61 protein-coding genes, 1 tRNA gene and 2 pseudogenes (1 of these 64 running past the window's edge) are annotated in these 56,123 nt (G+C 42.2%); 49 read left to right on the top strand and 15 right to left on the bottom strand.

Going from position 1 to position 56,123, the window contains the following annotated elements:
• From grdA to ACQRCC_RS01410, 8 genes are all read left to right on the top strand, one after another.
• Positions 1–210: the final stretch of a glycine/sarcosine/betaine reductase complex selenoprotein A gene (gene grdA, locus ACQRCC_RS01445; RefSeq protein ID WP_427849024.1), read on the top strand. Its footprint begins 261 nt before the window's first position; only the last 210 of its 471 coding nucleotides appear in the window; its start codon lies off the left edge, out of view; its stop codon occupies positions 208–210.
• Positions 211–313: 103 nt separating this feature from the next.
• Positions 314–1,852 carry a glycine/sarcosine/betaine reductase complex component C subunit beta gene (gene grdC, locus ACQRCC_RS01440; RefSeq protein ID WP_427849023.1) on the top strand — a complete coding sequence of 513 codons (1,539 nt, stop codon included), beginning with the start codon at positions 314–316 and terminating at the stop codon, positions 1,850–1,852.
• A 12-nt stretch (positions 1,853–1,864) separates the two neighbouring features.
• Positions 1,865–3,019 carry a glycine/sarcosine/betaine reductase complex component C subunit alpha gene (gene grdD / locus ACQRCC_RS01435; RefSeq protein ID WP_427849022.1) on the top strand — a complete coding sequence of 385 codons (1,155 nt, stop codon included), beginning with the start codon at positions 1,865–1,867 and terminating at the stop codon, positions 3,017–3,019.
• Positions 3,020–3,130: 111 nt separating this feature from the next.
• Positions 3,131–4,291 carry a bacterial Ig-like domain-containing protein gene (locus ACQRCC_RS01430; protein WP_427849021.1) on the top strand — a complete coding sequence of 387 codons (1,161 nt, stop codon included), beginning with the start codon at positions 3,131–3,133 and terminating at the stop codon, positions 4,289–4,291.
• A 97-nt stretch (positions 4,292–4,388) separates the two neighbouring features.
• On the top strand, positions 4,389–5,618 hold the full coding sequence (locus ACQRCC_RS01425) for a GNAT family N-acetyltransferase (RefSeq protein ID WP_427849020.1): 1,230 nt from the start codon (positions 4,389–4,391) through the stop codon (positions 5,616–5,618).
• Positions 5,615–6,076, top strand: a complete 462-nt coding sequence (locus tag ACQRCC_RS01420; protein WP_427849019.1) for a threonine/serine exporter family protein — start codon at positions 5,615–5,617, stop codon at positions 6,074–6,076. The genes ACQRCC_RS01425 and ACQRCC_RS01420 overlap by 4 nt, the downstream gene beginning before the upstream one ends.
• Before the next feature lie 80 nt (positions 6,077–6,156).
• The gene (gene gltX, locus ACQRCC_RS01415) at positions 6,157–7,620 is read left to right on the top strand and encodes a glutamate--tRNA ligase (RefSeq protein ID WP_427849018.1); all 1,464 of its coding nucleotides are present in this window, start codon (positions 6,157–6,159) and stop codon (positions 7,618–7,620) included.
• A gap of 3 nt (positions 7,621–7,623) precedes the next feature.
• Positions 7,624–9,465: an ATP-dependent helicase gene (locus ACQRCC_RS01410; RefSeq protein WP_427849017.1), complete on the top strand. Its 1,842-nt coding sequence runs from the start codon at positions 7,624–7,626 to the stop codon at positions 9,463–9,465.
• Here the strand turns inward: ACQRCC_RS01410 and ACQRCC_RS01405 are convergent.
• Positions 9,448–9,768: a DUF1292 domain-containing protein gene (locus ACQRCC_RS01405; protein WP_427849016.1), complete on the bottom strand. Its 321-nt coding sequence runs from the start codon at positions 9,766–9,768 to the stop codon at positions 9,448–9,450. The two genes, ACQRCC_RS01410 and ACQRCC_RS01405, sit on opposite strands and share 18 nt — an antisense overlap.
• A gap of 155 nt (positions 9,769–9,923) precedes the next feature.
• Here ACQRCC_RS01405 and ACQRCC_RS01400 point away from each other — a divergent pair, with 155 nt between their 5' ends.
• Genes ACQRCC_RS01400 through ACQRCC_RS01390 form a run of 3 tightly spaced genes read left to right on the top strand, consistent with a single transcriptional unit; the run spans position 9,924 to position 13,226 of the window.
• A complete protein-coding gene (locus ACQRCC_RS01400; RefSeq protein WP_427849015.1) occupies positions 9,924–10,928 on the top strand; it encodes a sugar ABC transporter substrate-binding protein in 1,005 nt (334 codons plus the stop codon).
• A gap of 23 nt (positions 10,929–10,951) precedes the next feature.
• Entirely contained in the window at positions 10,952–12,694 is a 1,743-nt protein-coding gene (locus tag ACQRCC_RS01395) for an alpha-amylase family glycosyl hydrolase (protein ID WP_427849014.1), read from the top strand.
• Positions 12,663–13,226, top strand: a complete 564-nt coding sequence (locus ACQRCC_RS01390; protein ID WP_427849013.1) for a DUF5662 family protein — start codon at positions 12,663–12,665, stop codon at positions 13,224–13,226. Before ACQRCC_RS01395 ends, ACQRCC_RS01390 begins: the two co-directional genes overlap by 32 nt.
• A 72-nt stretch (positions 13,227–13,298) precedes the next feature.
• Here ACQRCC_RS01390 and ACQRCC_RS01385 read toward each other — a convergent pair whose 3' ends face one another.
• Entirely contained in the window at positions 13,299–13,778 is a 480-nt protein-coding gene (locus ACQRCC_RS01385; protein ID WP_427849012.1) for an S-ribosylhomocysteine lyase, read from the bottom strand.
• Positions 13,779–13,943: 165 nt separating this feature from the next.
• Here ACQRCC_RS01385 and ACQRCC_RS01380 point away from each other — a divergent pair, with 165 nt between their 5' ends.
• Both ACQRCC_RS01380 and trpS read left to right on the top strand, forming a co-directional pair.
• Positions 13,944–14,579, top strand: coding sequence for a histidine phosphatase family protein (locus ACQRCC_RS01380; protein ID WP_427849011.1), 636 nt, complete (start codon positions 13,944–13,946; stop codon positions 14,577–14,579).
• A gap of 37 nt (positions 14,580–14,616) precedes the next feature.
• Positions 14,617–15,621: a tryptophan--tRNA ligase gene (gene trpS, locus ACQRCC_RS01375; protein WP_427849010.1), complete on the top strand. Its 1,005-nt coding sequence runs from the start codon at positions 14,617–14,619 to the stop codon at positions 15,619–15,621.
• A gap of 83 nt (positions 15,622–15,704) precedes the next feature.
• On the opposite strand, the gene ACQRCC_RS01370 is transcribed toward trpS, so the two are convergent.
• Both ACQRCC_RS01370 and ACQRCC_RS01365 read right to left on the bottom strand, forming a co-directional pair.
• Positions 15,705–16,109 (bottom strand): secondary thiamine-phosphate synthase enzyme YjbQ, encoded by a 405-nt coding sequence (locus tag ACQRCC_RS01370; protein ID WP_427849009.1) that lies wholly within the window; start codon positions 16,107–16,109, stop codon positions 15,705–15,707.
• A gap of 16 nt (positions 16,110–16,125) precedes the next feature.
• Positions 16,126–16,983 (bottom strand): patatin-like phospholipase family protein, encoded by an 858-nt coding sequence (locus ACQRCC_RS01365; protein ID WP_427849008.1) that lies wholly within the window; start codon positions 16,981–16,983, stop codon positions 16,126–16,128.
• Positions 16,984–17,113: 130 nt separating this feature from the next.
• On the opposite strand from ACQRCC_RS01365, the gene ACQRCC_RS01360 reads away from it, so the two are divergent.
• Complete coding sequence (locus ACQRCC_RS01360) at positions 17,114–18,748, top strand: ABC-F family ATP-binding cassette domain-containing protein (protein WP_427849007.1); 1,635 nt, start codon at positions 17,114–17,116, stop codon at positions 18,746–18,748.
• A gap of 74 nt (positions 18,749–18,822) precedes the next feature.
• Here ACQRCC_RS01360 and truA read toward each other — a convergent pair whose 3' ends face one another.
• Positions 18,823–19,560: a tRNA pseudouridine(38-40) synthase TruA gene (truA, locus tag ACQRCC_RS01355; RefSeq protein ID WP_427849006.1), complete on the bottom strand. Its 738-nt coding sequence runs from the start codon at positions 19,558–19,560 to the stop codon at positions 18,823–18,825.
• 96 nt (positions 19,561–19,656) lie between these two features.
• On the opposite strand from truA, the gene ACQRCC_RS01350 reads away from it, so the two are divergent.
• The gene (locus ACQRCC_RS01350; protein WP_427849005.1) at positions 19,657–20,133 is read left to right on the top strand and encodes an acyl-CoA thioesterase; all 477 of its coding nucleotides are present in this window, start codon (positions 19,657–19,659) and stop codon (positions 20,131–20,133) included.
• 8 nt (positions 20,134–20,141) lie between these two features.
• Here the strand turns inward: ACQRCC_RS01350 and ACQRCC_RS01345 are convergent, their stop codons facing one another.
• The 3 genes from ACQRCC_RS01345 to ACQRCC_RS01335 form a co-directional block, all read right to left on the bottom strand.
• A complete protein-coding gene (locus tag ACQRCC_RS01345; protein ID WP_427849004.1) occupies positions 20,142–20,438 on the bottom strand; it encodes a hypothetical protein in 297 nt (98 codons plus the stop codon).
• A complete protein-coding gene (locus ACQRCC_RS01340; protein ID WP_427849003.1) occupies positions 20,389–20,901 on the bottom strand; it encodes a hypothetical protein in 513 nt (170 codons plus the stop codon). Before ACQRCC_RS01340 ends, ACQRCC_RS01345 begins: the two co-directional genes overlap by 50 nt.
• A gap of 161 nt (positions 20,902–21,062) precedes the next feature.
• A complete protein-coding gene (locus tag ACQRCC_RS01335; protein WP_427849002.1) occupies positions 21,063–21,353 on the bottom strand; it encodes a chorion class high-cysteine HCB protein 13 in 291 nt (96 codons plus the stop codon).
• A 139-nt stretch (positions 21,354–21,492) separates the two neighbouring features.
• On the opposite strand from ACQRCC_RS01335, the gene ylxM reads away from it, so the two are divergent.
• The 21 genes and pseudogenes from ylxM to ACQRCC_RS01230 all read left to right on the top strand — a co-directional run bounded on the left by ylxM (position 21,493) and on the right by ACQRCC_RS01230 (position 38,211).
• Positions 21,493–21,843: a YlxM family DNA-binding protein gene (gene ylxM, locus ACQRCC_RS01330; protein WP_427849094.1), complete on the top strand. Its 351-nt coding sequence runs from the start codon at positions 21,493–21,495 to the stop codon at positions 21,841–21,843.
• A gap of 1 nt (position 21,844) precedes the next feature.
• Entirely contained in the window at positions 21,845–23,194 is a 1,350-nt protein-coding gene (gene ffh / locus ACQRCC_RS01325; protein ID WP_427849001.1) for a signal recognition particle protein, read from the top strand.
• 42 nt (positions 23,195–23,236) lie between these two features.
• Positions 23,237–23,482 carry a 30S ribosomal protein S16 gene (gene rpsP / locus ACQRCC_RS01320; protein WP_427849000.1) on the top strand — a complete coding sequence of 82 codons (246 nt, stop codon included), beginning with the start codon at positions 23,237–23,239 and terminating at the stop codon, positions 23,480–23,482.
• 23 nt (positions 23,483–23,505) lie between these two features.
• The gene (locus ACQRCC_RS01315) at positions 23,506–23,736 is read left to right on the top strand and encodes a KH domain-containing protein (RefSeq protein ID WP_427849093.1); all 231 of its coding nucleotides are present in this window, start codon (positions 23,506–23,508) and stop codon (positions 23,734–23,736) included.
• A gap of 112 nt (positions 23,737–23,848) precedes the next feature.
• Complete coding sequence (rimM, locus tag ACQRCC_RS01310) at positions 23,849–24,355, top strand: ribosome maturation factor RimM (protein ID WP_427848999.1); 507 nt, start codon at positions 23,849–23,851, stop codon at positions 24,353–24,355.
• A 51-nt stretch (positions 24,356–24,406) separates the two neighbouring features.
• Positions 24,407–25,225, top strand: a complete 819-nt coding sequence (gene trmD, locus ACQRCC_RS01305) for a tRNA (guanosine(37)-N1)-methyltransferase TrmD (RefSeq protein ID WP_427848998.1) — start codon at positions 24,407–24,409, stop codon at positions 25,223–25,225.
• A gap of 120 nt (positions 25,226–25,345) precedes the next feature.
• Entirely contained in the window at positions 25,346–25,693 is a 348-nt protein-coding gene (gene rplS, locus ACQRCC_RS01300) for a 50S ribosomal protein L19 (RefSeq protein ID WP_427848997.1), read from the top strand.
• A 157-nt stretch (positions 25,694–25,850) separates the two neighbouring features.
• A complete protein-coding gene (gene lepB, locus ACQRCC_RS01295) occupies positions 25,851–26,378 on the top strand; it encodes a signal peptidase I (RefSeq protein WP_427849092.1) in 528 nt (175 codons plus the stop codon).
• A 19-nt stretch (positions 26,379–26,397) separates the two neighbouring features.
• The gene (gene ylqF, locus ACQRCC_RS01290; RefSeq protein ID WP_427848996.1) at positions 26,398–27,243 is read left to right on the top strand and encodes a ribosome biogenesis GTPase YlqF; all 846 of its coding nucleotides are present in this window, start codon (positions 26,398–26,400) and stop codon (positions 27,241–27,243) included.
• Between the two features lie 15 nt (positions 27,244–27,258).
• Positions 27,259–27,822: a signal peptidase I gene (lepB, locus tag ACQRCC_RS01285; RefSeq protein ID WP_427848995.1), complete on the top strand. Its 564-nt coding sequence runs from the start codon at positions 27,259–27,261 to the stop codon at positions 27,820–27,822.
• Positions 27,815–29,167: an MATE family efflux transporter gene (locus ACQRCC_RS01280; protein ID WP_427848994.1), complete on the top strand. Its 1,353-nt coding sequence runs from the start codon at positions 27,815–27,817 to the stop codon at positions 29,165–29,167. Before lepB (ACQRCC_RS01285) ends, ACQRCC_RS01280 begins: the two co-directional genes overlap by 8 nt.
• Before the next feature lie 39 nt (positions 29,168–29,206).
• Positions 29,207–31,216: a hypothetical protein gene (locus ACQRCC_RS01275; protein WP_427848993.1), complete on the top strand. Its 2,010-nt coding sequence runs from the start codon at positions 29,207–29,209 to the stop codon at positions 31,214–31,216.
• 71 nt (positions 31,217–31,287) lie between these two features.
• A pseudogene (locus tag ACQRCC_RS01270) lies at positions 31,288–31,950 on the top strand (ribonuclease HII); the annotation flags it as partial.
• Between the two features lie 71 nt (positions 31,951–32,021).
• Complete coding sequence (locus tag ACQRCC_RS01265) at positions 32,022–32,387, top strand: YraN family protein (protein ID WP_427848992.1); 366 nt, start codon at positions 32,022–32,024, stop codon at positions 32,385–32,387.
• 20 nt (positions 32,388–32,407) lie between these two features.
• Complete coding sequence (gene pgeF, locus ACQRCC_RS01260; protein ID WP_427848991.1) at positions 32,408–33,250, top strand: peptidoglycan editing factor PgeF; 843 nt, start codon at positions 32,408–32,410, stop codon at positions 33,248–33,250.
• 15 nt (positions 33,251–33,265) lie between these two features.
• Entirely contained in the window at positions 33,266–34,141 is an 876-nt protein-coding gene (locus ACQRCC_RS01255; protein ID WP_427848990.1) for a mechanosensitive ion channel family protein, read from the top strand.
• 104 nt (positions 34,142–34,245) lie between these two features.
• Complete coding sequence (locus ACQRCC_RS01250) at positions 34,246–35,088, top strand: transporter substrate-binding domain-containing protein (protein WP_427848989.1); 843 nt, start codon at positions 34,246–34,248, stop codon at positions 35,086–35,088.
• A 56-nt stretch (positions 35,089–35,144) separates the two neighbouring features.
• Entirely contained in the window at positions 35,145–35,810 is a 666-nt protein-coding gene (locus ACQRCC_RS01245; protein ID WP_427848988.1) for an amino acid ABC transporter permease, read from the top strand.
• A gap of 22 nt (positions 35,811–35,832) precedes the next feature.
• Complete coding sequence (locus tag ACQRCC_RS01240; RefSeq protein ID WP_427848987.1) at positions 35,833–36,642, top strand: DUF169 domain-containing protein; 810 nt, start codon at positions 35,833–35,835, stop codon at positions 36,640–36,642.
• Positions 36,639–37,394: an amino acid ABC transporter ATP-binding protein gene (locus tag ACQRCC_RS01235; RefSeq protein WP_427848986.1), complete on the top strand. Its 756-nt coding sequence runs from the start codon at positions 36,639–36,641 to the stop codon at positions 37,392–37,394. The genes ACQRCC_RS01240 and ACQRCC_RS01235 overlap by 4 nt, the downstream gene beginning before the upstream one ends.
• A 4-nt stretch (positions 37,395–37,398) precedes the next feature.
• Entirely contained in the window at positions 37,399–38,211 is an 813-nt protein-coding gene (locus ACQRCC_RS01230; RefSeq protein WP_427848985.1) for a DUF169 domain-containing protein, read from the top strand.
• 70 nt (positions 38,212–38,281) lie between these two features.
• On the opposite strand, the gene ACQRCC_RS01225 is transcribed toward ACQRCC_RS01230, so the two are convergent.
• Positions 38,282–38,354, bottom strand: a tRNA-Thr gene (locus ACQRCC_RS01225).
• Between the two features lie 140 nt (positions 38,355–38,494).
• Here ACQRCC_RS01225 and ACQRCC_RS01220 point away from each other — a divergent pair.
• Both ACQRCC_RS01220 and ACQRCC_RS01215 read left to right on the top strand, forming a co-directional pair.
• Entirely contained in the window at positions 38,495–39,295 is an 801-nt protein-coding gene (locus ACQRCC_RS01220) for an MBL fold metallo-hydrolase (RefSeq protein WP_427848984.1), read from the top strand.
• Between the two features lie 40 nt (positions 39,296–39,335).
• Positions 39,336–39,581 (top strand): hypothetical protein, encoded by a 246-nt coding sequence (locus ACQRCC_RS01215; protein ID WP_427848983.1) that lies wholly within the window; start codon positions 39,336–39,338, stop codon positions 39,579–39,581.
• A 2-nt stretch (positions 39,582–39,583) separates the two neighbouring features.
• Here the strand turns inward: ACQRCC_RS01215 and ACQRCC_RS01210 are convergent, their stop codons facing one another.
• From ACQRCC_RS01210 to ACQRCC_RS01195, 4 genes are all read right to left on the bottom strand, one after another.
• On the bottom strand, positions 39,584–40,108 hold the full coding sequence (locus ACQRCC_RS01210) for a type III toxin-antitoxin system ToxN/AbiQ family toxin (RefSeq protein ID WP_427848982.1): 525 nt from the start codon (positions 40,106–40,108) through the stop codon (positions 39,584–39,586).
• A gap of 280 nt (positions 40,109–40,388) precedes the next feature.
• On the bottom strand, positions 40,389–40,913 hold the full coding sequence (locus ACQRCC_RS01205; RefSeq protein WP_427848981.1) for a hypothetical protein: 525 nt from the start codon (positions 40,911–40,913) through the stop codon (positions 40,389–40,391).
• A 91-nt stretch (positions 40,914–41,004) separates the two neighbouring features.
• A complete protein-coding gene (locus tag ACQRCC_RS01200) occupies positions 41,005–41,802 on the bottom strand; it encodes an ABC transporter permease (RefSeq protein WP_427848980.1) in 798 nt (265 codons plus the stop codon).
• Positions 41,795–42,562 carry an ABC transporter ATP-binding protein gene (locus tag ACQRCC_RS01195; protein ID WP_427848979.1) on the bottom strand — a complete coding sequence of 256 codons (768 nt, stop codon included), beginning with the start codon at positions 42,560–42,562 and terminating at the stop codon, positions 41,795–41,797. The genes ACQRCC_RS01200 and ACQRCC_RS01195 overlap by 8 nt, the downstream gene beginning before the upstream one ends.
• A gap of 162 nt (positions 42,563–42,724) precedes the next feature.
• Between ACQRCC_RS01195 and ACQRCC_RS01190 the strand changes: the two genes are divergently transcribed.
• From ACQRCC_RS01190 to ACQRCC_RS01165, 6 genes are all read left to right on the top strand, one after another.
• On the top strand, positions 42,725–43,381 hold the full coding sequence (locus ACQRCC_RS01190; protein ID WP_427848978.1) for an epoxyqueuosine reductase QueH: 657 nt from the start codon (positions 42,725–42,727) through the stop codon (positions 43,379–43,381).
• Between the two features lie 94 nt (positions 43,382–43,475).
• On the top strand, positions 43,476–44,855 hold the full coding sequence (gene argH, locus ACQRCC_RS01185; RefSeq protein ID WP_427848977.1) for an argininosuccinate lyase: 1,380 nt from the start codon (positions 43,476–43,478) through the stop codon (positions 44,853–44,855).
• Between the two features lie 52 nt (positions 44,856–44,907).
• Positions 44,908–45,993, top strand: coding sequence for an aspartate-semialdehyde dehydrogenase (asd, locus tag ACQRCC_RS01180; protein ID WP_427848976.1), 1,086 nt, complete (start codon positions 44,908–44,910; stop codon positions 45,991–45,993).
• Positions 45,994–46,032: 39 nt separating this feature from the next.
• The gene (gene alaS / locus ACQRCC_RS01175; protein ID WP_427849091.1) at positions 46,033–48,672 is read left to right on the top strand and encodes an alanine--tRNA ligase; all 2,640 of its coding nucleotides are present in this window, start codon (positions 46,033–46,035) and stop codon (positions 48,670–48,672) included.
• A gap of 174 nt (positions 48,673–48,846) precedes the next feature.
• A complete protein-coding gene (rpsU, locus tag ACQRCC_RS01170; protein WP_004054229.1) occupies positions 48,847–49,023 on the top strand; it encodes a 30S ribosomal protein S21 in 177 nt (58 codons plus the stop codon).
• Positions 49,024–49,134: 111 nt separating this feature from the next.
• The gene (locus tag ACQRCC_RS01165) at positions 49,135–50,364 is read left to right on the top strand and encodes an aspartate aminotransferase family protein (protein ID WP_427848975.1); all 1,230 of its coding nucleotides are present in this window, start codon (positions 49,135–49,137) and stop codon (positions 50,362–50,364) included.
• 26 nt (positions 50,365–50,390) lie between these two features.
• On the opposite strand, the gene ACQRCC_RS01160 is transcribed toward ACQRCC_RS01165, so the two are convergent.
• Positions 50,391–51,008, bottom strand: a complete 618-nt coding sequence (locus tag ACQRCC_RS01160) for a Maf family protein (RefSeq protein WP_427849090.1) — start codon at positions 51,006–51,008, stop codon at positions 50,391–50,393.
• 77 nt (positions 51,009–51,085) lie between these two features.
• Between ACQRCC_RS01160 and ACQRCC_RS01155 the strand changes: the two genes are divergently transcribed.
• Positions 51,086–51,628, top strand: a complete 543-nt coding sequence (locus tag ACQRCC_RS01155) for a prolyl-tRNA synthetase associated domain-containing protein (protein WP_427848974.1) — start codon at positions 51,086–51,088, stop codon at positions 51,626–51,628.
• Between the two features lie 89 nt (positions 51,629–51,717).
• Positions 51,718–52,419 carry a pentapeptide repeat-containing protein gene (locus ACQRCC_RS01150; RefSeq protein WP_427848973.1) on the top strand — a complete coding sequence of 234 codons (702 nt, stop codon included), beginning with the start codon at positions 51,718–51,720 and terminating at the stop codon, positions 52,417–52,419.
• 46 nt (positions 52,420–52,465) lie between these two features.
• On the opposite strand, the gene ACQRCC_RS01145 is transcribed toward ACQRCC_RS01150, so the two are convergent.
• A complete protein-coding gene (locus tag ACQRCC_RS01145) occupies positions 52,466–53,590 on the bottom strand; it encodes a DUF4317 domain-containing protein (protein WP_427848972.1) in 1,125 nt (374 codons plus the stop codon).
• 176 nt (positions 53,591–53,766) lie between these two features.
• Between ACQRCC_RS01145 and ACQRCC_RS01140 the strand changes: the two are divergent.
• From ACQRCC_RS01140 to ACQRCC_RS01130, 3 genes and pseudogenes are all read left to right on the top strand, one after another.
• A pseudogene (locus ACQRCC_RS01140) lies at positions 53,767–54,225 on the top strand (D-alanyl-D-alanine carboxypeptidase family protein); the annotation flags it as partial.
• 45 nt (positions 54,226–54,270) lie between these two features.
• Positions 54,271–54,429 (top strand): hypothetical protein, encoded by a 159-nt coding sequence (locus ACQRCC_RS01135; RefSeq protein ID WP_427848971.1) that lies wholly within the window; start codon positions 54,271–54,273, stop codon positions 54,427–54,429.
• Complete coding sequence (locus tag ACQRCC_RS01130) at positions 54,413–56,005, top strand: recombinase family protein (protein WP_427848970.1); 1,593 nt, start codon at positions 54,413–54,415, stop codon at positions 56,003–56,005. Before ACQRCC_RS01135 ends, ACQRCC_RS01130 begins: the two co-directional genes overlap by 17 nt.
• Positions 56,006–56,123: the final 118 nt, after the last annotated feature.

The raw sequence follows: 56,123 nt of genomic DNA, 5'->3' as shown, positions 1-56,123 counted from the left end.
ACTGTAACAGCAGGTGACCCGACTTTTGCAGGTCCATTGACAGGGGTCCAGCTTGGACTCAGAGTATATCACGTATGTGAACCTGAAATGAAAGAAGAGTTTGACGAAGCAGTTTATGATGAGCAGGTAAGTATGATGGAAATGGTACTTGATGTTGATGATATCATCAGCGAGATGACAGCCATCAGAGATGAGTTCTGCAAATTTTAATTGCGATGCATCTAAAGGGGAAATGTGCCGATGAGGCACATTTCCTTGCATAAGATGATAAATGCCATAATGACAGTGGGTGTCAAAGAAAGGTGGAAAACCAATGAACAGTGTAATTAAAGGGGCAAGTTATGTATTAGTACATACACCTGATATGGTTTTATATAATGGAACAACACAGACTACAGAGAAGATCGTTAACCCTGAGTCTGAATATCTGAAAGAAGTACCGAAGAATCTTCGTTCATACGAGGATGCAGTTAATTACTGGCCAAACCAGACATATATCGGAAACGTTCATCCGGATGAGCTGGCAGAGGTAGAGTTCCCATGGTTCGATAAGAAGAAAGAGGGAGCAAGCCGTTACGGTAAATACGGTGAGATCATGCCACAGGAAGAGTTCTTATTCCTGGTACAGGCAAGCGATATGTTCGAGGTTGTAAGACTGGATAAAGAGTTTGTTGCAAAATACAAAGATGCATTCGCTGCAAACCCGATCATCACAGAGGATATCGTAAGCAAGATCCACGAGGGTGTTGAACTTTCCGAAATCGAGCATTTCGTAAACGAAGAGCACGCTGAAGGATTATATCACGAAGGAAAATTAGTTGGCTGCGTAAAACGCGCCCATGATATTGATGTGAACTTATCCGCACACGTTATGCATGAGAACTTAATGAGCAAGGCATCCAGTGTACTGGCTCTGTTATATGCAGTACGTAATGCAGGAATTGATAAATCAGAAGTTGAGTATGTTATCGACTGTGCTGAGGAAGCATGTGGTGACATGAACCAGAGAGGTGGCGGTAACTTTGCAAAAGCTGCAGCAGAGGTTGCTGGACTTGTGAACGCTACCGGATCCGACGCAAGAGGATTCTGTGCAGCTCCGACTCATGCAGTGATCGAAGCGGCAGCACTGGTAAAATCCGGAGCATACAAGACAGTAGTTGTAACATCCGGAGGATGTACTGCTAAACTTGGAATGAACGGAAAAGACCACATTAAGAAAGGCCTTCCGATCCTGGAAGACTGCCTGGGTGGATTCGCAGTAGTAATTTCTGAAAATGACGGAGTAAATCCGGAGATCGACTTAAATATGCTGGGACGTCACAGTGTAGGAACAGGTTCCGCACCACAGAACGTAATCGGAAGCCTGGTAGCAGATCCACTTGACAGAGCAGGACTGAAGATCACAGATATTGACAAATATTCACCGGAGATGCAGAACCCGGATATCACAAAACCGGCAGGAGCAGGAGATGTTCCGCTTGCAAACTACAAGATGATCGCAGCGTTGGCAGTAAAACGCGGAGAGCTGGATCGTAAGGAGCTTGCAGGATTCACAACCAAACATGGTCTGACCGGATGGGCACCGACACAGGGACATATTCCGTCAGGTGTACCATACATCGGATTCGCAAGAGAAGACATTCTGGAAGGAAAGATCAAGAATGCAATGATCATCGGAAAAGGAAGTCTGTTCCTTGGACGTATGACCAACCTTTTTGACGGAGTATCCTTCGTAATCCATGGAAATACTGCAGCAGAGGAAGAAGCAAAAGCTGGAGTATCTGAGGAAGAAGTAAAAGGACTGATTGCGAAAGCAATGAAAGATTTCGCTGCTACTCTGATGGCAGAGTAAGGGGTGGTGACTATGGCAAATAATATTGAAAAAATGATTGCCACCACTTTTATGGAGATGGCAGAAGGTCTTGAGACCGGAAGCTTTGGCAAGAGACCGAAGGTTGCCCTGACTGGAATGGGCAGTGAGCATGGAGAGGAGAACTCCATGGCAGCTGCTGTTGCAGCAGCAAAGGACGGAATCGATGTATACTACATCGGAACCTTAGAGGCAGAAGGCGTTACGACCATCAAAGTGGCAAACGATGAAGAAGGCCATGACAAGATGGAAGAGATGCTGAAGAATAAAGAGGTAGATGCAGCGGTAACCATGCATTTCCCATTCCCAATCGGAGTATCCACAGTAGGACGCTGTGTGACACCGGCTATGGGAAAAGAGATGTATATCGCAAATACTACCGGAACCTCCAGTACAGACCGTATTGAGGGAATGATCAAGAATGCGATCTACGGAATCATTACAGCAAAAGCATGCGGTAATGCAAATCCTACCGTAGGTATCCTGAATGTAGATGGCGCTCGTCAGACTGAGAAAGCCCTGAAACAGTTAAAGGATCAGGGATATGACATAGCATTTGCAGAGTCCGGAAGAGCGGACGGCGGATGTGTCATGAGAGGAAATGACGTATTGCAGGCATCCCCGGATATCATGGTAACCGATTCCCTGACCGGAAATATCCTGGTAAAAATGCTGTCTTCTGCAAACACAGGCGGAAGTTTTGAAGCAACAGGATACGGTTATGGACCTGGAATCGGAGAGGGATATGAGCAGTTAGTCATGATCGTATCCAGAGCCAGCGGAGCACCTGTAATTGCCAATGCGATCCGTTATGCAGCACAGCTGGTAAAAGGAAAAGTCTTTGAAGTAGCTAAGGCTGAGTTCGAAGCTGTGAAGAAAGCAGGACTGAAGGATATCCTGGATGCACTGAAAGCATCCCAGAAGCCGGCAGGAGCAGCAGAGGATGTAAAAGAGCCTCCGAAGGAGATCGTAACAGCACAGATTCCTGGAATCGAAGTTATGGATCTGGAGGATGCAGTGAAAGCACTCTGGAAGATTAACATCTACGCAGAGAGCGGAATGGGATGTACCGGACCGATCATCCGTGTATCCGATGCAAATCTTGCAAAAGCTGAAGAAGAGCTTAAGAAGGCAGGATATATTCAGTAAGAAGTTCCTGTACCTATGTAAACAAAAAGTGGCGCTCGATGTGTCGAGATGCCACTTTTTTTTGCGCTACCGAATATTGAGCAGTATAGAAGCAACCACTATAATAAAAGTATGAGAACGAAGAAAATAACATTCAATGAAGGAATTCTGACAATGATGGTTCTCGCTTGTTTTATGGTGGTAATGTCATGGTGGATTTTACCGGTAAATAAGGAGGCGGTATTCAGAGCATTTACTTCCAAAAAGCAGGCAGAAACGAACGAGTCAATTGTGGGAAATTCTTCGGTGATAAGAAAAGAAAACGTAAAACTAAATCCGGAGGCGCTGCATGCAAAAACCAAAGATAATGCCGAAGAGATAACGAATCTAAGCATGCCTTCTGAACAGGTTACAGAACTGGAAACAGGAAAAATAACGGTGTCTTATGAAGGAACAGGGAATATGGTGGATAGAACAGTACCTTATACTGAAATGGTGAATGATTCGGATACCCAGGTGGAAGATAAGGAAAATGTGAGTTCAGGATTAGTGTTTACATATATCGGTAGCCTGGCGCAGGATTATTGTGTGGGAAGTAAAATAGATCTGGCGGATATTAATCTGATGTTGGGCGACAAAATGGTGTCACTGGATGATTGCAGCGTGAGCGGTCTGGATACAGAAACTACCGGAATGAAGAATTTAACTATTACTTATAATGACAATACGGTAATCGTTCCATATGGTGTTGTGGATTATAAAGCTGTGCTTCATTATAATAATGGCACTGGAGGGCAGATGGAGACAGTTCTGTATGATTATCGGTTAAATACAGACTGTGTTCTGGTTCCGGAAAGAAAGGGGTATCATTTTACCGGATGGTATCTTGATGAAGAGGCGACGGTTCCTTTTGAATCGTCGGAGCGCGGAATCTATGTTGTAAATCTTTATGCCGGTTGGGAGGCACTCAGTCCGTTTGTACTGAATGAATCGGGATATATTATCGATTATACAGGAGGGATTGAAAGTATTACAGATGGAGTGCTGAATATTCCATCTGAAGAAAAATATAAAGGAATTGCAGCGGGAGCATTTGCTTCTCTGACTACAGAGGTATACGAAGTATATATTCCTGCAAATATTCATGACATAGAACCGGGCGCTTTTGACGGGATGATGGATCTGGTTTATATATGGGTGAATCCTGATAACGAGTATTACTGCAGTATAGAGGGTAAACTGTATACGAAAGATGGAAGTGTTCTTATTGCGTGCCCGGCTGGTCTGGAATAGAATTAAAAAATTAAATAGAAAAATATCTGTAATTTTGGAAAAACCAATGTTATAATAGGTGCGATTAACAAGAGACTGATTGCGGGGCATTGGCATTATGAAGATTGAAAAGATTACGGAGAATAAAAGGGAGTATCTTAATCTCCTGTTAATGGCAGATCCCCAGGAAGACATGATAGAAAAATATCTGGATTCCGGGGATATGTTTTTGTTATATGAGGAGGAGCAGGTTCAGACAGTGGCAGTGGTAGTGCGGCTTAAGAACAGAACCTGCGAACTGAAGAACATTGTAACCCGGGAGGAAGCCAGAGGAAGGGGATTTGGCAGTGTTATGGTCCATTATTTATGTGAATATTATGCTGAATCCTGTGATATGATGTACGTTGGAACCGGGAATATTGCGAGAAGTATAGAATTTTATAAAAAATGCGGCTTCTCTAATTCTCATATCGTGGTGAATTTTTTTGTAGATCATTACAGACTGCCTGTTTTTGATGATGGAAAACTTCTTACAGATATGGTATATCTGAAAAAGCATCTGGATTCAGAGGTAAATGTCAGAAGAGTTGTTGATCTTGCCATGGAGGCAGGACGTATCCTTCTGAAAAACGGAGGAGAAATTTTCCGGGTTGAAGAAACAATTCAACATATCTGCCATCGATTTCATGTGGATGACATTGATGTATTCACTCTGAGTCATGCTATTTTTATCAGTGCCCAGACCGGAGCAGAAGATTCTTATACAACAATAAAAAATATTCCGCTTTCCGGGGCACATCTGGGTATTGTGGCTGAAGTGAACGATCTGTCCAGAGAAATTGCAGCTGGAAATGTGGGGCTTGAAGAAGCATTCAGGCGTCTTGAGGAGATTGAGAAAATACCGCCGAAAAAAAGTTATTTTCAGGTTCTGGCTGCGGGAATCGCAAGTGCGTGTTTTGGATTTCTTCTGGGTGCACAGTTGATGGAAAGTTTTGTAAGTTTTGGAATCGGATGTATAGTTTGTATCTGGCTTCAGATAGGACAAAGGCATCATATGTCTAAAATCGTAGTGAATATCGTAGGTGGAGGTATTATTACGGCACTGGCAATTGCGGCCCTTTTTATCATTACAGTTCCCATGCGGCTTGAGGGTATGATCATTGGCTCGATTATGCCGCTTGTACCCGGGGTTGCATTTACAAATGCAATAAGGGATATTGCAGACAGTGATTTCCTTTCGGGAACAGTCCGCATGATTGACGCTCTGCTGGTTTTCGTTTATATTGCTATTGGCGTCGGTGCGGTACTGGGAGTCTATAATGGAATGATTGGAGGACTGGCAATATGATAAACAATATATTTACGAATATCCTATGTCCTTTCTTTGGAACGATTGGATTTTCTGTTTTGTTTAATGTCCCGAAAAGATTTTATTTGAGCTGTGGAATTACCGGAACTCTTGGGTGGATTATTTATTGTCTGACAGTGGACGCTACTTCACCTGCGATTGCTTCGTTTCTGGGAACTTTAGGGGCAGTATTACTGGCCAGAATGCTGACAGTTTATATGAAATGTCCGATTACAATCTTTCTCATTTCCGGAATATTTCCCCTGGTACCGGGAGCAGGTGTGTACTTTACAGCATATTATCTGGTGACAGATCAGCTTGCACTGGCGGCGCAGCAGGGAATGAGCGCAGTGAAAATTGCCTTTGGTATTGTGTTGGGAATAGTTTTTATTGTAGCTATACCGAGGGAAGTATTTAACCCTGCCTATTGGAAACAGAGGAAGAGCCGAAAGACTTGATTGTACGGATAGAATTTGTTAAAATAAAAATAATGACAAAATATGCAGAAGAGATTCTGAAGAGAAATGGAGACATAACAATGAGTAAAGTAAGAACAAGATTTGCACCGAGTCCTACCGGACGTATGCATGTAGGAAATTTAAGAACAGCGCTTTATGCTTATCTGATTGCAAAGCATGAAGGTGGAGATTTCATGCTTCGTATTGAGGACACGGACCAGGAACGGTTTGTGGATGGAGCGCTTGAGATTATTTACCGTACTCTTGAGAAGACCGGATTGGTGCATGATGAGGGACCGGATAAAGACGGAGGCGTAGGTCCTTATGTACAGAGTGAGAGAAATGCTACAGGTCTGTATTTAAAATATGCGAAACAGCTGGTGGAACAGGGAGATGCATATTACTGTTTCTGTGATAAAGAAAGGCTGGAATCATTAAGAAGCAAGGTGTCTTCGGATGGGGGTACCGAGATTGTTGTTTATGATAAGCATTGCCTGCATTTAAGCAAGGAGGAAGTGGAGGCTAATCTTGCTGCCGGCAAGCCATATGTTATCAGAATTAATATGCCGACAGAGGGTACCACTACTTTTAAAGACGATATTTATGGAGATATTACCGTTCCAAATGAGGAACTGGATGATATGATCCTGATTAAATCCGACGGTTATCCGACATACAATTTTGCCAATGTTATCGATGACCATCTGATGGGAATCACCCATGTAGTTCGTGGAAATGAATACCTTTCCTCTGCGCCGAAGTACAATCGTCTGTATGAAGCTTTCGGATGGGAAGTACCGGTATATGTACACTGTCCATTGATTACTGATGAAAATCATAAAAAGCTCAGCAAGCGCTGCGGTCACTCCTCTTATGAGGATTTACTGGATCAGGGATTTGTATCTGAGGCAATCGTCAATTATGTGGCACTTCTGGGATGGTGTCCTTCTGATAACAGAGAAATTTTCTCTCTGGAAGAACTGGTGGAAGCATTTGATTATCATCATATGAGTAAATCTCCTGCAGTATTTGATATGGTGAAGCTGAAATGGATGAACGGAGAATACCTGAAAGCCATGGACGATGAGCGTTTCTTTGAGATGGCAGAGCCATATATAAAAGAGGTAATTACAAAGGATTACGATCTTAGAAAAATTGCCGCTCTTGTGAAGACAAGAATTGAGATTTTCCCGGATATCAAAGATCAGATTGACTTCTTCGAGGAGGTTCCTGAGTATGATACAGCTCTTTATTGTCATAAGAAAATGAAGACAAACGAGGAGAATTCACTGGAAGTCCTGAAAGATGTTCTGCCGATACTGGAAGGACAGGATGATTTCAGCAACGATGCACTCTTTGAGACTCTGAAAGCTTATGCGGGAGAAAAGGGCTGCAAGATCGGATACGTAATGTGGCCGATTCGTACGGCGGTTTCCGGTAAACAGAATACACCGGGCGGAGCGACAGAGATTATGGAGGTTCTTGGAAAAGAGGAATCTGTAAGCCGTATCCGCGCAGGAATTGATTTATTAGAAAAGAGGTAGTTTATGCGTCTGAATGAGGCACAACGGGAGGCAGTTACCCATTTTGAGGGACCATGCATGGTTCTGGCGGGTCCGGGCTCCGGTAAGACTCTGACGATTACCAGAAGAATTGAATATTTGATAGAAAAATATAAAGTAAGGCCAGAAGAAATTCTGGTCATTACTTTTACCCGATATGCGGCAAATGAGATGAAGCTTCGCTTTCAGGCACTTATGGGGGGCAGGAGTGTTCCGGTGACTTTTGGAACATTTCATGGAATATATTATGGTATTTTAAAGTGGGCGTATGGATTTACGTCTGCCAACATTTTGTCTGAAGAGGAAAAAAGCCAGATGCTCCGGCAGATTCTTACATTGCCGGAGATTTCGACGGACGTAGAGATTGAAGATGAACAGGACTTTATCAAAGAAATTTCCAATGAAATCGGTAAGGTTAAGAATAACAGGATAGCAATAGAGCAATATCGCTCTCTGGAGCATGGAGCGATTTTTAATCGTATTTATAAAAAATATGAGGAACAGAGAAAATCATTAAGAAAAATAGATTTTGATGATATGATGGTACTCTGTTATCAGCTTTTTACAACCAGACCGGATATTTTACAAAAATGGCAGGAACGGTTCCGATATATTCTCGTGGACGAATTTCAGGATGTGAATCTTATGCAGTATGAGGTGCTCAGAATGCTTGCGGCACCGGAGAATAATCTGTTTATTGTAGGAGATGACGACCAGTCTATTTATCAGTTCCGTGGAGCAAAACCGGAAATTATGCTAGGATTCGAAAAGGACTATCCGGAAGTGAGAAAAATTCTACTGAATGTCAACTACCGTTCTTCGGCCAATATTCTGAAGGGCGCACTTCGGGTAATCGGACAGAATAAGGTTCGTTTCCCTAAGAAGATTCTTCCTTCCTGTGAAAAAGGAGCCTGCGTTCATATTCAGGAGTTGAAGGATGCTGCGGAGGAAAGTCACTATATTATTCAGAATATCAGGGAGTGCCAGAAAATGGGGATTTCTCTGAATCAGATCGCAGTTTTGTATCGCACGGGTATGGATGCAAGGGTATTGGCAGGAAAACTGATGGAATATCAGATACCATTTCAGATGAAAGAGCATATTACCAGTATTTATGAGCATTTTATTGGCAGACATATGAAGAGCTATCTGAGACTTGCAAGGGGTGAGCGGAGCAGAAGACTCTTTCTGGATGTCATGAATTGTCCGAAGCGATATCTCAGTAGAGACTGTCTGGAAAATCCGGAAGTATCTTTTGAAGAGATGTGCCGGTTCTACTGTGATAAAAAGTGGATGATTGACCGGATTGACCAGTTTGAATGGGATATTAAGATGATGGAAAGAAAGACTCCTTATGCTGCCATTCAATATGTGAGAAAGAGAATAGGTTATGACGAGTATCTGAAAGAATATGCAGCTTTTCGCAAAATTCCGCTGGAGGATCTGATGGACATCCTCTATGAGATTGAGGAGAGGGCAAAGGATTTCAAGACGATAGATGACTGGATTTCCTATACGGAAGAGTATACTGCGAATCTGAAGAAGCAGAATCAGAAAAAAAGTGACGGCGGTGACGGTGTGGAACTGATGACCATGCACAGTTCCAAGGGACTGGAATTTGATACTGTGTTTATCATAGAAAGCAATGAAGGTGTGATTCCATATAAAAAGGCAAAGTTGGATGAAGAGATTGAAGAGGAGCGTCGTATGTTTTATGTGGCAATGACCAGGGCGAAGAGAAAACTGATCATCAGTTATGTAAAAACAAAAAACGGGAAGGAACAATCCCCCTCCCGCTTTGTAGACGAATTACTCGTCCGCGTCTAAATCTTCAAAATCCTGTTCGTCCATCCACTCGTCAAATGCATCAGCAGCAGCTTCGTACTCATCATCATCTTCGATATTTTCAAGCTGCGGATCCTCCGGATTGGTGTCGATATATCGGTAAAGATAGACATCACCATCGGCGGATTCACCATTTTCATCTAACGGAAGAAGAGCAATATACTTCTTACCGGCGGCTTCGTAAATAGTAAGTACAGCGCACTCAACAACTTCGTCGTTATCCAGTGTCAGAGTTACGGTTACATCTTCCTGCTCTTCACAGTTGAAGTTTTCCTGTTCGCTCATAATCATTTCTCCTTTAACAATTTTTCTGATTTAACTGTATCAGAGGAGGTCTTAAAAAGCAAGGAGAAGTTATGAAAAATGTGATACTGGTCAAATCGCATAAAATGTAGTAAAATATTATCAGGTATGCATATGTTATGCAGGGAGGAAGGATTATGAAAAAGAAAGTAATAATAATGGCAGTTTCAATGCTGGTTATATGTTCTATGATATTATCCGGATGTAAAAAATCTGTAGGTACTCCGGAAGATAATGCTGTTAAAGAGGAAACAGAGGAAGAGAAAACAGAAGAAAAAATAGGATATAAGTTTGGATTTAGTGCGATTGATATGGAGAATCCTTATTTCATTACTCTGGAAAGTGCAATCAAAGAAGTACTTGAAAAAGATGGACATACATTGATTACGAAAGACCCGGGAAGTGATGCATCATTGCAGGCTACTCAGATCCATGAGATGATTGAAGAAGGAATAGATGCGATATTTATCAGTCCTGTTAACTGGGAAGAAATCACACCATCTCTCGAAGAACTCAAGGAAGCAGGCATACGGATTATCAATGTCGATACGCAGGTGAAAGAGATGGATTATGTGGACGCATATATTGGATCAGATAATAAGAGTGCCGGATATATCTGCGGGGAGGATCTTCTGACACGCTGTCCGGACGGAGGGAAAATTCTTATTCTGGAGTGCCCGACGCAAAATTCGATTAATGACAGAATCACCGGTTTTGAAGAAGCTATTTCCAAGGCCGAAAAAGGATTTGAAGTTGTGGCACGCACTGATACAAATGGTGAGTTTGAAAGGGCGCTTCAGGATGCAAAGGTACTATTGGGGGAACATCCGGAGATAACGGTCATTATGTGTGGTAACGATCAGATTGCGGTAGGGGCTAAGACGGCAGTCAATCTTCTGGATATGAAGAATGTGATTATTTATGGTGTGGATGGTTCGCCTGATATTAAAAAGGAACTGAAAAAACCGGACTGTCAGATTGCCGGAACAGCAGCGCAGTCGCCGATTAATATGGGTAAAACAGCAGCAAAAACAGCACTTGCGATTATGAATGATGATGAATATGAAAAAGAGACTTATGAAGAGGTATTCATGATCAATCAGGATAATGTAGATATGTATGGAGTTGACGGCTGGCAGTAAAAATAAAAATGGAGGGGCAGAATATGAAAAGAAAGAAGGGACAACCACTACCGTTAGGAGCATGGAAGCAAAATAACGGAATGAATTTTTCAATTGCAGTACCGGGGGGAAAGGATTGTCAGCTTCTCTTGTATAAAAAAGGCAGGAAAACCCCTTGTGTTGTTTATGAGATGCCGGAAGAAGATGCGGAAGGAGAAGTGCGTTTTCTGACGGTAGAAGGGATGGATCCAAAGCAGTATGAATATAATTTCAGAGTAGAGGATCAGATTATAGTTGATCCATTTGTAAGAAAAGTTTCGGGTCATGAAAAGTGGAATCATCCTGTTGATGTGGACAAGCATGAAGTAAGGGGAAGGATACCTGATACGGATTTTGACTGGGAGGGAGATCGCCCATTAAAACTTCCATGGCATCAGATTGTGGCTTACAGTCTTCATGTACGAGGATTTACCAGACATTCATCGTCCCGGGCAGAGTATAAGGGAACTTTTGCAGGAATTGTGGAAAAGATACCATATTTGAAAGAGCTTGGCATTAATCAGATTCACTGTATGCCGGTATATGAGTTTGAGGAATGTGGACAGAAGATTAATTACTGGGGATATGGACCTGCCAGTTATTTTGCACCAAAGAGTGCTTATGCATCGGGAAAGGATGCGGATATTGAATTAAAAGATATGATAAAGTCATGTCACAAAGCCGGAATAGAGGTCGTTTTTGAGATGCCTTTTGAGCGGGATGTTCCGGAAATGATGATGGTGGATTGTCTGCGTTATTATCGGTTGGAGTATCATGTGGATGGATTTATTCTGAATCCGGATGTAGCTCCTATGAGTATGCTTTTATCTGATCCTGTATTAAAAAGCGCCAGGATCCTGAAACATCAAAACGAATTTCGTAATGTAATGAGACGTTTCCTCAAAGGAGATGAGGGAATGGTGCCGGATGTAATGCATTGGCTGAAATATCGCGGAGATGGTACGATTTTCAATGATATTACCGGACAGAATGGATTTACCCTTCGTGATCTGGTGTCTTACAACGAGAAGCACAATGAGGCGAACGGTGAGAAAAACCGGGATGGAGAAGACTATAATTTTAGCTGGAACTGTGGAATGGAAGGGGAGAGTCGGAAAAAGGACATAAAAAAACTTCGCTCTTCACAGATGAAAAATGCCCTGTTCCTGTTGCTTTTGGCACAGGGAGTTCCATGTATTCTGGCAGGTGATGAGTTTGGTAATACGCAGAAAGGTAATAATAATGTGTATTGTCAGGATAACCTGACAGGATGGCTGGACTGGCGGTTGCTGGATAAAGAGAAGGAATTGTATGGATTCCTGAAGCAGTTGATCGTATTTCGAAAGAATCATCCGATATTCTGCCAGAAGCAGGAATTGACGGGAAAAGACAGAATTGGCTGTGGTATTCCGGACGTGTCCTACCATGGCAGAGAAGCATGGAAGACACCATCGGAGCGGTCCAGCAGACAACTTGGGGTGTTTTATTGTGGTAAATCCGCAGGGGATGAAGATACTTATGTGATTTATAATATGCACTGGCTGGAGCATGTATTTGCCCTTCCGTTTTTGGGCGGAGGAAGGAAGTGGTATCTGGTTGCTTCGACAGAGGAAGGTTTTTTAGAAGAGCCTTGTCTGGTTGAGAATCAGAGAGAGCTTGAGGTGAAAGACAGAACGATAGCAGTGCTGACAGGTAAAAAAGAGTTGGAGGCAGAAAATGAAGGCGTGGCGACACTTTTGCACGATTAATCATCATAAATACTTAGTTATGAAATCATGTTTCCGTGTGGGACTCTATAAACAAGGACTTCTGCATGACATGTCGAAATATAGTCCGACAGAATTTCTGGTGGGTTGCAGGTATTATCAGGGAAACAGAAGCCCGAATAATGCAGAGAGGGAGGATATTGGTTATTCTTCAGCATGGCTGCATCATAAGGGGCGCAACAAGCATCACTATGAATACTGGATTGATTATGGCCTTGGGCCGAATGAAGGAATTGTAGGAATGAAGATGCCCACTAAATATGTGGTGGAGATGTTCATGGATCGGGTAGCTGCTTCCAAGACCTATCAGAAGGAAAATTACAGAGACGATCATCCTTTGGAGTATTATGAGAAGGGGGCGGCTAAGCTTGGCCCTATGGTTCATAAAGATACAGCGGCTCTTCTGAGACATCTGCTGGAAATGCTGGCGGAAAAAGGAGAGGATGCTACATTTGAGTATATCCGGAAGGTTATATTGAAAAATGACAGGAAGATTTTCCGAAGGAGAAAATAAGGGGACGGTTCTATGTCCTGTCTGTCTGCTGACAAGGCAGGACATAGAACCGTCCCCTTCCTTTTCTTCCTTTTATTCAGGATAAATCAGACGTTCATCAGTAATATCTTCCAGTACTTCTCTGAGGAAGCGGGAGGCCAGATGTTTTGCCATGGGAAGGTTCATATCCAGATAATTTCCGCAGTCTTTCGCGCTGGCACCCGGCACCTCACCTTCAAACTCTGCGATAAAAGCAAACATCTCTTTCATAAGTGGAATGATTTCTCTGGATTCATAATTGCCGGATAAAAGCAGATAGAATCCTGTTCGGCATCCCATAGGTCCAAAATAGATGGTTTTATCACCAAATTCCTTATGGTTGCGAAGGAATGTAGCCCCCAGATGTTCGATGGTATGCACCTCTGCCGTGTTCATGACGGGTTCGTCATTGGGACTGGTCATGCGGATATCAAAGGTCGTGATGGGATGTCCTCCGGCATAATCTATGCGGGAAACATAGACACCGGGAATCAGTTTTAAATGGTCTATGGTAAAGCTGGTTATTTTTTCCATAATATAACTCCTTTATTATTTAAATTAGAAGGAACAGACCTTCTCAAATATTGTAACACTTTTTTGACAATATATCTATGAAAAATGGAAGAAGATGTGCTATACTATCATGGTACGTTGAGTGCAGATGGATAAACGGCACAAAGACGGGAGGTACATAAGACAATGAAATTATATATGGTACGGCATGGCGAGACCGACTGGAATAAAGAAAGGCGTATTCAGGGACAGGTAGATATTCCATTGAATGAATTTGGAAGACATCTGGCGAGAGAAACTGCGAAGGGGCTTAAGGATATTTCGTTTGATCTGTGTTTCACAAGTCCTCTTGGAAGGGCGAAGGAGACAGCCGGGATTATTCTTGAGGGAAGAGATGTTCCTGTGATAGAAGATGCGAGAATAGAGGAGATGGCATTTGGTGATTATGAAGGTAAATGCTGCTCGAAGGACGGGTGGAATCTTCCGGAGGAATTCAGAAGATTTTTTACGGATCCGGCTCATTATCTGACTCCACCGGGAGGAGAGAGCTTTTATGATGTAAAGAAGAGGACGGGAGAATTTCTGCAGGAATTATATCATAACCCTGATTATCAGGACAGTACGATATTAATTACCACTCACGGGGCAGCTCTGGCAGGTCTTCTTAACAATATAAAGAATCTGGATATTTCAGATTACTGGGGAATCGGAGTACATAAGAACTGTGCGGTAACAGAGGTTTCTATTACTTGCGGGCACCCGGTAATCTTGTCTGAGAATGTAGTGTATTATACGGATGAAGTGGCAGACTGGAAAGAATAACAGGCAGGTCATTCAATAAATATTGGAGGAAAATGAAATGATTGATGGAAAGAAAGTATTATTCAGCGGAATGCAGGCAACAGGTAATCTGACACTTGGTAATTACCTTGGAGCATTGAAGAACTGGGTGACATTAAGTGATGAATATGAATGCTTTTACAGTGTGGTAGATATGCATTCCATTACTGTGCGTCAGGATCCGGCTACACTGAGAAAACGTGCGAGAGCACTTCTTACATTATATATTGCAGCAGGACTTGATCCTAAGAAAAACTGTATTTATTATCAGTCACATGTATCCGGCCATGCGGAACTGGCATGGATTCTCAATTGCTTTACCTATATGGGAGAGCTGAACCGCATGACCCAGTTCAAGGATAAGGCTGCAAAACATGCCGATAATATTAATGCAGGTCTCTTTACCTATCCGGTTCTGATGGCTGCAGATATTCTGCTTTATCAGGCAGACGTGGTTCCGGTAGGAATCGACCAGATGCAGCATCTGGAACTGACCCGCGATATAGCAGAGCGCTTTAATAACATTTACGGTGATGTATTTACGATTCCTGAGGCATATATCGGAAAAGTGGGAGCGAAAATCATGAGCCTTCAGGATCCGACGAAGAAAATGTCCAAATCTGACGAGAATCCGAATGCAAGCATCTATCTGATGGATGATCCGGATACCATTATGCGCAAGTGCAAGCGTGCCGTTACAGATTCTGAGGCTCAGATTCTGTACCGCGATGAACAGCCGGGAGTAAAGAATCTGATCGATATTTACAGTGTATGTACCGGAAAGACACCGGATGAGGTTGTAAAGGAATTCGACGGAAAGGGATACGGAGAATTCAAGCTGGCAGTTGGAGAATCTGTCGTATCAGTACTTCGCCCACTGCAGGAAGAAGTGGCACGCCTGAATAAAGATAAGGCATATATTGATGGAATTATCAAGGAAAATGCAGAAAAAGCAGGATATTATGCGAATAAGACTCTGCGCAAGGTGCAGAAGAAGGTTGGATTCCCGGAAAAAATCCGTTAAAATCAGATAATATAAAACGGTACCTGTACTGAAAAATATCAGGATGGGTACCGTTTTTCTCATAGTTTCATTTATTCTGTTTTTTAGCCCTCCAGGATTTTTACGTAAAATCTCCTGCTTCTCGGGCCGTCGAATTCGCAGAAGTATAAATCCTGCCAGATGCCAAAGAGAATTTCTCCATTATGTATAATGATTGTCTGGGATGGTCCTACAAGTGTAGTCTTCATATGAGCATGGGAATTTCCTTCTGCATGACGATAATACTCTGCATGTGTAGGGAATACCTTTTCATATCCATACAGCATGTCCCTTACCACATCCGGGTCAGCATTTTCATTAATGGTAAATCCGGCTGTAGTATGAGGAGAAAATACAACCGCAATTCCTTCCTGCACACCGCTTTTCTTTATATCTTCCCGAATAAAGCTGGTAATCTTGGTCATCTGCTGTGGTCCTTTAGTGGAAAGGTGATGTTCATATACGTGCATAATTGTCCTCCTGTTTTTATTTTTCTAAATATCTCTGAAGCTCTCCGTACTGTTTTTTCATCAGGTTATATCCATGTTTATAAAAATTCATCAGATTATCATAATCTTTCTCGAGTCTGGAAACTGTCGGAACCAGTGGGCGGAGTACAAAAATCTTATTTTCCGCTTCGAGACGTTCCAGAATTTCCATAGTCCGATTGTAATTACGATTGCGACTTACAATACTTCTTACCAGATTCGGATATTTGGAATATGCCTTCTGATAAACCCGGACACTGGCCCTGGAAAGCTGTTTCTTGCGGTATCCGGGATTTCTGGTGAGTACCAGAATGACTTTTTTATTTCCCAGTTCAACGGCGCGGTGAATCGGAATGGAGTCGGCAAGACCGCCATCCAGATAAGGTACACCGTCAATATTGACGATTGGTGAAATCAGAGGCATACTGCTGGAGGCCCGGCACAGCTTCATCAGCCTGCTTCTGTCACCGTGTTCTGTCATGTATTCTGCTTTTCCAGTCTCACAGTTGGTGGTGACAATCTCACATTCCATCTCTGAAGCAAAATAAGTGTCATAATCAAATGGAAATAATTCATTTGGATATTTATCAAATACCATATCCATATCCAGAAGACTTTTCTCTTTTATAAATTTGGTAAATCCATAGTAGTAATTGTACTCTTTTTCTTTGTGGATCATGCAGTCCCTTGTTCTTCCCGGTTGTTTCGATACGTAATCCACTGCGTTGCAGCTTCCGGCAGATACACCAATCACACGTGAAGTGTAGAAATCCTGTTCCATCAGGTAATCCAGTACTCCTGAGGTAAATACTCCTCTGGTGGCTCCGCCTTCCAGTACCATCGTTGCTTTTTCCATAAATCTCTCCTCACTTTCATCCCTCATTATACGCCAGATGGCTTGCTATTTCCAATATTTTTTGTTAAGATAAGCTACGGCAAATATAGTTTATCAAAGAAGATGGAAAAATAAAGGAGAATCCTGTCGAATGATTAGTACAAATAATGTCACATTGCGTGTGGGCAAAAAAGCTTTATTTGAAGATGTAAATATTAAATTCACAGAAGGGAACTGCTACGGTCTCATTGGTGCCAACGGAGCCGGTAAATCTACATTTCTTAAGATATTATCCGGTCAGCTGGAGCCGACAAAAGGAGAGGTAATCATCACTCCGGGAGAGCGTCTCTCATTTTTGCAGCAGGACCACTTTAAGTATGATGAATTTCCTGTTTTAGATACGGTTATTATGGGAAATGCACGTCTTTATGAGATTATGAAGGAAAAAGAGGTCATCTATGCAAAAGAGGACTTTACCGACGAAGACGGAATGAAAGCCAGCGAGCTGGAGGCTGAATTTGCAACCATGAACGGGTGGGAGGCCGAATCTGATGCTGCTACTTTGCTGAATGGTCTGGGAATTGACAATGAGATGCACTATAAACTGGTGAAGGATTTAAACGGTCCGGAAAAGGTAAAAGTCCTCCTTGCGCAGGCACTGTTCGGCAATCCGGATATTCTGCTTCTGGATGAGCCTACCAACCATTTGGATCTGGATGCCATTGCATGGCTGGAAGAGTTCCTGATTAATTTTGACAATACGGTTATTGTAGTGTCTCATGACCGTTATTTTCTGAATAAGGTATGTACTCAGATCGCGGATATTGATTATGGCAAGATTAAGCTGTACGCCGGAAACTATGATTTCTGGTATGAGTCCAGTCAGCTGCTGATCCGCCAGATGAAAGAAGCGAATAAGAAAAAGGAAGAGAAGATTAAGGAATTACAGGAGTTTATCTCCAGGTTCAGTGCCAATGCTTCCAAATCCAAGCAGGCAACTTCCAGAAAGCGTGCGCTGGAGAAGATTCAGCTGGATGATATCCAGCCATCCAGCCGTAAATATCCATACATTGATTTCCGACCGGATCGTGAGATTGGAAATGAGGTTCTGACCGTGGAAGGGCTTAGTAAGACGATTGACGGTGAAAAAGTCCTGGATAACATTTCCTTTACATTGAACCGTGATGATAAAGTGGCATTTGTAGGAAGTAATGAACTTGCAAAGACGACTCTTTTCCAGATTCTCATGGGTGAGATGGAACCGGATGAGGGAACCTATAAATGGGGGGTTACTACATCTCAGGCTTATTTCCCGCTGGACAGCAGTGCTGAATTTGCTAACGACTATACTATCGTTGAGTGGCTGACCCAGTATTCAGAAATCAAAGATGTAACATATGTACGTGGATTCCTGGGAAGAATGCTTTTCTCCGGAGATGACGGTGTGAAGAGAATCAAGGTGTTATCCGGAGGAGAGAAGGTTCGCTGCATGCTTTCCAAAATGATGATCTCCGGTGCGAACGTGCTTCTTCTGGATGAGCCAACCAATCATCTGGATATGGAATCTATCACTGCATTGAATAATGGTATGATCAAATTCCCGGGAGTATTATTGTTCAGTTCCCGTGACCACCAGATCGTGCAGACTACGGCAAACCGTATCATGGAGATTGTTCCGGGTGGTAAGCTGATTGATAAGATTACAACTTATGATGAGTATCTGGAAAGCGATGAGATGGCAAGAAAGCGCCAGACATACACTGTACAGGCAGAGGCGGAAGATTAGAAAAGTTTTCAGAAAGGGGACGGTTCTCTGTCCTGCTTATTCTAGCAGGACAGAGAACCGTCCCTTTTCTGACGCTATTCATAGCGGACTTCCTGCAAATAAAGACCTTTTGGATCACAGGGTTCTCCCGGATCTTCTGTTCCTGCAAAGATTCCTTCAATATCTTCTTTTCTTCGTTTTCCCAGACCGATATCAATAAGCGTGCCGATAATAAGGCGCTGCATGTTATGCAGAAAATCATTGGCATGAATCGTTATCTGCATTTCTTCCATATCTCCGTAAATATCAATCTCATAGATTTCTTTTTCCGTAGATTTGTTCTGTTTTACCGTAGAAAAATTCTTAAAATCATGTTTACCGGTCAGAAGGATTGCAGCCTGCTTCATCGCTGCCTCGTCCGGACGACGGAAACAGTGGTAAGTGTGTCTGCGATCAAACACGCTTGGTACATCACTGACAGTCATTCGGTAGATGTAGATTTTGGACTTTGCATTTAACTGGGCATGAAAGCGCTCCGGCACTTCCTCTACGCTGGTGATGGCAATATCCATCGGAAGATAGCGGTTCAGATAGTGCTGGATATCCATCTCCGGGATATTGCTTAGAGTTTTAAAGTTGGCAACCTGTGCATAAGCATGTACACCTACTTCGGTGCGTGCCCCGCAGAACAGTTCAACATCTTCTCCGGTCATTTTGCGGATCACTTCCAGAATTTTATTGGAAATGGTATTGGAAGACTCATTTTTTCCCAGCCTTGTCCAGCCCTGGTAACGGCTTCCGTCATATTCTATTGTAAGTTTAATATTTCTCATAATGTAACACTCCTTTTTCTAAAAGCAGTTTTAGTATAGCAGATAATTTGGTATACTGTAAAGCATAGTGAGTAGAGATTGGAGGATAAAATTTAAATGAGAATAGAAAAGCGAAAAGTATCGGAATCTGTTACGGAAACGGTGCATATTGTAAGACCCAATCACCTGAATGCTGCAAGCCGTCTCTTTGGAGGTGTTTTGATGCAGTGGATGGATGAGATAGCGGCACTGACGGCAAAGCGCCACACCAGAACCAATGTAATCACTGCATCTGTGGACAATCTTCGTTTTTTAAAGGGAGCGTATCAGAATGATGTAATTGTTATTAAGGGACAGATGACTTATGTGGGAAATACTTCTATGGAAGTGAGGGTAGAGTCCTTTGTAGAGCGTCCTGACGGAGAGAGAACTCTGATCAATTGTGCCTATTTTACAATTGTCGCATTAGATGGCAATGACAAACCGACTCCGGTTCCTCAGCTGATTCTGGAGACAGAAGAAGAGAGGCAGGAATGGGAGAACGGAAAACGAAGAAGAGAAGTGCGTAAAATGCGTAGGGAAGAAGGGTTTTAGGCCCTTCTTCACCTTTTTTGACCACTTTTCCCCTGTTTCATATAAGTGGTCACCATATGGACCATATTGTCAATCTGTCTTTGCTCCTGAGGAGATTTTCCTTCTTTCAGGATTTCCAGAATCAGAGAAACTTCATCCGGAGTAAACTGGATACCTTTTTTATTGGCAGAGGTAATAAGAGCCATCATGACGGTTGCGAGAGAGTTTCCGCTCTTTCCGAGGGTCTGAGCAGCCGCTGTTTTGATTAACTCCAGTTTAATAGGATCCAGGTTCTGCATTTGTGGGTTGTTCATCCATTCGTTCATGTTCGTCACTCCTGTCTGCACAATCATTATTTCTTTCTTCGTTATTATTCTGAAAGAGATTCATCATCTCCATCATCTGAGACATATCACCCTGTCCGGCAAAGTTGGACAGATCCATACCAGAAAAATCCATTCCTTTCATCATTTCCATCATGTTCATGGCAGAAAGGATGGAGTCCATCATATTGGCATCAGATTCCTCCATATATGGGCGAAGATCTTCCAGAATGTCAGAAGGGGATATTTGGTGTTTCTCAAAAGGCATATCTTTTCCGGTTGAAGAACCATTTTGTGAAAAAAAGATGTGAATCGTGTTATTTAGTTCAGTGAACTTTATATAGAAAGCAAGCATACGCCTGAAAGCAGATGGAAGATAGGGAAGCATTAGTTTCATCATCTGTAATCCTGGTGTAGTTACCATGGAGTCAAAGGGAGTCATGGGAAGAGGGGGACGTCGTTCCATATAATTCCACCTGTAAGCAGCGTTGTAACTATATATATGAAGAAACTGAATTTGTTATGAAAGAATAAGGCGGGGAATGTGAAAATCCCCGCCTCCGCGAATCAGGCAGGCTGAAGCTGCCTGTCAGAAGATATTCAGTTACAGGTTCAGGCTGCAAGTCATTAGCATCCGCATCCACATCCACAGTCGTCATTGCCGAAGCCACCGCAGAAGATTAACAGGAGAATAATCCAGATACAGCTGTCATTACATCCACAGTCTCTGCGTCCGCATCCGCCATGGCCGAAGCCACCGCAACAGAATAATAAAATGATGATCCAGATACAGCTGTTATTTCCAAAGCCGCAACCACATCTGTTATTCCATCTGTTGTCGCAGTCACAGTCGCGTCCGCGTCCTCCGTAGTTTCCGTTGTCACATCCGCATCCGCAGTTTGTTGATAAATCGCTCATAAAATTGCCTCCAATAAAGTGTTTTGTTTTACAGTACATAGTATGCAGGAGAAAGAAGTGTGTGAAAAAAATAAAGGTGTAAAGAAAAAACACTTGACACCCATTCTTTTTTGGTATATGATGACACAGGTGAGAAATGATGAATGAAATTTTGGAACAGGCTTTGTTGTATGATTTCTACGGAGAACTGCTGACGAGCCATCAGAAAGAGATATATGAACAGTTCATTCTGGAGGATTTGTCTCTGGGTGAGATCGCCGGGGATGCGGGAATCAGCAGGCAGGGAGTACATGATTTGATCAAAAGATGCAACCGTACACTTCAGGGATATGAGGATAAGCTGCATCTGGTTGAAAAGTTTCTCGCAATTAAGGGAAAGCTTCATGATATTAATCGAATTCTGGATGAGTATGAAGCTGCCGGAGATAACGCCGGTAAGCTGGTAGCTGATATCCGGAAAATATCAGATGAAATTATAGAGGAGTTATAGAATGGCTTTTGACAGTTTGACAGAAAAGCTTCAGAACATTTTTAAAAATCTGAGAAGTAAGGGACGTCTGACCGAGGAAGATGTAAAAGAAGCTCTGAAAGAGGTTAAGAGAGCACTTCTCGCAGCGGATGTTAACTTTAAGATTGTTAAAGACTTCATTAAGAATGTCCAGGAGCGTGCCATCGGACAGGACGTGATGAATGGTCTGAATCCGGGTCAGATGGTAATCAAGATTGTAAACGAAGAGCTTGTGAAGCTGATGGGCTCTGAGACAACGGAGATTAAGCTCCAGCCCGGAAGTGCCATAACCGTAATCATGATGGCAGGTCTTCAGGGTGCTGGTAAGACAACTACCACCGCAAAACTGGCGGGTAAATATAAACTAAAAGGGAAAAAACCACTTCTGGTTGCATGTGACGTTTACCGTCCGGCGGCAATCAAACAGCTCCAGGTCAATGGTGAGAAGCAGGGAGTGGAAGTGTTTTCCATGGGTGACAGCCATAAGCCGGCAAATATTGCCAGGGCAGCATTGGAGCATGCCCAGAAGAACGGCAATAATCTGGTGATTCTGGATACGGCCGGACGTCTTCATATTGATGAGGATATGATGGGAGAGCTTCAGGAGATTAAAGAGGCTGTAACTGTTCATCAGACCATACTGGTCATTGATGCCATGACAGGACAGGATGCTGTCAATGTTGCGGCAGAGTTCAATGAGAAGGTTGGGATTGATGGAGTCATCGTCACCAAGCTTGACGGTGACACCAGAGGTGGTGCGGCGCTGTCAGTAAAAGCAGTGACTGGAAAACCGATTCTCTATGTTGGTATGGGAGAGAAGCTCTCGGATTTGGAACAGTTCCATCCGGATCGTATGGCATCCCGTATCCTGGGTATGGGAGATGTGTTGTCTCTCATTGAGAAGGCAGAAGCTGAGATCGATGAGGAAAAGGCAAAGAAGATGAGCCAGAAGTTAAAAAAGGCTCAGTTCGATTTTGAGGATTTCCTGGAAAGTACACAGCAGATGAAGAATATGGGTGGTCTTTCCAGTATTATGAATATGCTTCCGGGCATGGGGGCCATGGGTGGTAAGAATCTGAAGATTGATGACGACCAGGCGGACCAGGCAGAGAAAAATATGGCGAGAATGGAAGCCATGATTTATTCGATGACACCGGAGGAGAGAAGAAATCCTGATTTATTAAATCCATCAAGAAAGCACAGGATTGCGAAAGGGGCAGGCGTTGATATCAGCGAGGTGAACCGTATGGTGAAGCAGTTCGAGAGCATGAAGAAGATGATGAAGATGATGGGTAAAGGTGGTAAAAAGGGAAAATTCAGATTACCTTTTTAACATAAATTATTAAAGGAAGAATAAACACGGAGGTGAAATAAAATGGCAGTAAAGATCAGATTAAAAAGAATGGGACAGAAGAAGGCTCCTTTCTATAGAATCGTTGTAGCTGATTCCCGTTCCCCAAGAGATGGAAAATTCATCGAGGAGATTGGAACTTATGATCCGAATCAGGATCCAAGCGTATTCTCAGTTGATGAGGAAGCAGCTAAGAAATGGTTAAGCAATGGTGCACAGCCTACAGAAGTTGTTGGCAAGATTTTTAAGGCAGCTGGCATTGAAAAATAATTTTGCGCCGGGAGGTGTGCATGATGAAAGATTTAGTCGAAGTCATTGCGAAAGCATTGGTAGATGATCCGGACAGCGTTGTAGTTACTGAGAGACAGGAAGGCCGCACAACTGTTGTGGAAGTGAAGGTGGCTGAATCCGATATGGGTAAGGTAATCGGCAAACAGGGCCGCATTGCAAAAGCCATCCGTTCTGTTGTAAAAGCTGCAGCTGCGAAGGAAGATAAAAAGGTGGTAGTTGATATCGCCGGTTAATTGCTGAAAAATGGGAGTTGTTGTAAGCAGATATGCTTCAGCAACTTTTGTTTTTTATCCTGAAAGGGTAGAGCCTCCGGCGGATTTTTAAAAATAAGGAGATAATGCATAAATGGAAGACAGACTGCAGGTAGGGGTAATTTCCTCTACACATGGTGTCCGTGGGGAAGTAAAGGTATTTCCTACAACGGATGATGCAACCCGTTTTAAAAAGCTGAAACAGGTATATCTGGATACAGGAAAAGAACAGATGCTCCTTGAGATTCAGGGGGTTAAATTTTTTAAACAGTTTGTAATCCTGAAATTCAAAGGGATTGATAATATAAATGATATTGAAAAGTATAAAGGAAGAAGCCTGTTCGTGGAACGAAAGGATGCAGTTCCTCTTGAAGAGGATGAGTATTACATTGCGGATATGCTTGGTATGAGTGTTTATACCGAGGATGGAGCAAGATTTGGAACGCTTAAGGATGTAATGGAAACGGGAGCGAATGACGTCTATATCATTGATTCAGATGACCATGGAGAGATTCTTGTGCCGGCAATTAAGCAGTGTATTCTGTCGGTGGATGTGGAGGCTGACCGGATGGTTATTCATCTGATGGATGGGCTGATATAAGTTCAAACCGGCAAAGTGTTTGAAAAGGAAAGATATAGGAGAAGAACAGAGATGAATTTTCATATTATGACACTGTTTCCGGAAATGGTGATGCAGGGGCTTAAGACCAGTATTACAGGAAGAGCAATCGAAAAAGGATTACTGTCTATCGAGGCGGTCAATATCAGGGATTATGCTTTTAACAAACATCAGAGTGTAGATGATTATCCTTACGGCGGGGGTGCGGGAATGCTGATGCAGGCAGAACCTGTATTTCTTACATGGAAAGCGATTCAGGAACAGATCGAGGAACGCCGGATGGAAGAACGGGAAGCTTCCGGAGAAAATGATGAAAGACAGAGCAGGAAAACAAGAGTGGTTTATCTGTCTCCGCAGGGAAAGACCTTCAATCAGGCTATGGCGGAAGAATTTGCGCAGGAGGAGGATCTGATTCTTCTGTGCGGTCATTACGAAGGAATCGATGAGCGCGTCCTGGAAGAAATCGTGACGGATTATGTGTCCATCGGCGATTACGTTCTGACCGGTGGAGAGCTTCCTGCCATGGTTATGGTAGATGCGATTTCCAGACTCGTGCCGGGAGTACTTCATAATGATGTATCGGCAGAGTTTGAAAGCTTTCAGGATAATCTATTGGAATATCCCCAGTATTCCAGACCTGAGATTTGGCATGATAAGCAGGTTCCACCGGTGCTGATGTCCGGTCATCATGCGAACATTGAGAAATGGAGAAGGGAGCAGTCGATTATCAGAACTGCGAAAAACCGCCCGGATCTTCTTGATGGAGCTAATCTTTCTCCAAAGGAAAAGGAACTTGCGAGATCCTGTATGGAGGAATGTGTCAAAACTGATAATAAAGCTGATATAGAATAAATAAAATGCTTGCAAATCAGCAAACACTATGGTAGAATATGATGTGTTGTGAAGAAAAAGAGATGGTCCTCTGGTACAGAAGAATGTATTAAGAACGTCCGAATTATAAGGAGGAACACAATGAACGATATTATTAAGAGTATTGAAGCTGAACAGCTCAAAGAGAATGTGCCACAGTTTAATGTTGGCGATACTGTAAAAGTATATGGAAAGATCAAAGAGGGTAACCGCGAGAGAATTCAGGTTTTTGAAGGTACCGTTCTTAAGAAACAGGGTGGAAGCACAAGAGCTACATTTACAGTAAGAAAGAGTTCTAACGGTGTAGGTGTTGAGAAGACATGGCCGTTACACTCACCAAACGTTGAAAAAGTTGAGGTTGTACGTAAAGGTAAAGTAAGAAGAGCAAAACTGAACTACTTAAGACAGCGTGTTGGTAAAGCAGCAAAAGTAAAAGAATTAGTAAAATAGTAAGAGTGAGGAAGGGACAAATACATAAAGTACTTGTCCCTTTTGTTGATTTAAGGTAAGCTATATGAAGAAAGCATTTTTCAAAAAGAAAAGAAATACACGTAAGTCAGGCGTGGCGAAAGTCCCCAAAAAAAAGAAGAAGGTATTCCGATGGCCCATGCTTACATCTGCTGCAACCTGGCTTCTTAAGATTGCAATCGTATGCCTTTTTGCGTTTGTGTTCGTGTGGTATTTTGGACAGAAAGTCAGCACTGTAGGAGATTCTATGAATCCTGTCCTTTATAATGGTGATGTGACACTGGTGAACCGCATTATTTACAATGCGAGTGCGCCGAAACGCGGTGATATTATCGTGTTTAAACCAAAGGGAAATGAAAATTCCCATTATTACATTAAGAGAATTATTGGTCTGCCGGGGGAAACCGTGGAGTTCCTCGAGGGAGAAATTTACATAAACGGAGAAAAACTGACAGAGGATTACGCAACTACTGAGATAAAGGATGTAGGAATTGTGAAAGAAAAGATGGAATTGTCAGGTGATGAATATTTTGTGTTGGGAGATAACAGGGCAAACAGTGAAGACAGCCGTATGGCGGATGTGGGCAATGTAAAACGTTCATACATCTATGGAAAAGTCTGGTTTGTTCTCTCTCCTCAGAAGCATTTTGGATTGATAAAAGATTAGAGTTTTAAAGGAGAAGTATATGCATTTTCAGTGGTATCCTGGTCATATGACAAAGGCGAAGCGTATGATGCAGGAAAATATAAAATTAATTGACCTTGTGATTGAGCTTGTAGATGCCCGTATTCCCATGAGCAGCAGGAATCCGGATATTGATGAGCTGGGCCGCAATAAATCCAGGCTTATTCTTTTGAATAAGGCAGATCTGGCAGAAGATAAATGGAACGATGAGTGGATTGCATATTTTAAGGAAAAAGGATTTTCCTGTGTAAAGGTTAATTCAAAAAAAGGCGGCGGGGTGAAATCTATTCAGTCTGTTATCCAGGAAGCCTGCAAAGAGAAGATGGAGAGAGACCGCAAGAGAGGAATTCTGAATCGTCCGGTGCGCGCCATGGTTGTAGGAATACCTAATGTAGGCAAATCCACATTTATTAATGCACTTGCGGGGAAGGCCTGTGCAAAGACAGGAAATAAACCCGGAGTCACAAAAGGGAAACAGTGGATCCGTCTGAATAAAAATGTGGAACTTCTGGATACACCGGGAATTCTCTGGCCCAAGTTTGAGGATCAGAGCGTGGGACTGAAACTGGCTTTTATAGGTTCCATTAAGGATGAGATTCTGAATGTGGAAGAGCTTGCGGCGGATTTTATCACATTTGCAAAAAACAGTTATCCTGGGGTTCTGGCAGATAAATACGATATAGAAGAAGCAGGTGATTCCTATGAATGCCTGAAGGCAATTGCAGAAAGCCGCCATTGCCTGGTGAGAGGAAATGAACTGGATACAGAGAAAGCTGCAGCGCTTCTGCTGGATGATTTCCGGAACGGAAGACTTGGAAGGCTGACGCTTGAATATCCGGAAAAATAGAAAGGGGCTGAGTATATGACAAGACATTCAGATGAAAAAGAACCAGGAGTGTTTCGCGAACTGATGGGGTGGCTGGTGTATATTGTTATTATCGTTGGTCTGACTTACCTGATTGTTACTTATGTGGGACAGAGAACCAGTGTGAGCGGTCATTCCATGGAGCCGACACTGAGTCATGGTGACAACCTGATCGTGGACAAGATTACCTATCGTTTTAAGGATCCGGAACGATTTGATATTATCGTATTTCCTTATCGATATGAAGAAAATACATTTTATATTAAGAGAATTATCGGGCTTCCGGGAGAGACGGTTCAGGTAATAGGCGGATATGTATATATCAATGGGCAGTTGTTGGAGAGTGATATCTATGGGGCGGAAGTGATGGATTCGCCGGGAATTGCGGCAGAGCCAATTACCCTTGGAGAAAATGAATACTTTGTACTGGGTGATAACCGGAATCACAGCGCGGACAGCAGAGAAGCAAGCGTTGGTGTTTTGCAGAGAGATGAGCTTCTCGGACGGGCATGGGTTCGGATTTTTCCTATAGATAAAATAGGAGTGATAAAACATGAGTAAAGAAAAGAAACAGATGACTCCGCTTATGGAGACGCTTGATATTGCCTGGCCGGCAGTATTGGAAAGTGTATTTGTAGCATTGGTTGGAATGGTGGATACCAAAATGCTTTCCCCATTGGGACAGTATGCTGTCTCAGCAGCAGGAATCACAGGACAGCCTAAATATTTTGTATTGGTGATGTTTTTTGCTGTTAATATTGCTATTTCAGCACTGATTGCCAGAAGAAAAGGAGCCGGTTTAAGAAAAGAAGCAAATGCCTTGTTTTCTGCGGGATTACATTATATTATTATAGCAGGAGTTATTTTGAGTATTCTGTGCGTGATATTTGCAAGACCAATTATGATCATCTGTGGCAGTCAGGCAGATACTACAGAACCGGCAGTTGTATACTTCCGCATCATTATGGGAGGTATGCTTTTTAATACGGTGTCTCTGTATATTAATGCAGCACAGAGAGGAAGCGGTAATACCAAAATATCCATGTACACCAATATTACTTCAAACCTGGTAAACATCTTTTTTAACTATCTTTTGATTCAGGGACACTGGGGATTTCCGGCACTGGGAGTGGCCGGTGCTGCGATTGCAACTGTGATCGGAACGGTCATTGCCTGTATCATGAGTATTCTGTCACTGTTCAGAAAAGACAGTTATATCAGTGTTTCCTACATAAAGAGTGAAAAGGTTAAACCTACATCTGTGGCAGTGAAAGACCTTTCCAATGTGGGAGGAAATATTCTGTGTGAGCTTCTGCTTACCAGAGTGGGATTCATGATAACGGGTATGATGACAGCCAGACTTGGAACGAATCCATTTGCAGCCCATCAGGTTGGTATGAATTTCATGAACCTTGGATTTGCATTTGGAGATGGTATGCAGATTGCGGCTGTTGCACTGATTGGCAGAAGTCTTGGAGAAAAAGATGTGAATAAAGCTAAGATGTTTGGTAAGACCACGCAGAAGATAGGATTTGTCATGTCGATTACCACATCAGTGATCATGCTCTTATTTGGAAAACAGATATTCACCATGTTCTTCCCTCAGGAAGAGATGGTTGAAATGGGAGTGATCATCTTCCGGTTTATTGCGCTTATCATGCCAATACAGATCTGCAAGATTATCTTTAACGGAATCCTGCGCGGAGCCGGAGATGTAAGGTATACACTTGTTGCATCCGCAATCGGTATTACCCTTGTACAGCCAATATTGACTTATTTGTTTATGTGGCCACTGCATATGGGAATTACCGGTGTATGGTGCAGTATCTTTTTAACACAGTTTGTCCAGCTGCTACTGTTCGGAGCAAGATATTTTTCGGGAAAATGGACGCAGAAGAAGATATAAACAGCAGGAGAACGTCATTTTAAACATAGGAGAAAGAAAATGAAAAAGAAAGAAAAAAACATTATGCTGGTATCTCTTGGAAATGCGAATGCTTCCAATGAGCATTTATATTTCTGCCATGAAGAAGGCGGTGTTACCAGATATTGTGACGGAATGATTCAGGCAGAAGCAGGTGCAAAGTATATCCTGTCAAAGGAACACATTGATGAGATGATAGTCATCGGTTCCGGTGCAACCTACGATGAAGAGGATGTGCAGAGAAAGATGCCTTTGGGGGAAGGAATTGATTTCTACATGGCTGATCCCAAGCAGCTTTCTGAGTATGGACTGTTCCGTTATCGTATGGCAGAGTATCTGGAAAGCATTGATCTGGAGGAGTATGAAAGTCTGGAAGATATATCTGAGGAAGATAAAGCAGAAGCTATTGAGATATATAATCGGTTTCATGCGGAATTCGGGAAAAATACAGGAAGAAGAAGAACCGATATGCTGTTCCATCGTTTACAGAACGATCCGGAAAGCTATGAAGAGCTGTGCAGCAGAATAACGGAGAAAAAGGAAGAACTGATTCCGTGGATGAAGCGTTATATTTATTCCAAAATGAGCGATTCGTTTAAGTTTCGTGCCCTGGAATCAAATGAGAACCTTCAGATTTCTTTTATTCCTACACAGAAGAAAAATGACGGTACCGTAGATATTCAGAATATGATTCAGATCATTCATGCACTGCTTGGGTCAGAAGATGAGATTATTAATCTGTACATAGATACACAGGGACTGGACCGTTCTAATGATGCCACTATGGTTGTCATATTGTCAATTTTGAATAATGAGTGGAACAAGAGAATACGTATTCGTCAGATTCTGACTACAGAATACATTCCTTCCCGGCTTGCTGGTATTATATCGAATGATATCAGACAGTATGAGATTAATAACCTCCTTGCGGGAATGAATGCCTTTATTCAGTATGGTAAGGTTGGTATGATCCGTCAGTTCTGGGAGGATCGTGATATTGAAAATCCTCATGTTGAAAAACTGATAAGAGCTATGGGTTATATTGACGATGGTATTTCTCTTTGTAATCTTACAGATCTGGAATATGGAATTCAGGAACTTCGGAAGGTATTTGCTGATCCGAATAAATCTTATGGCGACGATATGGACAGCAGTATTCTTGCGATTATGGAGGAAGGAATCAGCCGTGATTACGGAAGTCTGCTGGAGGATGACGGAACCGGTGAAATCGATGTTCTGGAGCTGATTAAGTGGGCTTACCGCAAGAAATTTTATCAGCAGACTCTCACGATGATTGAGTCACGTATACCAACAGATTTTGTAAAACGAGGAGTCCTGTTCTATGCCAGCAATGCAGAGGAAAAGGATGCGATGATGAAGGCGTTTGCCAACGAGTACTGGAGAACTCAGCCAAAGGATCGTTATAAATTCAGAGATCTTAATCATTTCTTTATTAAGTTTTATGGCAGATTTCTGATGAATTACAGACAGTCTTCTACAAAGGTATTGCAGGATTATGCGCAGCTTAGAGTTGGACAGCTTGATAAACCGCATCCGAAGCTTGTAAAGGCATGTTCTCTGGTAGAAGATAAGGCGGCTCTGGAAGAGCTGTTATTCTCATACTATTACATCGGAGATGTAAGAAATAAGGTGAGCCATGGATTGTCAGGAGAGAAGAAATATCCGGGTCAGAGAATGCTTGAAAAAGAAAATGAGAACGTTGCTCTGCTGAATAAAGCGATTGAATATTTTATCCAGCAGTATGATATTGTCAGAAAAATGATTGATGGAAAAGAATTCACCAATTTAATTATTACGGAAGCAGAGCTGGATAAGTATGCTTATGCTAACAGGCAGAATAATTTCAGGCATGGTCACGGAAAAGGAAGAGGACGGGATAACAGAAAGAATCAGGAAGGAAAGGATGCTTCTGGTAACCAGGATACTTCAGAAAATCAGGACGCTTCAGGGAGGAGTGCCAGTTCTGATAATCAAAAGACCGATGAGAAGAAGGAGATTTCCGAAAAGTAGACGGTTGATAAGGATCGGATGTCCATGTAACGGAAGGAAGGTCCAGAAAACAGGTAGCGGATGCAGGCAGAAGAATGAATAAACGGGAAGAAGAAAAGCAGAGAAAAAAGCAGGAGAAGCTGGAAAAAGAGCTGTTAAGACTTGCAGGTATGAGTGCCTATGAGGAGAAATACCGGGAATACGGAGTTGTGTGTGGAATTGACGAGGTTGGAAGAGGACCTTTTGCCGGTCCGGTAGTGGCCGGCGCAGTTATTCTTCCGGAGGACAGTCAGATTTTGTATCTGAACGATTCCAAAAAGATTTCTGAGAAGAAACGGGAAGTACTCTATGACGAGATTATGGAGAAAGCGATCGCAACCGGAATCGGGATGGTCAGCCCGCAGAGAATTGACGAAATCAATATTCTTCAGGCAACCTACGAGGCTATGCGGATGGCTATTTCAAATCTTAGCATAAAGCCGGATATCCTTCTTAATGATGCGGTGACAATTCCTGATGTAGAGATTGTTCAGGTTCCGATTATTAAAGGTGATGCCAAGAGCGTATCCATAGCTGCGGCAAGTATTATTGCCAAAGTGACAAGGGATCGTCTGATGGTTGAGTACGATGAAGTACTGCCGGGATATGGATTCGCAAGCAATAAAGGATATGGAACCAGAGAGCATATTGAGGCGTTGAAGGAGCTTGGGCCGACGCCGATTCACCGTATGAGTTTTATACATAAGTATGTATGATACCAGGGTCAAAAGGTCTAAGCCTACATGAGCTTGCTCATAATTAGGGGACAGGATAAAGGGGATAGTAATTGGAGAATAAAAGAAGTACAGGCGGACGTTATGAACAAATGGCAGGTAATTATCTTGAGAAGAAAGGGTATCAGATTCTTGAGTATAATTACCGGTGCCGTTTTGGTGAGATAGACATCATAGCAAAAGATGGAAGTTATCTGGTGTTCTGCGAAGTGAAGTATCGAAGCAGCTTATGCAAGGGAGATCCGCTGGAAGCGGTGGATAGAAAAAAACAGCAGGTATTATCGAAATGTGCTCTGTATTATGTCACAAAGCAGGGATTATTTGATGATCCCTGCCGTTTTGATGTTGTGGGAATCAGTGGGAAAGCCGGAGAAGAGAGCATTAAACTGGTTCAAAATGCTTTTGATTATATCGGATAATTAATGACAGGAGGATACGCATGAATCTTGGATTGAAGTATAAAAATCAGGAACATATTTTTGAGGAATGTGTGGTAAACGGTGTTCCTTTTTTAAAATACCCATTGTTAGAGAAAACAGGAGTTGTTAATCACGGGTTTTCTACCCGTCTTGGAGGTGTCAGCAAGGGGTACTGTTCCTCAATGAATATCAGCATTCACAGGGGAGATGATCCGGAAGCAGTGGATGAGAACAGAAGGCGGATTGCAGCGGCAATTGGTGTGAAGCCGGAAAACATGGTTTACACCCAACAGACCCATACTACGAATGTGTCAGTAGTGACAGAGGCAGACAGAGGGAAAAGCCTTCCGGAAACGGATGGAATGATAACAAATGTGCCGGAAGTGTGTCTGGTTACCTTTTATGCAGACTGTGTTCCTCTCTACTTTGTAGATCCGGTAAAAAAGGCAATAGGGCTCAGCCATTCCGGATGGAGAGGAACCGTTCACAAAATGGCAAATGTGACCATTGAAAGGATGCAGAAGGAATATGGGTGCAGGCCGGAGGATATTCGTGCGGCAGTAGGACCTTCTATCTGCCAGGAGTGCTATGAAGTCAGCGAAGACGTCATAGATGAATTCCGAAAGAATTACAGAGAAGAATACTGGAAAGACTTGTTTTATCAGAAAGAGAACGGAAAATATCAGTTGAATCTCTGGAAAGCAAATGAATACAATTTTCTGGATGCGGGAATCCTACCGGAACATATGGCAATCAGTAATGTATGTACCTGCTGTAATCCGGAAATCTTATTCTCTCATCGGGTGACCGGATGGGAGAGAGGAAACTTGAGCGCATTCCTTTCGCTGAAAAAACAGCTGTAGAACAGGAGGAATTTGATGGATACGACAGAAATGACAGAAGCAACGCAGGAAACTGTACAGGAGATCAATGCTTTTATGCAGCAAATTCAGAATAGTAAGGAATCACTGATTACTTTCGGATTTAAGGTTATATTAGCAATTATTATTTTTCTGATTGGCCGTTTCTTAATTAAATGGACAAGGAAACTGGTGAGAACAGCGCTGAATCGTTCCAGTGTAGATACGGGTGCAGCCCAGTTTATAGATTCTTTTTTGAAATTCAGTATGTATGCTATTCTGATCTTCACGATTGCAACAAAATTTGGTGTGGATACGGCATCTGTGGCGGCTTTGATTGCTTCTGCAGGTGTGGCTGTAGGTCTGGCACTGCAGGGGAGCCTTTCCAATTTTGCAGGCGGTATGCTGATTCTGCTGTTGAAGCCGTTTGTAGTGGGTGATTATATTATAGAAGATAATCACAAAAATGAAGGAACAGTCAAAGAGATTCAGATGTTTTATACAAAGCTTACAACCATAGATAACAAAACAATCATCATTCCCAATGCGATGCTTACCAATAACAGTCTGACCAATGTCACAGCGAAGGATGAGCGGAGAGTGGATCTGAAAATATCCATTTCGTACGATTCAGATCTGAGAAAAGCAAAGCAGGTGATCCGTCATGTGCTTGATGAAGAACCTAGAATTAATACGGAGGATGAGGTGCTGATTTTTGTGGACGACCTGGCGGACAGCGCGGTTGTGATAGGGGTTCGCGCCTGGGTGAAGACGGAAGATTACTGGGAAACCAGATGGCAGCTTCTGGAGGATATTAAGCTTGCGCTGAATGATGAAGATATTGAGATTCCGTATCCACAGCTTACGGTGCATACGAAGAATGCTTATAGATAAATTGAATAAATAAAGATATTTATCAAAAATAGTGATTAGACAAAGGTGAAAAGAAGAGATACAATAAGGCTGTTACACTTAAACGGGTATTCAAGGAGGAAAACATGAGAAAAAGAATTTTAAGTGTGCTGTTAGCTGGGGCTATGGTATTAAGTATGGCAGCATGCGGCTCAAAAGAGGAGGCACAGCCTGAAGAGGCAACGGAAGCAACAGAAGAAACAAAAGAAGAAACGGAAGAAGCAAAAGAAATCACCGTAGTTGCAACAGGATCATTTTATCCAATTTCATACACTGATGATAATGGGGATTTAACAGGGTTTGAAGTTGAGGCGATTAAAGAAGTTGCAAAGAGAGCTGGGCTTACAATTAAATGGGAACTGTCTGATGATTATACAGCAATGTTTGGTGGAATAGACAGTGGTATCTATGATACAATTGTTGGTCAGATTTCTGTAACACCGGAACGTGAAAAGACATATACATTTACAGACATTTACGCAGAGAATGCGATTAGAATGTGTGTTCGTTCAGATGATGCTGCTGAATCAGTAGACGATCTTCAGGGAAGAAAAGTATGTATCCAGTTTGGAACAGTTCTTCAGGATTTCTTTGATGCATACAATGCTGATCTTGCAGATGATAAAAAGATTGAATGTGTGGAAACTACCGGAAGCCCATATGAGGAATTAGAAGTAGGACATTTTGACGCATTTCCAATTACCGAATTATCATTTGACTCTGTAATGGAAAAAGGTGAATATGATTTTAAATTGATTGGTGATCCGATCATTATTGATTATCAGGCATGGCCATTTGCGAAAGATGCAGATCCGGAAATCATTGAAGCATTCAATACAGCTATTAAAGAAATGCAGAAAGACGGAACGCTTAGTGATCTTTCAAATAAGTTCTATGGACGTGATGTAACACAGGTTTCTGCTGAATAGGTGGTTAAGAAGGTAGTCTTTATGGCTACCTTTATTTATATTTAAAGGAGATAATTATGAGATTTGATGTTTCTTTTTTCATTTCCTGTTTTCCTAAACTGGTAAAAAAGATTCCATATACTTTATATTTGGGGATAATAGCATTTTTGATAGCCTTTGTTTTGGGAATGATACTGGAGATTTGTTATACGTCTAAAAACAAAATAATAAAGAACTTAGCCGGTATTTATATTTCTTATTTTCGGTCAACACCTTATATTACACAATTGTTTATTTTTTATTTTGGTATGCCACAGTTGATTGACTGTATGAAAGGCATACCTGCGAGCGTATCGTTAGTAATTACAATTGCTATGAATTCGTCTGCATTTATAGCAGAGACGATTAGAGGAGGCTTACTGTCTGTGGATAAGGGGCAGAAGGAAGCTGCTATGTCAATTGGAATGAGTTCTTTTGCAATGTATAAAGAAATTATATTACCCCAGGCGTTTATTGCAGCATTTCCTTCACTTGGTAATTCGTTTATAGCCATGATTAAAAATACAGCAATTGGATTTACAGTAGGTGTTATAGAACTTCTTTCTCAGGCAAAAATTTTGGGAGGATCTGCACTGAAATTTATGGAAGCATATATTGCAGTAGGAATCGTGTATTGGATTGTACTTGTGTTGATTGATAAATGTATAAAACGCATGGAAGTTCGGATTTGCCGTTATTTATAAGGAGAATAGTATGAAGAAGTATGTGGATTATTTAAGTAAAATGCTTGGCCTGGAAAGAGAAATTATCGGAGTTCGGTTTTTATATTTCGAGGATGATTACCAGTCATTAGAAAGTGAAGAATATGGTAAAAAAACAAGTTATTGTATGATGGTAAAAAGTGCAATGAGTGGAAAGCATTTCAAAGCAAAGGCAGAAAATTTTGGATGCAGATGCGCAGCAGAAGCTTTAGGTGTTGTAGAAGAAATGGATTGTGTTGAATCGGGGGAACGTTATTATAGTATAAACCTTTATGAAAGCAGGGCAGTTGCCAAGTCTGTAACCAGAGATATTTCAAGGATAAAGCATTCGATATATGGAATAGAAATAGGACCATTAAAAGAAGTAGAAGATGCGGATGTGGCTGTTTTTATGGTTAATGCATATCAGTTAATGCGGGTTGTGGAAGCTTATTCATATAAATATGGCGTTCCAAAACATATACATATGGCAGGAAATCAAGGTGTATGTGCAGATTTGACCGCAGCACCATTTGAGCAGAATGATCTTAATTTTTCTGTTCTTTGTGCAGGAACAAGAAAAGTATGTGGATGGAGAGACGATGAGATGGGTGTAGGAGTCCCGATTCAGCAATTTATTCCACTTGTAGATGGAATGATTAAAACGCTCAATTATATTGAATATCCTGAGCGAAAAGAAGCTATTAGAAGCCGGTTAGACACACCGGATGAGTTGGGAATCGTAATAGATGATAAACTTCACTATGGAAAACTGGGTAAGGAATATGTGTCTCCTGTTTTATATCAAAAGAAGAAAAATGGAGAAATAGAATGATAAGAGTAAACAATCTACATAAATATTTTGGTGATTTGCATGTGTTAAAAGGGATTGATTTTACAGCAAAACAGGGTGAAGTAATTGTTATAATCGGTCCGTCAGGTATGGGAAAATCTACTTTTCTGCGGTGCTTGAACTGCATAGAGTTTCCTAATAAAGGTACTATTGAAATAGATGGTGTTAAAATAGATGCACAAAAATTCAGCGAAAGAGAAAAAATTGCATTGAGAAAGAAAACCTCAATGGTATTTCAGAATTATAATGTGTTTAAAAATAAAACTGTTTTGCAAAATGTTATGATTCCTATGACGTCTGTGCAGAAAATAAAAAAGGAAGAGGCAAGAGAGATTGCTTTAACATATCTGGAACAGGTAGGTCTTATGGATAAATTGAATGAGTATCCATCCAGATTATCCGGTGGACAACAACAGAGAGTAGGCATCGCAAGAGCAATGGCAGTAAATCCGAAAGTGATTTTGTTTGATGAACCGACATCATCTCTGGATCCAGAATTAGTTACGGGCATATTAGATCTTATTCGTAAAATGGCGAAAGCTCATAAACGTACGATGATTATAGTAACACATGAAATGAGATTTGCACAAGAGGTTGCGGATAGAGTTCTTTTTATGGATGAAGGAATTATAATTGAAGAAGGGACGCCTCAAGAGGTATTCAATCATCCTAAAAATGAACGTACAAAAAAGTTTTTGCAACAGATTTCGTTTGGTATAACTGAGCAGAGGTGACAAAATGTATAATGATTTAACAAAAGAATGCAGAATAGTGTTGAATCTTAAAAGAAAGATTATAGGGATTAAATATCTGTATATCAGAGAAGAATATGATGATTGTCCGGCCGAACAGTTGGAAATCAAAATGACATTATGTGGTCTTGCTGCACAGGCCATGAAAGGTAAGTTTGTGAAAGCAAAAAATGGATGCTTTTCCTGTCAGGGAGGGCCACATTTATTGGGAATGAAGCAAACTCCATCCTTCATCGGTTCTGGAAGAGAGTATTATGAATTTGGTTTATATGCAGACATGGCAATTGCGCGTCAGGCACAAAATGGCCTGTGTGCAATCAACCAAAAAATATATGGAATAGTTATGGGGCCGCTGGAAAAGATGGATGGTGCAGATGTGGCACTGTTTTTGTGTGACACATGGCAGGCAATGCGCGTAATGCAGGGATACACTTATTATCATGGCCGTGCAGAGAATATTGGTATGATAGGAAATCAGGGATTATGTTCTGACTTAATAGCACGACCTTATTTTATGAATGATATTAATATTTCTATGTTGTGTATGGGGGCGCGGATTTCGACAGGTGCCGAAGACGGTGAAGTTGGGATCGGAATGCCGATACACTTATTTGAAGATGTGGTAAAAGGTATTAGAAATACAATTAATGTAGCAACAGAAGAAAAAAGAAAAAAAGAACTTAAAAAGCGATTGGAATTAGAAAATATGGATATACCCTTGGAATATGGTGGGATTTATGTGAGCAATATTAAAAAGATGAAATATCCAGAAGAATTATATGAAAAAGAATTATTTTAGTACTATATGTGTGAGACTCTGAATATTTAAAAGGAGCCATTGCTATTTTGCAATGACTCCTTTTAGAAAAAGCTGGAAATCGGACTTGAACCGACGACCCCTTCATTACGAGTGAAGTGCTCTACCGACTGAGCTATTCCAGCTTACGTACTGCCCTGTGGCAGTCACAGATATTATTATAACTTATTTGGCAGGATTTGCAACATTTTTTTATAATTTTTTATATTCTTTTCTGAGTTTGTGGTATACTTGGCTGAGAAAAGAAGAGAAGGCGGGATGATTTATGAGACTTACGATTTTAGGAACCGGCAATGCAGCTGTGACGGAGTGTTACAATACCTGTTTTGCATTTTCAAAAGAGGATGCGCATTTTCTGGTTGATGCAGGCGGTGGTAATCAGATTTTGAAAAGACTTAAGGATGCAGGAATTCCATTGTCACAGATTCATGATATATTTCTTACCCACGAACATATCGATCATCTCCTGGGGTTGATTTGGATTATCCGTATGGTTGGACAGGGAATGAATAAGGGAAGTTACGAGGGTGAACTTCGTATTTATTGTCATGAAGGTCTGGTAGATACACTTAAGACAATCACTTCTCTGACAATTCAGAAAAAAGTGTGTAAGCACATTGGAGAAAGAATCCTTCTGATACCGGTTGCTGCCGGTGAGACAAGGGAAATACTTGGCTGTCAGGTAACTTTTTTTGATATTTATTCTACTAAGGCGAAACAGTATGGATTTACCATGCAGCTACCTGACGGAAATAAATTTACCTGTGCAGGGGACGAGCCTTATAATGAGGCGGATTATGAGTATGTAAAGGGCAGTGACTGGCTGATGCATGAGGCTTTTTGTTTATACGGCGAGGCAGATATCTTTAAGCCATATGAAAAGCATCACAGTACGGTCCGGGAGGCCTGTGAAACAGCGCAGAAGCTTGAAATACCGAATCTGATTCTTTATCATACGGAAGATAAGAATATCCTACACAGAAAAGAACTGTACACAAAAGAAGGTCAGGAATATTATACTGGCAATCTGTATGTTCCGGATGATATGGAAGTATTTGAAATATAAAATTCTATGATCAAAACTGTGTGTGGATAGGAGGAGTTTTATGGCAATTACGAGACAGATGTTGTTTCCGCTGGCTTTTTATAAAAAATCAAAGTTCAGCGGAAGCAAGGGAAAGATGAATTATCGTATTGAGAAAATTACTGAGGAAGAAGGGGATATGTTTCTTCTGACTGTATGGGAAGGACCGGAGTGTTATGACGTGTCGAAAGCGGAAAAAGTAACCTCCAAATATCCCTTTAGTGATGCGGGAATGGAAGAGATTCTGGATTATCTGAATGCAATGTAGGGTCAGAATGTATTGGAATAAGAACTGCATTTTTCTTCCAATATTCTGAAATTACAGCATCTCGCAGCAAGGGAGGAATTCGGTTTGAAAATACACTTTTGATATAATTTCATAGCTTTGTTTTGCAGAGTATCCTGAACATTATCAATTAGGGCTTTTTCTTTCTGGAGAAGGTAAATGTAGTCGGTTTTTTCCTTGTCATTTTTGAAAGAACGGAAATTTTCTACCTGATTATATTTCAACTGTGTAAGGCAGTTGTCAGGAACCGGAATCATGTTGTTGATATTTAGCACAGCATAAAGGTATCCAGTGGAGTCATCCTGTAGTTTGTGGAAGTCCAGACTGTTTGACATCTTCTGATGTTTTGGTTTTGCGGAAGAAATAGGGACATAGTAATGGAAATCTCCGATTGTAAGAAGAATTCCTACATGGAGTTTCAAACGTTCCCCATATTCAACATATCCGACACGTGAATCAAACTGTGTCAGGTAGTTTATGTATTTTTTATCAACAACGTACCAATCCATAGATCCTCCTAAAAGTAAAAAGCGGGTGGATTACTCCACCCACTGCTGTTAACCGATTGTTTTAATTGGACAATCTAACCGCTTTTAAACGAGCATTTTAACTGGACGCTCTAACCGCTACACAGATATTTTATCTGCACTTTTATTATATGCAATTTACAGAAAAAAATCAATTCCTTAAAATGCTAAATTTTTATGAACTTTTTCAAGTTGTTTATGGAATCAATTTTATCGTCTATACCGGTACATTATGGGGGGGACGGTTCTGAACCCCGGGTGTTTATTTATCAGGTTTGTCAGAGGAATGTTTCCAGAACCACATAGCCAGAAGGATACCGCCGATATAAAGTATATTGGTCAGAACCGTCGGGTTGTCCTTCAGGAACCATACGATCAGAACTACGGCAACTGCAATGATGGCAATCTGGATAAGGAAGAAAATCCTGGAGTTTCGCAGTTCTTTTTCAGCGCGCAGTTTTTCTTCTTTTCGTTCCTGCATTTTAAGGTATTCCAGCAAATCTTCATCCCGGAGGCGCCGGATAATATAATCGTCTCTTGACAGCGTCTGTGCATGATCCTCCAGATCGAAATCATCCTGGAAAGGACAGCTTTTCACATACTGAACGGTGTCTTCCTTTTTTGCAGAGTCTTCCCTGTCAGGAGTCTCTTCAACAGCCGTCTTTGCAGGAGTCTCTTCTGAGACTGTCTCGTTTTCGGTCTGTTCAACAGGTGTAATGTCTTTATTCGTAACTTCTTCAGGTATTGTATTTTCAACAAGTTTTTCTTCTGTATGATTTTCTGACATATATTCCGCCTCCGTTTCTTTTATTTATCATAACAAGGATTGTGAAATAATGCAATTATTTGTCGGTAAAATGTGAATGTTGATGATAAAATCAGAAACGTTTCTGGTATAGTTTTTCTAATAGGCTAATCAGTGAGTACAGTACCATTGCCATGATACACAAGAGAACAATGGACATCAGGAGCCAGTCAAGTTTAAAGGTCTGGCTGGCATAGATGATGAGATACCCAAGACCGTTTCTTGCAGCTAGAAATTCTCCGATGATGACACCAACCAGACAAAGTCCGATATTAACCTTCATGGTACTGATGATTGCGGAAACGGAGCTGGGGATTACAACCTTAGTCAGTGCATGGAATCGACTGCCGTGAAGTGTGTAGATCAGTTTGATTTTTTCCGGGTCTACGGTGGTAAAACTGCTGTATAGATTCAGTATACTTCCGAAGATGGCGACTGACATTCCGGCTACTATGATGGTGGTCCGCGTAGCGCCAAGCCATACGATGAGAAGAGGAGCCAGGGCTGATTTCGGAAGACTGTTCAGCACTACCAGATATGGATCCAGAATCTCGGAAAGTTTTGGACTGAACCAGAGTGTAACCGCCATACAGAGACTGACAGCAGTGACCAGCATAAAGCTTATAAGAGTCTCATATAGTGTCACACCGATGTGAAGGAAGATACTCCTGTCCAGTACCATGGACCAGAAGCACAGGGCAATCTTCGATGGACTGCTGAAAATGAAGGAATCTATGATTCCGACATTGGCAGTAAATTCCCAGAGAAACAGAAAGCTCAGCAGGATAAAAATGCGGGATACACTGACAATTCTTCTGTGTCGGAGCTGCTGGTTCAGATAATGCTGCTGACCAGCGGAAAGTTCACTCATTGCTGTTCAGCTCCTTCCATATCAGGTTAAAATAATTTTTAAATTCCGGCGCGTTTCTGCGGTTTAGCGGAGTATCCATTTCAAGATTGAATATCAGTGGTACTGTTTGACAGATGGTGGCAGGACGGCTGGTAAGGATGATGACACGGTCGGCAAGAGATATGGCCTCTGACAGGTCATGTGTAACCAGAATCGCAGTCTTCTTTTCATGACGGATGATCTGTCCGATATCATCTCCTACTTTAAGGCGGGTCTGATAGTCCAGTGCAGAGAATGGTTCATCCAGAAGAAGAATATCCGGCTCCAGAACCAGAGTACGGACAAGAGCAGCACGCTGGCGCATTCCTCCGGAAAGTTCGGATGGCCTGGAATTTTCGAACTGTTTCAGACCATAGATGTCCAGAAGCTCATGAGCTTTGGCTTTGGTCCGGGTGGTGAGCATGTGTTGTACCTCCAGCCCCAGAACAACATTATTGTATATTGTTCGCCACTCAAACAACTGGTCATGCTGCAGCATGTAGCCAACATTAGTGGTACTTTCCCGCAGGTATTTTCCATTAATTTTGATGATTCCTTTTTCCGGTTCCAAAAGTCCCGCAATCAGGGACAGGAGTGTAGATTTTCCACATCCGGAAGGACCGACGACAGCCACGAATTCTCCTTCTTTCATAGCGAAGGAAATATCGACAAGGGCAGGAGTTTCTCCGTCCATATTGTGGTAGGCATAGTGTATGTGCCGAAGCTCGAGTATCTGTTCCATAAAAACCTCCTGAATCTGGAATTCAAGTATGCCTCGGCAATCCGCCGGAGGCTTCATTTTCTTTGAAGATAAATGGCATATAACAATGTATGCCAAAATAGAGAATGAGTGCTTGCACAGGACATGAAAATACCATATACTGATATGACAGGATTCGGGAAAATGCATCTTATACACAAGGAGAGAAATGGTGTGAATTATCAGAAGGAGCTTGACAAAATTATCGAACGACTGGAAAAAAGCGGAGAAGTTCCGAGGCTTTTGCTTCACAGCTGTTGTGCTCCATGCAGCAGCTATGTGCTTGAGTATCTGAGTCAGTATTTTGAGATAACTGTTTTTTATTATAATCCGAATATATATCCTGAGAGTGAGTATACCAAACGGATCGTGGAGCAGCAGACATTGATTTCCTCTATGGAGGTGAAGCATCCCATCAGTTTTGCAGCGGGAAATTACGACAGGGATCGCTTTTACCGGATGGCAGAAGGAATGGAGGATATGAAAGAAGGCGGTACAAGGTGCTTTCGATGCTATGAGCTTCGCTTAAGAGAAACGGCAGAGCTTGCAAAAGCTGGCGGATATGATTTTTTTACGACGACACTAAGTATCAGTCCCCTGAAAAATGCTCAGAAGCTGAATGAAATCGGTGTGAAAATCGGAAAAGAATGTGGCGTAGAGTATCTGGTATCAGATTTCAAAAAGAAGAATGGATATAAACGTTCTGTTGAGCTTTCAAAAGAATTCGGGCTTTATCGTCAGGATTATTGTGGATGCGAATTTTCCTATGCCGAGGTTCAAAAACGTCATTCTGCATTATAAATAAGAAACTTTGAAATAAATATTTTCATTTTAAGGAAAATATGGTAAAATGTATAGCTGAATTTTACTGATGAAGAATGAAAGGAGATTCCATATGGCACAGTTATGGGGCGGACGGTTTACGAAAGAAACCGATCAGTTGGTATATAACTTTAATGCATCTATTTCCTTTGACAGGAAATTGTATGCACAGGATATTAAGGGAAGTATTGCACATGTCATGATGCTTGCAAAACAGGGCATTTTGACTGATACAGATAAAGAGAAGATTATTGATGGACTGGAGGGCATTCTGGCAGATGTTGAGCGGGGAAAACTGGAAATATCAGAGAAATATGAGGATATTCACAGTTTTGTGGAAGCAACCCTGATCGACCGCATCGGAGAGCCGGGCAAGAAGCTCCATACAGGACGAAGCAGGAATGACCAGGTAGCTTTGGATATGAAGCTTTACACAAGAGATGAGGTTCACCTGATCGACAATCTGATCGAAGAGCTTCTTCGTGCGATTCTGTCGATTATGGAAGATAATACAGAGACGTTTATGCCGGGATTTACCCATCTTCAGAAGGCACAGCCTATCACACTGGCACATCACATGGGAGCTTATTTTGAGATGTTCAAAAGAGACCATGAGAGAATGCGCGATATTTACAGACGTATGAATACCTGTCCGCTGGGATCCGGTGCTCTGGCAGGAACGACTTATCCGCTGGACCGCGAATATACGGCAAAGCTTTTGGGCTTTGACGGGCCGACACTGAATAGTATTGACGGTGTGTCTGACAGAGACTATCTGATAGAGTTTCTCTCAGCTTTATCTATTGTTATGATGCATCTGAGCCGTTTTTCAGAGGAAGTCATTATCTGGAATTCCAATGAATATCAGTTTGTGGAAATCGACGATGCGTACAGCACCGGAAGCAGTATTATGCCCCAGAAGAAGAATCCGGATATTGCAGAGCTTGTTCGCGGTAAGACAGGTCGGGTATATGGTGCCCTCATGTCACTGTTGACAACGATGAAGGGAATACCGCTTGCCTACAATAAAGACATGCAGGAAGATAAGGAGATGACATTTGATGCCATTGATACGGCAAAGGGATGTCTGGCTTTATTCACCGGTATGCTGAGAACTATGCAGTTTAAGAAAAATAACATGGAAACCAGTGCGAAAAATGGCTTTACCAATGCTACTGATGCGGCAGATTATCTGGTAAATCATGGGGTTGCTTTCCGTGATGCTCATGGAATCGTGGGACAGCTGGTTCTTTACTGCATCGAGAAAGGAATTGCACTGGATGATATGACTCTGGAGGAATTCAAGAGCATTTCTCCGGTATTTGAGGAAGATATTTACGAGGCAATCCGGATGGATACCTGTGTGAATAAGAGGGTGACGATTGGAGCTCCGGGAAAGAAAGCAATGACGGAAGTGATAAAAATATATAAAAAATATTTGCGTGAATATTAAAAAAGAGGTATATTCTATACATTAAAGAAATGAGACAGAGGAGAAGAGTGCTATGGAACAGAAATTGAAAGTAGGTATCTTGGGAGCAACAGGTATGGTTGGACAGCGTTTTATTGCACTGCTGGAGAATCATCCATGGTTTGAGGTAGTGACAGTGGCGGCGAGCCCGCGTTCTGCCGGAAAAACTTATGAGGAAGCAGTTGGGGACCGCTGGAAAATGACTACACCGATGCCGGAAGCTGTGAAGAAACTGGTCGTACTGAATGTAAATGAAGTGGAGAAGGTTGCTTCTACAGTTGATTTTGTATTCAGTGCTGTAGATATGAGTAAGGATGAGATCAAGGCAATTGAAGAGGCTTATGCGAAGACAGAGACGCCGGTCGTATCCAATAACAGTGCCCACAGATGGACACCGGATGTTCCGATGGTAGTGCCGGAGATTAACCCGGAGCACTTTGATGTAATTGCAGATCAGAAGAAACGTCTGGGTACAACCAGAGGATACATTGCAGTGAAACCGAACTGTTCGATTCAGAGTTATGCACCATGCCTGGCAGCATGGAAGGAATTCGGACCGAAGGAATTGGTGGTTACCACTTATCAGGCAATTTCCGGTGCCGGTAAGACATTTAAGGACTGGCCGGAAATGGTAGAGAATATCATTCCGTATATCGGTGGTGAGGAAGAAAAGAGTGAGCAGGAGCCGCTTCGTGTTCTTGGACATGTGGAAAATGGACAGATTGTAAAGGCAGAGCTTCCAAAGATTACCTGCCAGTGTGTGCGTGTGCCGGTACTGAATGGACATACAGCAGCAGTATTTATTAATTTTGAGAAAAAACCGACCAAAGAACAACTGATTGAGAAGCTGGTAGCTTATAAGGGATTCCCACAGGAGGCAGAACTTCCAAGTGCACCGAAGCAGTTTATTCAGTATCTGGAAGAAGACAACCGTCCGCAGGTGTCACTGGATGTAGATTATGAACGTGGAATGGGTGTATCCATCGGACGTCTCAGAGAAGACAGCATGTATGATTTCAAATTCATCGGTCTGTCTCATAATACTGTCCGTGGTGCTGCAGGTGGAGCGGTTCTCTGTGCAGAGACGCTGACAGCAAAAGGTCTGATCGCAGCAAAATAAATATATAGACAAGTCTGTCTTTAATAATTGGAGGATATGATGCAGAAATACGGAGTAAATGAATTAAGAAGAATGTTCCTCGAATTTTTTGAGAGCAAGGGACATCTGGCAATGAAGAGTTTTTCACTTGTGCCGCACAATGACAAGAGTCTGTTATTGATCAATTCCGGTATGGCACCCCTTAAGCCATATTTTACCGGACAGGAGATTCCACCGAGAAAACGTGTGACTACCTGTCAGAAATGTATTCGTACCGGAGATATTGAAAATGTAGGAAAGACCGCACGTCACGGTACTTTCTTTGAGATGCTTGGAAACTTCTCCTTCGGAGACTATTTCAAAAAGGAAGCTATTGCCTGGACATGGGAATTCCTGACAGAGGTGGTAGGACTGGATCCTGACCGTTTGTACCCATCTGTATATGAGGACGACGATGAGGCATGGGAGATCTGGAACAAAGATATCGGTATCCCGGCAGACAGAATTTTCCGTTTTGGAAAAGAAGACAACTTCTGGGAGCATGGATCAGGCCCGTGCGGACCATGTTCAGAAGTGTATTATGACCGTGGAGAAAAATATGGCTGCGGAAGCCCGGATTGTACGGTAGGATGCGAATGTGACCGTTATATGGAGATCTGGAACAATGTATTTACCCAGTTTGACAACGACGGACATAACAACTATACAGAGCTGGAGCAGAAAAACATTGATACAGGTATGGGACTGGAACGTCTGGCATGTGTTGTTCAGGATGTTGATTCCATGTTTGATGTGGATACGCTTCTTGCACTTCGTCAGCATGTCTGCCGTATGGCAAATGCAGAATATGGTAAAGAATATGATACGGATGTATCTATTCGTGTGATTACAGACCACATTCGTTCTGTGACATTTATGATTTCAGACGGTATTATGCCATCCAATACCGGACGTGGCTATGTACTTCGCCGTCTGTTAAGAAGAGCCTGCCGTCATGGAAGACTTCTTGGCATTCAGGGAGAATTCCTGGTACAGCTCGCTACTACAGTTATCGAAGGCTCTAAGGACGGATATCCGGAATTAGAGGAGAAGAAGGATTTCATCTTCAAAGTAATTACAAAAGAAGAAGAACAGTTTAACAAAACCATCGATCAGGGACTTTCTATTCTTGCGGGTATGGAAGCGGAGATGGAGAAAAAGGGAGAGAAAATACTCTCCGGTGAGGAAGCATTCCGTCTGTATGACACCTATGGATTCCCGGTTGATCTGACCAAAGAGATTCTGGAGGAAAAAGGCCTTCAGATTGATGAGGAAGGATTCAGGAAGGCAATGGAAGCTCAGAAGGAGACTGCAAAGGGAACCTTTGGAGAGACAAATTATATGGGTGCGGATGTTACCATTTATGAGTCCATCGATCCGTCTGTTACAAGTAAATTCGTGGGATACGAACATCTGACTTATGAGTCACCGGTAACAGTTTTGACTACAGAGGATGCGATCGTTGATGCATTGTCTGACGGCGATAAGGGAACTATCTTTGTGGAAGAAACTCCATTTTATGCTACCAGTGGTGGTCAGGAGGCGGATACAGGTGTAATTCGCACTGCAGAAGGCGAATTCGTTGTTGAGGATACGATTAAGCTTCTGGGTGGTAAGATTGGTCATGTAGGTCATATGGTATCCGGTATGATTAAGGTGGGAGATAAAGTAAGCCTTGAGATAAATGAGGAAAAACGTGCACTTTCCGCAAGAAATCACAGTGCAACCCATCTGCTTCAGAAGGCTCTTCGTACGGTACTTGGAACTCATGTAGAACAGGCAGGTTCTTCTGTTAATGAGAATAGACTTCGTTTTGACTTTACGCATTTCTCTGCCCTCACAGAGGAAGAAATCCGTAAGGTAGAAGAAATTGTGAATGACAGCATTGTAAAATGTCTCCCTGTAAAAGCTGAAAATATGCCGATTGAAGAGGCAAGGAAAACAGGTGCCGCTGCACTTTTCGGTGAAAAATACGGTGATATCGTCCGTGTAGTAAGTATGGGTGAATTCTCCAAAGAGTTCTGTGGAGGAACCCATGTAGATAATACCGGAGTAATTACAGCGTTTAAGATTATTTCCGAGACAGGAGTTGCCGCAGGCGTTCGCCGAATTGAAGCACTCACTTCCAAGGGATTGATGAACCATTATAATGAGATGGAACAGAAGTTTACAGAGGCTGCCAGACTTATGAAAACATCTCCGGATAAACTGGCTGAGAAGATTGCTCATCTTATGGCAGAGAACAAAGCGCTGCACAGTGAGGTGGAAAGTCTTAAGAGCAAGCTGGCACAGGGTGCTATGGGTGATGTTATGAGCCAGGTTCAGGATGTAAATGGAGTGAAGCTTCTGGCAACAAAAGTGGAGAACGTGGATATGAACGGACTCCGTGACCTTGGCGATCAGCTGAAAGAAAAGCTGGGAGAAGGTGTTGTTGTAATCGCATCCGCTAATGCTGGTAAGGTAAACCTTATGGCCACAGCAACCGCAGGAGCGATTGAAAAGGGAGCACACGCAGGCAACCTGATCAAGGCAATTGCAGGACTGGTAGGCGGTGGCGGCGGTGGCCGTCCGAATATGGCACAGGCTGGCGGTAAGAATCCGGCCGGAATCGATGATGCGATTACTAAGGTAAAAGAAGTACTGGAAGGTATGGTTGGCTAGTAAACGAATCGAAACAACGAATAAAATCATGTCACAATAAAAAAAACCAGAAAATAGTGAAAAATTGTTGACGGATAGGAAAAATGTGCTATAATCTTTGTAGTGCAATAAAATATACCCGAACAGTCGTATGATGCACAATATAGGGCTGGAGGGGAGGTTAGGTGTGAGACTATGTCAAATGTAATCGTTAAAGAAAACGAGACGTTAGATAGCGCTTTACGCAGATTCAAAAGAAACTGTGCAAAAGCTGGTATTCAGCAGGAGATTCGCAAAAGAGAGCATTACGAAAAACCAAGTGTTAGACGTAAAAAGAAATCTGAAGCTGCTAGAAAACGTAAGTATAACTAATATGTGCAAAGGCAAGGGTGCCGCGTATAAGATACGTGGCACCCTTTTTTGGTTGTTAAAAACCTGTCGAATTAATGAAAGAATCCAAATGTGAGAAGGAGAGGAATTGTTATGAAACTGAAAGACACAGGACTTACAGCAGAAGAACTGAAGGACATGGTAAAGAAGTATATGGTGGAGACTTATCCAAGATATGACTTCATTGCAGAACGGGCAGAGGGAATGTATCTCTATGATGAGAACGGAACTCCGTATCTGGATTTTTACGGTGGTGTTGCAGTTAACAGTCCTGGTAACAGAAACCCGAAGGTTGTCGCAGCCGTTAAGGATCAGGTGGATGATATTATGCATACATTCAACTATCCATATACAGTACCTCAGGCTCTGCTTTCCAAGAAAATCTGTGATACAATCGGAATGGATAAGATTTTCTATCAGAATTCCGGTACAGAGGCAAACGAATGCATGATCAAAATGGCAAGAAAATACGGTATTGATAATTTCGGACCTGAAAGATATGAGATCATTACAGCAAAAGAAGGATTCCACGGAAGAACATTTGGTTCCATGTCTGCAACAGGACAGCCGGATTCTGCAATCCATAAAGGATTCGGACCAATGGTACCGGGATTTGTTTATGCAGAATATAATAATCTGGAAGATTTTGCTTCTAAGGTTACAGATAAGACAATTGCAATTATGATTGAGCCTGTACAGGGGGAAGGCGGTGTACATCCGGCAACTCAGGAATTCATGGAAGGTCTCCGTAAGTTATGTGATGATAACAATATGCTGCTCCTTCTTGATGAAGTTCAGACAGGATGGGGACGTACTGGAGCTCCAATGGCATTCATGGGTTACGGAGTAAAACCGGATGCAGTATCCATGGCAAAAGCTATGGGCGGCGGAATGCCAATCGGTGCATGCTGTGCAAGAAAAGAAGTTGCAGCAGCATTCAGCGCGGGAACACACGGATCTACATACGGTGGTCATCCGATTGCATGTGCGGCAGCATTGGCATCTGTATCTGAAATCTTAGACAACCATCTGAGCGAGAATGCAAAAGAAGTTGGTGACTATTTTGTAAAACAGCTGGCAACACTTCCGCATGTAGTTGAGGCAAGAGGACGCGGACTTCTGGTGGGATGCGAGTATGATATACCGATTGCTATGGATGTAAAGTGGAATACATTTAAGCATCACGCATTGATCACAGCAATCGGCGACAAAGTAAACCGTATGATTCCGCCTCTTACAGCAACAAAGGAAGATGTGGATAAATTAATCGTAATTATGCGTCAGGCAATTGAGGAAGCAGTTGCTCAGTCTAAAGTAGCATAATATGATAAGTTAAGGATTGAATGACATTACTCTTCAAAGACAAGGCGTTTGTACTTCGGTGCAGACGCCTTTGTGCAATCTTTTTTAAGTTCCTGATAAAGTCTGGCGATAGGAAGTCCCACTACGTTATTATAATCACCTTCGATACCACGGATATGGACGGCAAAGGGCCCCTGAATTCCGTAAGCACCGGCTTTGTCCAAAGGATCACCCGTGGCAGCATATGCGGCAATTTCCCCTCTGGATACAGGATAGAAGGTCACATCGGTACGTTCATAAAATGTGCGTACTTTTTTCTGTCCATTTTCCATTGATACCAGTGCTACACCGGTATATACCTGGTGGGTCCGGTCGGAGAGCATGGAGAGCATATCGCAGGCTTCCTCCTCATCACCGGGTTTCCCAAGAATTTCATTCCTGTAAACAACGACAGTATCTGCTCCGATCACCGTACAGTCTTCATCTCCATGCCTATCGAAAACATCTTCCGCTTTCAGGAGTGCAAGTTCCATAACAACATCACTGGGAATGGTTTTTGAGATCTTTTCCTCGACTTTGGATGGAATTACTGTATATTCGATACCGGCCTGGGTCAAAAGCTCTCTGCGCCTTGGAGAGGCGGATGCAAGAATGTATTTCATAATTACTACCTCTTTCTTTTTTTATTTTGTTCGCTTATAATAAAGATTATAAATCAAAATCGAAATGGAGGAAATACCCTATGTATATTAGTGAGATTGTGACAACGGTACCTGAAAATGTAAAAGAGCGTGTACCGTTGGAACAGGAAGTATATAAAGTATTTACAAAGCTGGGAATTCCATTTGAGCGTGTGGATAATGATCCGGCCTCATCCATGGAGGAATGCTCGGATATCGGTAAGGTTTTCAATGCGCCGGTTCGCAAGGATGTATTTCTCTGTAATCAGAAGAAGACGAGCTTCTTTTTGCTGGTAATGCCGGAGGAGAAAGCATTCGATACTTCTTCCTTCAGCAAGAAGCTGGGAGTATCCCATATGTCATTTGCCTCACCGGAGCATATGTGGGAGCATCTGGGAACAAAACCGGGGTCCGCGAGTGTAGTGGGTCTTTTAAATGATAAGGATGATTATGTACAGCTTATTCTGGATAAAGAGGTAGCAGAAGCAGAATACTTTGTCTGCAATACCGGAATCAATACAACACATTTAAAGATTAAGACTCAGGATCTGATTAAAAAATTCCTGCCCTATACCCATCACAGACCACGAATTGTAGATTTATAGTTGGGACAAAGGGGACGGTTCTCTGTCCTGTCTTGTTGGTAGGCAAACAGGACAGAGAACCGTCCCCTTGTCACAGGAGGTGAAAAGTCTTGAAAGAAATAAAGAAAGAAGAGCTGATAAAAAAACTGGCACTTCGTAAATCTGGAGAACGCCTGGATTTATCAGAGCTGGCGTTTCGGGAAATGGATCTGCGAGACATAGATTTGTCCAATATAGGATTTGAACTGTGTCTGTTTGTGGATGTTACACTGGACGGGGCAGATATGTCTGGTTCCAGTATTCGTAATTCAGGGCTTGATGGCTGTTCTCTTAAGGGAGTCAATTTCAAAAATGCAGACATGTACGGCGCATGTATGCGGGGATGTAATATGGAAGGATGCAATATCTGCGGAGCCAATCTGTATTCGGCTGTATTGGAGCATGCAAACCTGAATGGAATTATTTCAGATGAAGATACAAAATGGTTCCGGATGCATTGTCCCGAGACGGGGCCGATTCTCGGATATAAGAAATGTGTGAATGACAGGCTGGTTCAGCTTCTGATCCCGGCAGATGCCAGAAGAACTTCGGCGACACTTCCTTCCTGCCGATGTGATAAGGCTAAGGTACTGACGATTAAGAGTTTTGACTCCCGGGAGGAGTTCGATGAGGCATGGTCACTGGTTGATGAAAATTTCGTTTATCGGAAAGGACAGTGGGTTGAAGTAAAAGACTTTAACGAAGACCGATGGATGGATTCCACCACCGGCATTCATTTCTGGATGACAAGAGAAGAAGCCATTGCATATTGAGTGGGACGGCGGGACAGAGGGACGGTTCTGTGTCCCGCCGTCCCCCCTAACGAGGATTCACAGATATTCCGTTAATCTCGACCTGATCATCGATCGGAATTACAAGACATCTTCTTCCGTCAATAACCTGTACATCTACCAGGTCAGTACGTTCCGGATTGACCTGAACGACGATATCAGGTGTCTTGATGTTGAATTTCCGGAGATTGGTAATATTGGATGCAAGGAGTGAGGTACCGGCTCCGATATTTTCATCGTAATCTTTGTCGAAGGACTCCATCTGTTCCTCGGTTACACCGCTTTTATTCAGCAGCCGTTTTACGTCCTGCTTGTCCAGAGAGAGTGGTTCCGGCTCTTCCTTCGCCTCTTCGATCATCTCATTCAGATTCTCATGAATTGTCTTAACAACTGTATAATCACAGTCATCTCCAAGCGTATTTGTAAGTATGTGCTGGAAAGATTCCTTCTGGTTTCCGGCACTCATAATCTCACTGCATCCCAGTACCATCTCGATAAAATAATCCTTTAATTCCTCGGGCTTTTTAGAGTAATAGAGGATATTGTGAAGATCTGTGCTTCTGTCATTAAATGCCGGATACAGAAAACCGTTGGCCGGGTCGGCCACAATCCAGTCACGAACCCGATCCTCGATACTGTTTTTCAGGGCATTATAACAGAGACCGGCTTTTGACAGAGTGACAGGGCAGATGCTGCACAGTATGTAATCATACACAGAATCGGATGCGTCAAACATCTCTGAGCCATCGCTGGATCTTCCCGGCACATCATAGGCTGCGTGAATGAGGAGAATCAGATAATGCTCTCCGAAATCATAGTATTCGATAACCTTGTCATAGAATTCGGATACCAGCATATCGTCTGTTAATTTACTGTTTTTTAACTGCATCAGGAAATCCTGTGTTCCACCTTTTAATTCCTGTTCCAGAGGAAATCCCATGTTAATTAGATTCTTTCCCAGTGTTCCGGATAAGGTTCGTTTGAAAATGTCATAGTATTTGAAAGTCTCTTCTTCCGGAAGAGAGAGAAATGCTTCTTTGAATTCCAGCCTCTTTTCTTTATCACCGTCCACATAACATCCACAGATACGTGTAATCGCACAGTTTTCCGGGGAAAATTGTTTGCGGATTTCCAGTACTTCTTTCTTATTCATACTTCTCTCCAATCTGCCGCATGTGCGCGGCATCTGTTTGTATTTGTTTTACCTGCATCAGGGCAGGACAAATCTGATTTTATCATATCAGAAGTCAAAATGCAAAAGGGACAGACATAATTGATGAAGTGAAGGCTTACAATGATAATAATAGATATAGAGTATATGAGGAAGAAATGCGAAGAATTCTGGCAATCATCTTGAGTGTACTGATGGGGATTCAGGGAGTCCTGTTCTGTCCGGGTGAAATGGAAGTTCAGGCAGAAGAAACGGCTGAGAATACTGAAAAATTACAGGAAAACGAATCAGAGAACGTGGAACAGGAAATAGCAGTGGCTATAGAAATCAGTGCTCCGTCGGCTATTCTGATGGAGGCATCGACCGGGCAGGTTATTTTTGAAAAAGATGCAGATACGAAACGTCCTCCTGCAAGTGTGACCAAAGTTATGACACTTTTGTTGATTTTTGATGCACTGGCAGATAAGAAGATTTCACTTGAAGACCAGGTGACGACATCGGAATATGCGGCATCCATGGGCGGATCACAGGTATTTCTGGAGCCGGGAGAGACACAGACAGTGGATACCATGATCAAGTGCATTGCGGTGGCAAGTGCAAATGACGCATGGGTGGCGTTTAAGAATGGTAGACAGTATAGAAAAGTGGAGAGCTGGTGCTGAATGTCTGAAAAAAATAAGAAGAGTGTAACGAAAAGATTAACTGGTACATCACCAATACCTTCCATCAAGATCACAGTCTCTTACGGAGATAAACGGCTGGTGGATTGTATGAAGTCTGTCATTCAGCTACACAGGAGCCGGTATGAGCAGGGAGAATGAGGCTGCATTATACCTGCGCCTGTCCAAAGAAGATATGGATAAATTGTGTAGGGGTGATGAGAGTGCCAGTATCCAGAACCAACGGCTCTTACTGACTGATTATGCTTTGGAGCATGATTTCAAGATTGTAGAAATCTATTCCGATGATGATGAAAGCGGTCTCTTCGATACGCGTCCTGCCTTTGAACGAATGATGCACGATGCCAGTTTGGGAAAATTCGGTGTTATTATTGCGAAATCTCAGTCCAGATTTTCGCGTAATATGGAGCATATTGAGAAGTATCTGCACCACGACCTGCCGAATCTGGGGATTCGTTTTATCGGTGTGGTTGATGGGACGGATACAGCCAGTCAGGACAACAAGAAATCGCGCCAGATCAATGGGCTGGTAAATGAATGGTACTGTGAGGATCTCTCAAAGAATATCAGAAGTGCATTTCGCGCAAAAATGAAGGATGGACAGTTCCTGGGTTCGTCCTGCCCATATGGATATATCAAAGACCCGAAGAATCATAATCATCTGGTAGTAGACGAATATGCTGCAGGTGTTGTCAGGAGGATATTTCAGCTGTATTTACAGGGATATGGTAAAGCAAAGATAGGAAGAATTTTATCTGATGACGGGATACTGATTCCATCTCAGTATAAGAGGCGTGTTTTGGGGATAAACTATTATAATGCGCATGAACTTGATACAACCAGGAACTGGTCTTATCAGACCATACATACGATTTTAAATAATGAAGTGTATCTCGGTCATGTTGTACAGAATAAGTATAATAATCTGTCTTATAAAGATAAGAAACATGTGAAACAGTCAAAGGAAAAATGGATACGTGTTCTGAACCAGCATGAGCCGATTATTGCTGAGGATACATTTCTTCGTGTACAGGAAAGACAGAAAATACGTGTGAAATCAGTTGGCAGTAGTATAATGGAATCTGTATTTTCCGGTATTCTTATCTGTGCTGAATGTAAGCACGCCATGGTAAGAACCTACGACAGGAGAGGAAAGCATCCGTTTACAGGATACTGCTGCAAAACTTATAAGACCCAGGGGAAAAAATACTGCACAAGCCATGCGATTCGACATGACCAGTTGGAAAGTATTGTTTTAGAATCGATTCGGGAGGAGGCAAAAAAGATCTTAACACCTGAGGATATTCAGGAACTGAATAAAACTGACTATATCGATGGAAAAAGAAAAGAGTTTGCAAATCAGATTCGGAATATGGAAAAGGAGATTCTTCATAAAACGGGTTATAAGAAAAAGACGTATCAGAATTATATGGATGAATTGATTACGAAGGAAGAATATTTGTCTTACATTCGGGAATATGATGCAGATATTGTTATGCTTCAGGAGCATTTAGATAGAGCGAATAAAGAAATCGCAGAACAGGAAGCTCTTGAAATTCAACACGATAAGTGGGTGGAAGAATTTAAGAATTATATCAATATTGGCGAACTGACGAGAAATGTAGTATTAGAGCTGATAGATAAAATTGAAGTAAATGAGGATGGCTCTATCAGTATCTTTTATAAGTTTAATAATCCGTATGAATTGACAAATTAGGTGTACAAACGATGAAAAATCGGCTATTATATATTCATAGTGAATTGGGTTGTGCAATAACAGAAACATATCTTGATAAAGGAGATGACGAAATATAATGATAGAAGAGAAACAATCA

This window comes from Sporofaciens sp. SGI.106 (assembly GCF_050314255.1).
GTDB lineage: Bacteria > Bacillota > Clostridia > Lachnospirales > Lachnospiraceae > Claveliimonas.
The sequence above is the reverse complement of the archived record's forward strand: the minus strand, read 5'-3'. Positions and strand labels throughout refer to the sequence as shown.

What these genes read in the sequence shown, in the direction of transcription:
- argH (WP_427848977.1), top strand. Translation starts at nt 43,476, where the DNA reads ATGGCACAGTTATGGGGCGGACGGTTTACGAAAGAAACCGATCAGTTG.
- ACQRCC_RS01280 (WP_427848994.1), top strand. Translation starts at nt 27,815, where the DNA reads ATGAGTAAAGAAAAGAAACAGATGACTCCGCTTATGGAGACGCTTGAT.
- lepB (WP_427848995.1), top strand. Translation starts at nt 27,259, where the DNA reads ATGACAAGACATTCAGATGAAAAAGAACCAGGAGTGTTTCGCGAACTG.
- ACQRCC_RS01345 (WP_427849004.1), bottom strand. Translation starts at nt 20,438, where the DNA reads ATGAACGAATGGATGAACAACCCACAAATGCAGAACCTGGATCCTATT.
- pgeF (WP_427848991.1), top strand. Translation starts at nt 32,408, where the DNA reads ATGAATCTTGGATTGAAGTATAAAAATCAGGAACATATTTTTGAGGAA.
- ACQRCC_RS01350 (WP_427849005.1), top strand. Translation starts at nt 19,657, where the DNA reads ATGAGAATAGAAAAGCGAAAAGTATCGGAATCTGTTACGGAAACGGTG.
- grdD (WP_427849022.1), top strand. Translation starts at nt 1,865, where the DNA reads ATGGCAAATAATATTGAAAAAATGATTGCCACCACTTTTATGGAGATG.
- ACQRCC_RS01230 (WP_427848985.1), top strand. Translation starts at nt 37,399, where the DNA reads ATGTATAATGATTTAACAAAAGAATGCAGAATAGTGTTGAATCTTAAA.
- ACQRCC_RS01340 (WP_427849003.1), bottom strand. Translation starts at nt 20,901, where the DNA reads ATGGAACGACGTCCCCCTCTTCCCATGACTCCCTTTGACTCCATGGTA.
- ACQRCC_RS01205 (WP_427848981.1), bottom strand. Translation starts at nt 40,913, where the DNA reads ATGTCAGAAAATCATACAGAAGAAAAACTTGTTGAAAATACAATACCT.
- ACQRCC_RS01370 (WP_427849009.1), bottom strand. Translation starts at nt 16,109, where the DNA reads ATGCACGTATATGAACATCACCTTTCCACTAAAGGACCACAGCAGATG.
- ACQRCC_RS01430 (WP_427849021.1), top strand. Translation starts at nt 3,131, where the DNA reads ATGAGAACGAAGAAAATAACATTCAATGAAGGAATTCTGACAATGATG.
- ACQRCC_RS01220 (WP_427848984.1), top strand. Translation starts at nt 38,495, where the DNA reads ATGAGACTTACGATTTTAGGAACCGGCAATGCAGCTGTGACGGAGTGT.
- ACQRCC_RS01385 (WP_427849012.1), bottom strand. Translation starts at nt 13,778, where the DNA reads ATGGAAAAAATAACCAGCTTTACCATAGACCATTTAAAACTGATTCCC.
- ACQRCC_RS01210 (WP_427848982.1), bottom strand. Translation starts at nt 40,108, where the DNA reads ATGGATTGGTACGTTGTTGATAAAAAATACATAAACTACCTGACACAG.
- ACQRCC_RS01420 (WP_427849019.1), top strand. Translation starts at nt 5,615, where the DNA reads ATGATAAACAATATATTTACGAATATCCTATGTCCTTTCTTTGGAACG.
- ACQRCC_RS01235 (WP_427848986.1), top strand. Translation starts at nt 36,639, where the DNA reads ATGATAAGAGTAAACAATCTACATAAATATTTTGGTGATTTGCATGTG.
- ACQRCC_RS01335 (WP_427849002.1), bottom strand. Translation starts at nt 21,353, where the DNA reads ATGAGCGATTTATCAACAAACTGCGGATGCGGATGTGACAACGGAAAC.
- ACQRCC_RS01365 (WP_427849008.1), bottom strand. Translation starts at nt 16,983, where the DNA reads ATGGAAAAAGCAACGATGGTACTGGAAGGCGGAGCCACCAGAGGAGTA.
- lepB (WP_427849092.1), top strand. Translation starts at nt 25,851, where the DNA reads ATGCTTACATCTGCTGCAACCTGGCTTCTTAAGATTGCAATCGTATGC.
- ffh (WP_427849001.1), top strand. Translation starts at nt 21,845, where the DNA reads ATGGCTTTTGACAGTTTGACAGAAAAGCTTCAGAACATTTTTAAAAAT.
- ACQRCC_RS01165 (WP_427848975.1), top strand. Translation starts at nt 49,135, where the DNA reads ATGAAACTGAAAGACACAGGACTTACAGCAGAAGAACTGAAGGACATG.
- ACQRCC_RS01425 (WP_427849020.1), top strand. Translation starts at nt 4,389, where the DNA reads ATGAAGATTGAAAAGATTACGGAGAATAAAAGGGAGTATCTTAATCTC.
- ACQRCC_RS01395 (WP_427849014.1), top strand. Translation starts at nt 10,952, where the DNA reads ATGAAAAGAAAGAAGGGACAACCACTACCGTTAGGAGCATGGAAGCAA.
- ylxM (WP_427849094.1), top strand. Translation starts at nt 21,493, where the DNA reads ATGAATGAAATTTTGGAACAGGCTTTGTTGTATGATTTCTACGGAGAA.
- ACQRCC_RS01390 (WP_427849013.1), top strand. Translation starts at nt 12,663, where the DNA reads ATGAAGGCGTGGCGACACTTTTGCACGATTAATCATCATAAATACTTA.
- rpsU (WP_004054229.1), top strand. Translation starts at nt 48,847, where the DNA reads ATGTCAAATGTAATCGTTAAAGAAAACGAGACGTTAGATAGCGCTTTA.
- ACQRCC_RS01195 (WP_427848979.1), bottom strand. Translation starts at nt 42,562, where the DNA reads ATGGAACAGATACTCGAGCTTCGGCACATACACTATGCCTACCACAAT.
- grdC (WP_427849023.1), top strand. Translation starts at nt 314, where the DNA reads ATGAACAGTGTAATTAAAGGGGCAAGTTATGTATTAGTACATACACCT.
- ACQRCC_RS01255 (WP_427848990.1), top strand. Translation starts at nt 33,266, where the DNA reads ATGGATACGACAGAAATGACAGAAGCAACGCAGGAAACTGTACAGGAG.
- ACQRCC_RS01380 (WP_427849011.1), top strand. Translation starts at nt 13,944, where the DNA reads ATGAAATTATATATGGTACGGCATGGCGAGACCGACTGGAATAAAGAA.
- ACQRCC_RS01155 (WP_427848974.1), top strand. Translation starts at nt 51,086, where the DNA reads ATGTATATTAGTGAGATTGTGACAACGGTACCTGAAAATGTAAAAGAG.
- truA (WP_427849006.1), bottom strand. Translation starts at nt 19,560, where the DNA reads ATGAGAAATATTAAACTTACAATAGAATATGACGGAAGCCGTTACCAG.
- ACQRCC_RS01200 (WP_427848980.1), bottom strand. Translation starts at nt 41,802, where the DNA reads ATGAGTGAACTTTCCGCTGGTCAGCAGCATTATCTGAACCAGCAGCTC.
- rpsP (WP_427849000.1), top strand. Translation starts at nt 23,237, where the DNA reads ATGGCAGTAAAGATCAGATTAAAAAGAATGGGACAGAAGAAGGCTCCT.
- ACQRCC_RS01315 (WP_427849093.1), top strand. Translation starts at nt 23,506, where the DNA reads ATGAAAGATTTAGTCGAAGTCATTGCGAAAGCATTGGTAGATGATCCG.
- ACQRCC_RS01275 (WP_427848993.1), top strand. Translation starts at nt 29,207, where the DNA reads ATGAAAAAGAAAGAAAAAAACATTATGCTGGTATCTCTTGGAAATGCG.
- ACQRCC_RS01400 (WP_427849015.1), top strand. Translation starts at nt 9,924, where the DNA reads ATGAAAAAGAAAGTAATAATAATGGCAGTTTCAATGCTGGTTATATGT.
- ACQRCC_RS01215 (WP_427848983.1), top strand. Translation starts at nt 39,336, where the DNA reads ATGGCAATTACGAGACAGATGTTGTTTCCGCTGGCTTTTTATAAAAAA.
- ACQRCC_RS01130 (WP_427848970.1), top strand. Translation starts at nt 54,413, where the DNA reads ATGAGCAGGGAGAATGAGGCTGCATTATACCTGCGCCTGTCCAAAGAA.
- ACQRCC_RS01360 (WP_427849007.1), top strand. Translation starts at nt 17,114, where the DNA reads ATGATTAGTACAAATAATGTCACATTGCGTGTGGGCAAAAAAGCTTTA.
- rimM (WP_427848999.1), top strand. Translation starts at nt 23,849, where the DNA reads ATGGAAGACAGACTGCAGGTAGGGGTAATTTCCTCTACACATGGTGTC.
- asd (WP_427848976.1), top strand. Translation starts at nt 44,908, where the DNA reads ATGGAACAGAAATTGAAAGTAGGTATCTTGGGAGCAACAGGTATGGTT.
- ylqF (WP_427848996.1), top strand. Translation starts at nt 26,398, where the DNA reads ATGCATTTTCAGTGGTATCCTGGTCATATGACAAAGGCGAAGCGTATG.
- ACQRCC_RS01190 (WP_427848978.1), top strand. Translation starts at nt 42,725, where the DNA reads ATGCATCTTATACACAAGGAGAGAAATGGTGTGAATTATCAGAAGGAG.
- alaS (WP_427849091.1), top strand. Translation starts at nt 46,033, where the DNA reads ATGCAGAAATACGGAGTAAATGAATTAAGAAGAATGTTCCTCGAATTT.
- ACQRCC_RS01145 (WP_427848972.1), bottom strand. Translation starts at nt 53,590, where the DNA reads ATGAATAAGAAAGAAGTACTGGAAATCCGCAAACAATTTTCCCCGGAA.
- gltX (WP_427849018.1), top strand. Translation starts at nt 6,157, where the DNA reads ATGAGTAAAGTAAGAACAAGATTTGCACCGAGTCCTACCGGACGTATG.
- trmD (WP_427848998.1), top strand. Translation starts at nt 24,407, where the DNA reads ATGAATTTTCATATTATGACACTGTTTCCGGAAATGGTGATGCAGGGG.
- ACQRCC_RS01410 (WP_427849017.1), top strand. Translation starts at nt 7,624, where the DNA reads ATGCGTCTGAATGAGGCACAACGGGAGGCAGTTACCCATTTTGAGGGA.
- ACQRCC_RS01135 (WP_427848971.1), top strand. Translation starts at nt 54,271, where the DNA reads ATGTCTGAAAAAAATAAGAAGAGTGTAACGAAAAGATTAACTGGTACA.
- ACQRCC_RS01250 (WP_427848989.1), top strand. Translation starts at nt 34,246, where the DNA reads ATGAGAAAAAGAATTTTAAGTGTGCTGTTAGCTGGGGCTATGGTATTA.
- rplS (WP_427848997.1), top strand. Translation starts at nt 25,346, where the DNA reads ATGAACGATATTATTAAGAGTATTGAAGCTGAACAGCTCAAAGAGAAT.
- ACQRCC_RS01245 (WP_427848988.1), top strand. Translation starts at nt 35,145, where the DNA reads ATGAGATTTGATGTTTCTTTTTTCATTTCCTGTTTTCCTAAACTGGTA.
- ACQRCC_RS01405 (WP_427849016.1), bottom strand. Translation starts at nt 9,768, where the DNA reads ATGAGCGAACAGGAAAACTTCAACTGTGAAGAGCAGGAAGATGTAACC.
- trpS (WP_427849010.1), top strand. Translation starts at nt 14,617, where the DNA reads ATGATTGATGGAAAGAAAGTATTATTCAGCGGAATGCAGGCAACAGGT.